Annotated in this window: 47 protein-coding genes (2 of these 47 cut by a window edge); 12 read left to right on the top strand and 35 right to left on the bottom strand. The window is 65.3% G+C overall.

Features of this window, described 5'->3' with window-relative positions; genetic code table 11:
* On the bottom strand, nt 1-1,477 hold the 5' portion of the coding sequence (locus AB1N67_RS11345; RefSeq protein WP_102081713.1) for a sigma-54-dependent Fis family transcriptional regulator. Its footprint begins 437 nt before the window's first position; only the first 1,477 of its 1,914 coding nucleotides appear in the window; the start codon lies at nt 1,475-1,477; the stop codon falls past the left edge of the window.
* A 411-nt stretch (nt 1,478-1,888) separates the two neighbouring features.
* On the opposite strand from AB1N67_RS11345, the gene AB1N67_RS11340 reads away from it, so the two are divergent.
* The 5 genes from AB1N67_RS11340 to alkB all read left to right on the top strand — a co-directional run bounded on the left by AB1N67_RS11340 (nt 1,889) and on the right by alkB (nt 8,353).
* Nucleotides 1,889-3,235 carry a hypothetical protein gene (locus AB1N67_RS11340; RefSeq protein ID WP_336201769.1) on the top strand — a complete coding sequence of 449 codons (1,347 nt, stop codon included), beginning with the start codon at nt 1,889-1,891 and terminating at the stop codon, nt 3,233-3,235.
* A 32-nt stretch (nt 3,236-3,267) separates the two neighbouring features.
* The gene (locus tag AB1N67_RS11335; RefSeq protein ID WP_367863815.1) at nt 3,268-5,499 is read left to right on the top strand and encodes an Ig-like domain-containing protein; all 2,232 of its coding nucleotides are present in this window, start codon (nt 3,268-3,270) and stop codon (nt 5,497-5,499) included.
* Between the two features lie 15 nt (nt 5,500-5,514).
* Nucleotides 5,515-5,997: a curlin gene (locus AB1N67_RS11330; RefSeq protein ID WP_070575871.1), complete on the top strand. Its 483-nt coding sequence runs from the start codon at nt 5,515-5,517 to the stop codon at nt 5,995-5,997.
* Nucleotides 5,998-6,013: 16 nt separating this feature from the next.
* Nucleotides 6,014-7,459, top strand: coding sequence for a curlin (locus tag AB1N67_RS11325; protein WP_090342634.1), 1,446 nt, complete (start codon nt 6,014-6,016; stop codon nt 7,457-7,459).
* Nucleotides 7,460-7,708: 249 nt separating this feature from the next.
* Complete coding sequence (gene alkB / locus AB1N67_RS11320; RefSeq protein ID WP_367863814.1) at nt 7,709-8,353, top strand: DNA oxidative demethylase AlkB; 645 nt, start codon at nt 7,709-7,711, stop codon at nt 8,351-8,353.
* A gap of 120 nt (nt 8,354-8,473) precedes the next feature.
* Here alkB and AB1N67_RS11315 read toward each other — a convergent pair whose 3' ends face one another.
* From AB1N67_RS11315 to AB1N67_RS11220, 20 genes are all read right to left on the bottom strand, one after another.
* Entirely contained in the window at nt 8,474-9,313 is an 840-nt protein-coding gene (locus tag AB1N67_RS11315) for a CsgG/HfaB family protein (RefSeq protein WP_337157334.1), read from the bottom strand.
* A gap of 29 nt (nt 9,314-9,342) precedes the next feature.
* Nucleotides 9,343-9,762, bottom strand: coding sequence for a curli assembly protein CsgF (locus tag AB1N67_RS11310; RefSeq protein ID WP_043214444.1), 420 nt, complete (start codon nt 9,760-9,762; stop codon nt 9,343-9,345).
* Entirely contained in the window at nt 9,759-10,160 is a 402-nt protein-coding gene (gene csgE / locus AB1N67_RS11305) for a curli production assembly/transport protein CsgE (protein WP_043214441.1), read from the bottom strand. The genes AB1N67_RS11310 and csgE overlap by 4 nt, the downstream gene beginning before the upstream one ends.
* Nucleotides 10,157-10,684 carry a type II secretion system protein gene (locus AB1N67_RS11300; RefSeq protein WP_043214439.1) on the bottom strand — a complete coding sequence of 176 codons (528 nt, stop codon included), beginning with the start codon at nt 10,682-10,684 and terminating at the stop codon, nt 10,157-10,159. The genes csgE and AB1N67_RS11300 overlap by 4 nt, the downstream gene beginning before the upstream one ends.
* Nucleotides 10,659-11,033 carry a type II secretion system protein gene (locus tag AB1N67_RS11295; RefSeq protein ID WP_043214435.1) on the bottom strand — a complete coding sequence of 125 codons (375 nt, stop codon included), beginning with the start codon at nt 11,031-11,033 and terminating at the stop codon, nt 10,659-10,661. Before AB1N67_RS11295 ends, AB1N67_RS11300 begins: the two co-directional genes overlap by 26 nt.
* Nucleotides 11,034-11,038: 5 nt before the next feature.
* Nucleotides 11,039-11,512, bottom strand: coding sequence for a type II secretion system protein (locus AB1N67_RS11290; RefSeq protein WP_367863813.1), 474 nt, complete (start codon nt 11,510-11,512; stop codon nt 11,039-11,041).
* Nucleotides 11,509-13,365 (bottom strand): secretin N-terminal domain-containing protein, encoded by a 1,857-nt coding sequence (locus tag AB1N67_RS11285; RefSeq protein WP_367863812.1) that lies wholly within the window; start codon nt 13,363-13,365, stop codon nt 11,509-11,511. The genes AB1N67_RS11290 and AB1N67_RS11285 overlap by 4 nt, the downstream gene beginning before the upstream one ends.
* On the bottom strand, nt 13,362-13,871 hold the full coding sequence (locus tag AB1N67_RS11280; protein ID WP_043215023.1) for a hypothetical protein: 510 nt from the start codon (nt 13,869-13,871) through the stop codon (nt 13,362-13,364). Before AB1N67_RS11280 ends, AB1N67_RS11285 begins: the two co-directional genes overlap by 4 nt.
* Entirely contained in the window at nt 13,871-14,422 is a 552-nt protein-coding gene (gene pilO, locus AB1N67_RS11275; protein ID WP_090342622.1) for a type 4a pilus biogenesis protein PilO, read from the bottom strand. The genes AB1N67_RS11280 and pilO overlap by 1 nt, the downstream gene beginning before the upstream one ends.
* Nucleotides 14,409-14,951, bottom strand: a complete 543-nt coding sequence (locus AB1N67_RS11270) for a PilN domain-containing protein (protein ID WP_253131912.1) — start codon at nt 14,949-14,951, stop codon at nt 14,409-14,411. Before AB1N67_RS11270 ends, pilO begins: the two co-directional genes overlap by 14 nt.
* 1 nt (nt 14,952) lies before the next feature.
* Nucleotides 14,953-15,735 (bottom strand): hypothetical protein, encoded by a 783-nt coding sequence (locus AB1N67_RS11265; protein WP_367863811.1) that lies wholly within the window; start codon nt 15,733-15,735, stop codon nt 14,953-14,955.
* Nucleotides 15,716-17,494: a GspE/PulE family protein gene (locus AB1N67_RS11260; protein WP_232095240.1), complete on the bottom strand. Its 1,779-nt coding sequence runs from the start codon at nt 17,492-17,494 to the stop codon at nt 15,716-15,718. Before AB1N67_RS11260 ends, AB1N67_RS11265 begins: the two co-directional genes overlap by 20 nt.
* A gap of 68 nt (nt 17,495-17,562) precedes the next feature.
* The gene (locus AB1N67_RS11255; protein WP_043215034.1) at nt 17,563-18,093 is read right to left on the bottom strand and encodes a response regulator; all 531 of its coding nucleotides are present in this window, start codon (nt 18,091-18,093) and stop codon (nt 17,563-17,565) included.
* A gap of 266 nt (nt 18,094-18,359) precedes the next feature.
* The gene (locus tag AB1N67_RS11250) at nt 18,360-19,001 is read right to left on the bottom strand and encodes a SurA N-terminal domain-containing protein (protein WP_367863810.1); all 642 of its coding nucleotides are present in this window, start codon (nt 18,999-19,001) and stop codon (nt 18,360-18,362) included.
* Between the two features lie 11 nt (nt 19,002-19,012).
* Nucleotides 19,013-20,536, bottom strand: coding sequence for an ABC transporter substrate-binding protein (locus AB1N67_RS11245; RefSeq protein ID WP_367863809.1), 1,524 nt, complete (start codon nt 20,534-20,536; stop codon nt 19,013-19,015).
* 5 nt (nt 20,537-20,541) lie between these two features.
* The gene (locus AB1N67_RS11240; protein ID WP_102081722.1) at nt 20,542-21,219 is read right to left on the bottom strand and encodes an SCO family protein; all 678 of its coding nucleotides are present in this window, start codon (nt 21,217-21,219) and stop codon (nt 20,542-20,544) included.
* Nucleotides 21,216-21,881 (bottom strand): SCO family protein, encoded by a 666-nt coding sequence (locus AB1N67_RS11235; protein ID WP_367863808.1) that lies wholly within the window; start codon nt 21,879-21,881, stop codon nt 21,216-21,218. The genes AB1N67_RS11240 and AB1N67_RS11235 overlap by 4 nt, the downstream gene beginning before the upstream one ends.
* Complete coding sequence (locus AB1N67_RS11230; RefSeq protein WP_182818956.1) at nt 21,878-23,854, bottom strand: cytochrome D1 domain-containing protein; 1,977 nt, start codon at nt 23,852-23,854, stop codon at nt 21,878-21,880. The genes AB1N67_RS11235 and AB1N67_RS11230 overlap by 4 nt, the downstream gene beginning before the upstream one ends.
* A gap of 17 nt (nt 23,855-23,871) precedes the next feature.
* Nucleotides 23,872-29,718 (bottom strand): manganese-oxidizing multicopper oxidase MnxG, encoded by a 5,847-nt coding sequence (gene mnxG / locus AB1N67_RS11225; RefSeq protein ID WP_367863807.1) that lies wholly within the window; start codon nt 29,716-29,718, stop codon nt 23,872-23,874.
* Between the two features lie 268 nt (nt 29,719-29,986).
* Entirely contained in the window at nt 29,987-31,840 is a 1,854-nt protein-coding gene (locus tag AB1N67_RS11220) for a sigma-54-dependent Fis family transcriptional regulator (RefSeq protein ID WP_090342603.1), read from the bottom strand.
* Nucleotides 31,841-32,117: 277 nt separating this feature from the next.
* Here AB1N67_RS11220 and AB1N67_RS11215 point away from each other — a divergent pair, with 277 nt between their 5' ends.
* The 5 genes from AB1N67_RS11215 (at nt 32,118) to AB1N67_RS11195 (ending at nt 36,889) form a co-directional block, all read left to right on the top strand.
* Entirely contained in the window at nt 32,118-33,173 is a 1,056-nt protein-coding gene (locus AB1N67_RS11215) for an ATP-NAD kinase family protein (RefSeq protein WP_102081723.1), read from the top strand.
* Between the two features lie 22 nt (nt 33,174-33,195).
* The gene (locus tag AB1N67_RS11210; RefSeq protein WP_043215900.1) at nt 33,196-34,173 is read left to right on the top strand and encodes a thiamine pyrophosphate-dependent dehydrogenase E1 component subunit alpha; all 978 of its coding nucleotides are present in this window, start codon (nt 33,196-33,198) and stop codon (nt 34,171-34,173) included.
* 33 nt (nt 34,174-34,206) lie between these two features.
* A complete protein-coding gene (locus tag AB1N67_RS11205) occupies nt 34,207-35,229 on the top strand; it encodes an alpha-ketoacid dehydrogenase subunit beta (protein ID WP_367863806.1) in 1,023 nt (340 codons plus the stop codon).
* Nucleotides 35,226-36,332 carry an acetoin dehydrogenase dihydrolipoyllysine-residue acetyltransferase subunit gene (locus AB1N67_RS11200; RefSeq protein ID WP_182818951.1) on the top strand — a complete coding sequence of 369 codons (1,107 nt, stop codon included), beginning with the start codon at nt 35,226-35,228 and terminating at the stop codon, nt 36,330-36,332. Before AB1N67_RS11205 ends, AB1N67_RS11200 begins: the two co-directional genes overlap by 4 nt.
* 170 nt (nt 36,333-36,502) lie before the next feature.
* Entirely contained in the window at nt 36,503-36,889 is a 387-nt protein-coding gene (locus tag AB1N67_RS11195; protein ID WP_043215929.1) for a VOC family protein, read from the top strand.
* Here AB1N67_RS11195 and AB1N67_RS11190 read toward each other — a convergent pair.
* Genes AB1N67_RS11190 through AB1N67_RS11160 form a run of 7 tightly spaced genes read right to left on the bottom strand, consistent with a single transcriptional unit; the run spans nt 36,883 to nt 43,174 of the window.
* Complete coding sequence (locus AB1N67_RS11190) at nt 36,883-38,256, bottom strand: sensor histidine kinase (protein ID WP_253131926.1); 1,374 nt, start codon at nt 38,254-38,256, stop codon at nt 36,883-36,885. The genes AB1N67_RS11195 and AB1N67_RS11190 overlap by 7 nt on opposite strands.
* The gene (locus AB1N67_RS11185) at nt 38,253-38,915 is read right to left on the bottom strand and encodes a response regulator transcription factor (RefSeq protein WP_182818946.1); all 663 of its coding nucleotides are present in this window, start codon (nt 38,913-38,915) and stop codon (nt 38,253-38,255) included. Before AB1N67_RS11185 ends, AB1N67_RS11190 begins: the two co-directional genes overlap by 4 nt.
* 2 nt (nt 38,916-38,917) lie before the next feature.
* Entirely contained in the window at nt 38,918-39,559 is a 642-nt protein-coding gene (locus AB1N67_RS11180) for a tetratricopeptide repeat protein (protein WP_102081727.1), read from the bottom strand.
* The gene (locus AB1N67_RS11175; protein WP_043214031.1) at nt 39,556-40,362 is read right to left on the bottom strand and encodes an SDR family oxidoreductase; all 807 of its coding nucleotides are present in this window, start codon (nt 40,360-40,362) and stop codon (nt 39,556-39,558) included. The genes AB1N67_RS11180 and AB1N67_RS11175 overlap by 4 nt, the downstream gene beginning before the upstream one ends.
* Nucleotides 40,349-41,029: a TenA family transcriptional regulator gene (locus AB1N67_RS11170; RefSeq protein WP_043214033.1), complete on the bottom strand. Its 681-nt coding sequence runs from the start codon at nt 41,027-41,029 to the stop codon at nt 40,349-40,351. The genes AB1N67_RS11175 and AB1N67_RS11170 overlap by 14 nt, the downstream gene beginning before the upstream one ends.
* 8 nt (nt 41,030-41,037) lie before the next feature.
* On the bottom strand, nt 41,038-42,504 hold the full coding sequence (locus AB1N67_RS11165) for an AMP-binding protein (RefSeq protein ID WP_367863805.1): 1,467 nt from the start codon (nt 42,502-42,504) through the stop codon (nt 41,038-41,040).
* Complete coding sequence (locus AB1N67_RS11160; protein ID WP_090342572.1) at nt 42,494-43,174, bottom strand: thermostable hemolysin; 681 nt, start codon at nt 43,172-43,174, stop codon at nt 42,494-42,496. Before AB1N67_RS11160 ends, AB1N67_RS11165 begins: the two co-directional genes overlap by 11 nt.
* Before the next feature lie 132 nt (nt 43,175-43,306).
* On the opposite strand from AB1N67_RS11160, the gene AB1N67_RS11155 reads away from it, so the two are divergent.
* Complete coding sequence (locus AB1N67_RS11155) at nt 43,307-43,876, top strand: hypothetical protein (protein WP_043214041.1); 570 nt, start codon at nt 43,307-43,309, stop codon at nt 43,874-43,876.
* 39 nt (nt 43,877-43,915) lie between these two features.
* On the opposite strand, the gene AB1N67_RS11150 is transcribed toward AB1N67_RS11155, so the two are convergent.
* The 6 genes from AB1N67_RS11150 to AB1N67_RS11125 form a co-directional block, all read right to left on the bottom strand.
* Nucleotides 43,916-45,592, bottom strand: coding sequence for an MFS transporter (locus tag AB1N67_RS11150; protein WP_043214043.1), 1,677 nt, complete (start codon nt 45,590-45,592; stop codon nt 43,916-43,918).
* 190 nt (nt 45,593-45,782) lie between these two features.
* The gene (locus AB1N67_RS11145; RefSeq protein ID WP_090342568.1) at nt 45,783-46,472 is read right to left on the bottom strand and encodes a phosphoribosyltransferase; all 690 of its coding nucleotides are present in this window, start codon (nt 46,470-46,472) and stop codon (nt 45,783-45,785) included.
* A 4-nt stretch (nt 46,473-46,476) separates the two neighbouring features.
* Complete coding sequence (locus AB1N67_RS11140) at nt 46,477-47,802, bottom strand: erythromycin esterase family protein (protein ID WP_253131930.1); 1,326 nt, start codon at nt 47,800-47,802, stop codon at nt 46,477-46,479.
* A 63-nt stretch (nt 47,803-47,865) separates the two neighbouring features.
* Nucleotides 47,866-48,531, bottom strand: a complete 666-nt coding sequence (locus tag AB1N67_RS11135) for a DUF2238 domain-containing protein (protein ID WP_232092024.1) — start codon at nt 48,529-48,531, stop codon at nt 47,866-47,868.
* Between the two features lie 125 nt (nt 48,532-48,656).
* Nucleotides 48,657-49,067: a VOC family protein gene (locus AB1N67_RS11130; protein ID WP_043214049.1), complete on the bottom strand. Its 411-nt coding sequence runs from the start codon at nt 49,065-49,067 to the stop codon at nt 48,657-48,659.
* A gap of 85 nt (nt 49,068-49,152) precedes the next feature.
* On the bottom strand, nt 49,153-50,079 hold the full coding sequence (locus AB1N67_RS11125) for an alpha/beta fold hydrolase (RefSeq protein WP_090342554.1): 927 nt from the start codon (nt 50,077-50,079) through the stop codon (nt 49,153-49,155).
* A gap of 193 nt (nt 50,080-50,272) precedes the next feature.
* Between AB1N67_RS11125 and AB1N67_RS11120 the strand changes: the two genes are divergently transcribed.
* Nucleotides 50,273-55,243 carry a dermonecrotic toxin domain-containing protein gene (locus tag AB1N67_RS11120; protein WP_367863804.1) on the top strand — a complete coding sequence of 1,657 codons (4,971 nt, stop codon included), beginning with the start codon at nt 50,273-50,275 and terminating at the stop codon, nt 55,241-55,243.
* Here AB1N67_RS11120 and AB1N67_RS11115 read toward each other — a convergent pair.
* Nucleotides 55,237-57,671: the 3' portion of a UvrD-helicase domain-containing protein gene (locus AB1N67_RS11115; RefSeq protein WP_090342547.1), read on the bottom strand. It continues 37 nt past the right edge of the window; 2,435 of the gene's 2,472 nt are visible here — the last part of the coding sequence; its start codon lies off the right edge, out of view — the gene reads right to left on this strand; it ends in the stop codon at nt 55,237-55,239. The two genes, AB1N67_RS11120 and AB1N67_RS11115, sit on opposite strands and share 7 nt — an antisense overlap.

Genomic DNA, 57,671 nt, shown 5'->3' with positions numbered 1-57,671 from the left:
GAAAATGCTGTTCGGCCACCAGGCGTTTGAGGTCGCGGTGGGTGGCGCAAATCAATGCCACGTCGATCTCCTGCTCTTCGCCAGCCCCCAAGGGCGCCACGCGGCGTTCCTGCAACACACGCAGCAGACGGGCCTGCAAGGCCAGGGGCATGTCGCCGATTTCGTCGAGGAACAAGGTGCCGCCATGGGCCTGCATCAGGCGTCCGACCATGCCGCCGCGGCGCGAGCCGGTGAAGGCGCCCTCCCGGTAACCGAACAATTCGGACTCGATCAGGCCTTCGGGGATCGCCGCGCAGTTGACGGCAACGAAGGGTTTGTCCGCGCGCGGGCTGGCCTGGTGCAAGGCACGGGCGGCCACTTCCTTGCCGGTGCCTGTCTCGCCCAGCAGCAGCACGGGCAGGCCATTGACCAGGCCCTGCCGCGCCATGCGCAGGCCTCGGGACAGACGCGCATCGCCACCGGCCAGGGCTTGCAGGGCTGGGGATTGGTTCGAGGCAGACGCCCTGCCAGGCGCTACGTTGACGCTGAGGTTGCCGTGACGCGGCAGTTGCAAGGCGCGGAAGAAGAACTCGCCCTTGGCGGTCTGCACACTGCTCACACCGCCCTGCCACAAGCGGGCGATGAACGCCGGTGAGCGCTCGCCGAGCAGGTCGCTGCTGCGCCGACCGATCAGCGCCTGACGTGAGACCTGCAACAGTTGGCAGGCGTTGTCGTTGGCCGCCAGCACTTCGCCGTCCAGGCTCAGGGCCAACAGCCCCTGCCAGGCGCTGGTGAGGTATTGCGGACGGCTGTGCAATGCCAGCACCAGATGCTCGCGGTGGCACAGGCCGAACAGCCGGCTTTCGATGTTGCCGGCGGCGAGCATTAGCGTGGAGAGGTTGTCCTGGGGTTGCGTCATCACCCCTTCGCGGGTGATGTCCAGCACGCCGATCACCTCGCCATGCGGGTCACGCAGGGGGACCGAGGTGCACGAGAACGGGCTCAGGCGGTCCAGATAATGTTCGCCGCAGTTGATCAGGGTCGGTCGGCCTTCGACCACCGCCGTGCCGATGGCATTGGTGCCGCGCAGCGCCTCGCTCCAGCAACTGCCCGGGTGCAGATCACGCAGGCCCTCACGGCCGAGCACGTGGGTCTGCCCCTCGATGGCCAGGACGTTGGCCTGGGCGTCACCGAGGATGACGATGCCACTTTTGCCCTGGCGCTTGACCAGGTAATCGAGTTCCGGGGCGACCGCGTCGATCAGCAGCCGGTTGTGTTCGAGCAGCGAGCGCAGGTCGAGCCCCTGCTGGGTGCCCAGGCCCACCTGTTCGTCCTGCAGGCAGTCCAGGCCATGGCCGAGGCTGCGGCGCCAGGAAGCATCGATCTCCTCGCGCAGCATCCCGGAGGGCAGTTCGCCTTCGTTGGCCAGCTTGAGCCGGGCCTGGCGGGATTCCTGCAAAGGGTCAGAGGCGTTTGTTATTGGGTATTGTCGCGCCATCGTTTACTCCAGCTGTGCCCCCACAGGGGAAGGGCTCCGGGACTTGTTGCAGTGTGCGTCAGAATCCCCGGGCCGTCATCCGGTTGAGGTGGAGGTTGGCATAAAGCTTACGTTTACGTAAAGGCACTGACTGCCGGTGCGCGACCTTTCGCAGGTGTATCCGCGCTACCGGTCGGCGTGCCCCCTGAGGGAGCGGGCCTGACCGCCAAGAGGACGCCCCACAAGTCACGCCCCAATTCCCCAATGCTGGGGGACTCAGCCCACCACCGGCTGGCGAAAAAGCAACCTGCAGTGTGCCAGACGCCAAGTCCTGCAAGGCCTGCAGCGCAATATCAAAAAACTGGCACGGCTGTTGCCGATCCCTGTGCAGACGCCCCAACCCATGGGCCCGTTTGCAGGAGGGTTTGACTCATGCACCGACCGACACCCCACCCGCTGGCAGTGGCGATTTTCGCCAGCATGCTCCAGCTTCCGGCCCAGGCTGCGCTCAATGCAGTCGACCAGGGCACCTACACACCGGAGAACGGCGGCTTCGCCGCGTGGTATCAGGACACCCATGGCCGGGTATTGGACCTGTGCCTGACCAAAGCGGTCAGCTCACGGGTGCCAGGTGCTCCAGGCGCGCCGTCGTACATGTGCACGTTGCTGCCGACCCCGGGCGTGTTCGACGATACCCAGCCGATCGTCTTCCCCAGCAACTTCCCTGACGAGGCGTTCTGGTTCACCGCCGACGCGGCCATCAATGATGCCGCCCGCGGAGTCAACCTGGGCTATGTCTCGGCGATCGAGGCCGCGTTCGGCGGTGGCGACCCTCTCGAAGGCGACCAAATCAGCTTCGCCCGGGTGCGCATCCGCGTCGATGTCCCCACTGCGGGGACCTACATCATCACCCACCCCTACGGCGTCGAGGTGTTCGACGTGGCCACCCCGGGCCGTCGGGCCATCAACATGACCCGCGACATCGGCATCGGCTCGCCAGGCAACTTCACCGGTGCGCTCAAAGGTGACATCGGCCCGTTCCTGCGCAGTGTCAACGGCCCGTACACCGAAACCAATCCCAGCACCGGGGCCAGCGAGCAGTTCATCGGCGACCCCAACCTGAACGAAGCCGTGACCGGCAGCCCGTTCAATACCAACTTCGTACGCATCGAGGGCCCTAACGGCATCGACCTGCGTACCGAGCTGTTCGCCGTGTCCGGCAAACTGTCCACGGTCAACCTGCCGACGCCGTTGCTGCCTCAACGCAGCACCTACTCACGGCACACCGAAAATGGGGACCTGCGCGCCCAGCAGGATGTGTTCGCCTTGGCGCCGCCGCCACCGGCCACGGTCAGCCTGACCAGCCAGTCCCCCAACCTGCCGCTGACCGAAGCCAACAAGACCGGCACCTGGTACGGCCAGTCCACGCTCGACCCGACGCTGCCGGCCACCCTGACCCTCAGCGCCGACAACAGCCTGGCCATTCCCACCAGCACCGCCACCACCGCCAATCTGCCGCTGACCGACCTGGTGACCATCACCCGCGCCGAATACAGCTTGTCCAGCGGTCAGCTGACCCTGGTCGCGAGCAGCAGCGACGAGACCTCCCCACCGCCCATGGTCGCGCGCACCGGCAATGGCGCGCTGATCGGCAGCCTCTCCGGCGACGGTGCGGTGAAGACGTTGAGCACAGGGCTTTCGCCGATTCCGCCCGCGAAGGTGCACGTCACCAGCGACAACGGCGGTAGCGACAGCGAAGACGTGGTGCTGGTGCCATGAACAGACAAAGGCTTCGCCTTCAAGGAGGCAGCATGAACACTTGGCCGCGCCGGGCGCTTTACGCCGCCGGGCTCTCCCTCTCTCTCAGCGGCGCGGTATCGGCTGCGCTCACCGAGGTCGATCCAGGCCCCTACACCCTGGCCACCGGCGGTTATCCGATGTGGTACAAGGACGCCAGCGAACTGTCGCTGGAGCTGTGCCAGTCGCGCGCCACCAGCTCACGGGCACCCGGCGCACCCGGAGCACCTGCGTACATGTGCACCTTGCTGCCAGAGCCGGGCGTGTATGACGACACACTGCCGCTGGTATTCCCGGATAACTGGCCGCCTGAGATGTTCTGGTTCCTGGCCGAAACGTCGATTCCTGCCGTGGGCAACAGCGGCTATGAACTGGAGGTGTACGTCGCCGGCATCGAAGCGGCGTTCGCCTCCGAGAACCCGGTGGACGGCGACCAGCAGAGTTTCGCCCGCATTCGTATCCGCGCCTCGGTGCCGACCGCTGGCACCTACCGCATCACCCACCCCTATGGCGTCGAAACCGTGGTGGTCAACACCCCCGGCCGACGCGCGATCAACATCACCCGTGACATCGGCATCGGCGCTCCAGGTGACTTCAGCGGTGCACTCAAAGGCGACATCGGGCCGTTCCTGCGCAGCGCCACGGGCTTCTATACCGAGCTCAACCCGGACACCGGCGCCACCGATACCTTCATCGGCGACCCCAATATCACCGAGGCAGTGACCGGCAGCCCGTTCAATACCAACTTCGTGGCCATCGACGGCCCGGCCGGACACATCCAGACCGACGTGTTCACGCTCTCGGGCAAGGTCCTCGACCCGCGCGCGCAGACACCCGTGAACCTGGAGCGTGCCACCTATCAACGTAACGGCAACGGCACCCGCGTCGAGGTGTTCGCCAAGGCACCGAGCGATGCCAGCCTGTGCATGCGCTATGGCCTGGCCCTGGTCGGCACCCCGGGCTCGCCCTGCGAGTTCACCTTGTTGTCCGACAACAACGGGCTGTTCTTCAGCCAGCAGTTGAACCAAGCCGCACCGCCACCTGTGTTGGTGGTCACCGCCAGCAGCACCACAGGTGGCACTCGGCCAACAGCGTTGTCCAGCAAGCTCAGCGACGTGGTGAAGATTCGCACCGCGCATTTCGACTGGGCCAGCAAACGCCTGGTGATCGAGGCCAGCTCCAGTGACGAAGTGCTGATACCGGACCTGGTAGCCCAGGGCTATGGTCGCCTGTCCAAGTCCGGCACGTTGCAGACCTTGACCGTCACCGACCTGACCCAGCCACCTGCCACCGTCACGGTCAAGTCCGCCCGCGGCGGCAGTGACGTCGAACCGGTAACGGTGGTGGGCAACGCACCGGTCGTCGCCGAGAACCAGCCGCCGCTGGCTCAGGCCGATGTCGGTGGGACCAGTGTCGGCGTACCGCTGACCCTCAACTTGCTGACCAACGACACGGACCCCGACGGCGACATACCGTTGACCATCACCGATCTCACCCAACCGGGTACCGGCCTGGGCTCGGTGGTTCTCAACGGCACCACGTCGGTGACCTATACCCCGCCTGTCGGTGCCACCACGGCCTTCCCGGCGATCTTCAGCTACCGCGCCCAGGACGCCAAAGGGCTGAAGTCCGAGCCTGCCACGGTGACCGTCAACGTCGTGCCCAACCGCGCACCGACCGCTGTCGCCGACAGTGTCGCGACCCTGGGTGTACCGCTGACCATCAACGTGCTGGCCAACGACACCGACCCTGAAGGCAACCTGCCGCTGGCCGTGGCCAGTGTCACTCAGCCACCCGTCGGTCGCGGCACGGTCAGCCACAACGGCACCACGGTCACCTACACGCCACCGGCCACCGTCACCGCGCCTTTCACCACCACGTTCACCTATGTGGTACGGGACTCGATCGGCGCGCTGTCCGGCAATGGCACCGTCACCGTGCAGGTCTCGCCCAAGCCGCCGACCGAGACCCTCACGGTCACCGCGGCGACGGTCACCGCACGCTCCAACAACCGTTACAACTGGGACATCAGCGGTACGTCCTCGGTGACCACCGGCAACACCGTCACGGTGCAGGTGACCACCCGTAACGGTCTGGTGACCCTGGGCAGCACCGCAGTACCACTGACCGGACGCTGGCGGGTGATCGTGAGCAACAGCACCACCCTGGTACCGACCGCCACGCCGTCAGCGACCATCCGTACCAGCCAAGGCACTGTTCGCACCGTGCCGGTCAGGCTGCAGTAAGCCCGGGAGGCTGCCATGAAACGCCTGAATCCCCTGCTGCTCTGCCTGGCCCTGGCGGGCCAGGCCCTCCAGAGCGGCTGGGCCGACGACCTGATGGACAATGCCGACCTTGCGCTGGGCAACGACCTGGGAGAACCGGTGATCGTGCGCCTGATCCCCGCAGGTGCCGGCCAGATGGCGGTCATCGAGCAGCAAGGTTCGGGCAACCGCGCCGCCCTCGATCAGAACGGTCAGGCCCTGCTGGGCCGGATCGTCCAGGCCGGGGGCGCGCAGGAGGCGTACATCCTGCAGGAAGGCAGCGACCTGATGGCCTCGATCGTGCAACAGGGCCAGGGCAACAACGCTGCCATCCGCCAGAGCGGTAGCAACAACAGCGCCTCGATCGAGCAGTTCGGCAACTACAACACCGCCAGCATCCAGCAAAGCGGCACGGGGCTCACCAGCGCCGTGACCCAGGCTGGCAATGGCCAACATGTTCAGATCACTCAATACCGTTAGACCTGGAGGCACCACCATGTTCAAGCTCGCTCCCTTAAGCGCCGCCGTTGTCCTGGCGATCGCCGGCCAGGTCATGGCCGATGACAGCCTTTCGACCCAGAGCCAGCAGGGCAAGGCGAACATCGCCGAAGTCCAGCAGACCGTCGCCCCCTACGCCTCGGCCACCCAGGACCAGAACGGCCAGGGCCACAACCACCTGGCCGTGCAGGACACCAGCACCAGCGATATCAGCCAGAGCGCTACCGGCTCCTTCAACGCCGGCTACGCCGACCAGATCCTGGAGAACGGCAGCAAGACCCTCCAGCGCTCCGGCGGCAGCCTGAACGACAACTTCTCCAGCCAGTCGCTGGGCCAGGACAACCAGGTGCTGCAGGTCCAGCAGGGCACCGGCAACATGTCCAGGGTGTTCCAGGAGTTCCAGACTGGAGCCCAGGCCACCACGCTGCAGCAAGGCAGTGCCAACGATGCCGTGGTCGAACAACTGATCGGCGGCACCAACAACCGCGCCCAGATCATGCAGGAAGGCACCGGCAACACCGCCGCCGCCGAGCACATCCTCCATGACAACGGCGACATCCGCATCGGGCAGAAGGGCCAGGCCAGCTGGGCCTATGGCGACCAGCGCAACGGCCTGGGCGGCACCATCGACATCCAGCAGGTCGGTAGCGGCCACTCTGTAGAGGTATGGCAGGACACCCAAGTCGCCAGCCAGGCCAGTGTCTATCAGCAAGGCCAGCTCAACGAGGGCTACATCGACCAGAGCTTCGGCGAGGCCAACTCCGCCCATCTGTCCCAGAGCGGCCAGCGTAACGCCAGTTGGTCGGACCAGTTCGAGTCCACCCACTCGGTGGTCGACATCACCCAGAACGGCAAGGACAACCTGCACTTCACCTACCAGACCGGCGACAACCACAGCCTGACCATCGACACCACCGGCAACGGTAACAAGGTCCTGGCCAGCAACTGGAAGGGCGAGAAGTTCGGCGGCCAGTTCGGCAGCAGCCAGACAGCCCAGGTCAAGCAGAACGGCAACGGCAACAGCGTCAACTTCAACCAGGAAGGCATGAACCAGGTGGCCAAGCTCGAGCAGAACGGCAACCGCAACACCATGGAGACCAACCAGGTCGATGGCAACAACGAGCTGTACTTCGAGCAAAATGGCAGCGACAACCTGCTCATCGCCGCGCAACGCGACGGCGGCAACTACGCCGAGGGCTTGAGCGCCGGTAACGGCAACGTCATCAACCTCGACCAGTCCGGCCAGGGCAACCAAAGCTACACCTACCAACTGTATGGCAGTGGCAACACCGCCAACATCACCCAGACCGACGTCGCCAACGTCGCCTATGTCACCCAGGGCGGCACCGGCAACCTGGCGACCGTCACCCAGAGCAACATGAACCAGAACGCCGCCATTACCCAGTACGGCAGCACCAACACTGCCATCGTCACCCAGCAGTAGCGGGTCCCCCCTTGGACCGCGGTGTTCCCTCTCCCTGGCGCCGCGGTTCCTTTTTACTCCCCCTTCCTTGGCGGTAAACCCTCTCCCCTGTCACAGCGCTTGGCTTGAAGTCGCCGCTGCTCCTTCCCGGATACACCCGCAAAGGGGGCAGCGCTCACACCGCGCAGGCTGAGCGGTTCGTCGCTTCGACTAGCCCACGGACAGGCCGCCGGCATTACAATGCGTGCAGACCCAACCGACGCCAACCCCATGATCCAATCCGACCTCGACCTGTTCGGCCCGCAGCCGCAACGCCTGGCCAGCCACACGGTGCTGCTGCCAGGCTTCGCCCTGGCCGAAATCGAGGCTGTACTCGATGCCCTGCGCCCGGTATTGCGCGCCGCGCCCTTTCGCCATATGCGCACCCCGGGCGGCCTGCACATGGCCGTGGCACTGACCAACTGCGGCGCCCAGGGTTGGGTCAGCGACGAGCAAGGCTACCGGTACAGCCCCACCGACCCCAAGACCGGCCTGCCCTGGCCGGCCATGCCCCAGGTTCTGCTCGATCTTGCCGATCGCGCCACCTGCGCTGCCGGTTTCGATGGCTTCGTCCCGGATGCCTGCCTGATCAACCACTACGTCCCCGGCACTCGCTTGACCTTGCACCAGGACCGTGACGAGCGCGATTTCGGCCAGCCGATCGTGTCGCTGTCCTTGGGATTACCAGCGGTGTTTCTCTTCGGTGGACTGCAGCGCTCGGACCGGACTCAACGGATACCCTTGAGCCACGGCGATGTGCTGGTATGGGGAGGCGAGGATCGACTGCGCTATCACGGGGTGATGCCGATCAAGCCTGGCGTGCACCCGAGAATGGGTGAGCGGCGGATCAACCTGACACTGCGCAAGGCGCGTTGACGAAAGAAAGCGCTCTGACCTGTTCGCGGATGAACCCGCGCCCACCAGGATCGCACCGCATCGGGAGGCGACGCTGTACCTGTGGGAGCGGGTTCTCCCGCGAAGTGGCAGTTAGGCCAATCACTGCTGCTGGTTCTGGCTCAGGAATTTGTCCACCTGCCCGTTGCCCTCCCCTGCATCCGCCACCTGCCACAACCGGCGCTCGATGCCCTGGGCCAGCAGGTGTCCCACAGCCGCCTCGATCGCCGACAGCACGCACAGCTGGGCCGGTTCGTTGGTGGTATAGCCCACCTCGGCTTCGAGCAGTTTCTTGAACTCGATGAACTTGAACACCCCGGCGCTGCGACCGATCGAATAGATGGTCTTGCTGGTCATCACATTGGCCAGCACCTGGCCACTGCGCACATCCACCGCCCGCAGGTTCACGGTCACCTGATCGACGCGGTACTCACGGGATAGGTCGATGCCCAGATACCGAGCACCCTCCCCGCCACTGCGCACGTTGGTGTCGTAGGCGATGATGCCGCCTTCGAGCATCAGGTTGGCCGCCTGCAGTGGCGGCAACTCGCCCTGGATGTTCAAGGGCGCGTCGGGTTTCTTTTGCGAAGCGCGGATGATCTTGCGCTCGGTCAACAGGTTCTGCAGGCCCTCGCGCTCCAGGACCACGAACCAGCCGCTGGCGCTCAAGGCGTCCATCAACATGCTCGCCGCGCCTTGGGTGACGCTGGTGGAGAAGGAGCTTGCCGGGGTCGGCTTGTACTGCCCGGTCTGGTCACGGAAGCCGTACACCACTGCCATCAGCCTGCCCTTGGGCCGTGGCATGTTGATCAAGTCGTAGTAGGTCGAGGCGCGCGGGGTCAGGGTCGGGGTCTCCGTATCCTGTTCGGCGGGCATCGGCTCGCGCAGGCCGCAGCCTTGCAAGGTGGCGAGGATCAGCAGTGTGCTCAGCAAGCGTTTCATGGTCGTTCTCCCCTATTGGCCCGTCCCTCTCAGGGGTTCAGGCCGCTGACCTCGATGATCGAGACTTCCCCTGTCGCACGGTCGGTGACCTTGATGCTGAGGGCCCCGGAGTCGTCGATCACATCGATCAGGAACGAATCCGTAGAGAGGCTGCCGGTCTTGCCGTCGTTGATGTTGTCCAGCAACTGGGACAACAACCGCGACTCGAGCTGGTTGCTGAAGCGCTCCAAGGCCGAGGTGCCGGCGAAGGCCGAGGCGCGGTCCTTGAGGTCTGGGTCGTCATGGTCGTTCTGCGCCTGGGCGTTGTTCAAAAGCCAGGTGCCGTTGAGCGGGTTGCCGCCGAACGCCGGATTGACCGGGGTGTACACAAGCTCCGTGGCCTGGGTGTGACCGGCAAAGGCGCCGGCCAGCAGGCAGACGGCGACGCACCGGGAAATGTGGTTGCTCATAGCTCGTCCCTCTCCAGATCAGTGGTGTCCTGCAGCAGCCGTTGCAGCTTGCGCTGGATGATCTGCTGCTTGACCAGGTCCGCCGCCGCGACGGCCTCGTCTTTGAGTTGCGTGGTATTGGGCGGCAGGAAGCGCCGGTACAACACCTCGCGTTCGTACTCCACCGTCACCAGGCTGCCCCAACGGGCGTCGGGGCGTTCGCGCACCACCAGGTTGAAATCCAGGCGGCTCGTGGCGCGCAGGCGGTCGGTGAAGTCGTTGTAGAAGTCATGGCCGATGTGCGAGATGGTGTTGTCGACGATGAACCCCTTCATCTCGTCCTCGGCGTCAGCACGGGCCGGGGTGCCAGGCAAGGCAAGCAGCAGGCACAGGCAGCACAGGGCAGCGAGCGGCTTCATGGCGTATCTCCTGGGCCGCTGTGGGTACGGGCTGCGCCGCTACCCTCGGCGAACGGCTGCTCGGCGACGAATTGCCAGTCGCTGTAGTGCTCGAGCCCCTCGAAACCGGACCACTGGGCATCGAACCCGCTGCGTTTGAGTGGCGTGGCATCCGAACGGCTGTGAATGCCGGTGATCCGCCCGTCCTCCGAACGCAGCAGGCCCCAATCTTCGCCGTTGGTGATCGGGTCGGGGTACAAGCGGCGGATGTGCCGCTGGGGCGATGGGAACCGGTTGTCCTCCAGCAGCTCTTCCAGCGCCTGCGGGTACTGGGCCAGGCCAGGCGATGCACGGTAGTAGCTGCGCAGCGCCTGGGCGTACTGGCCACCGATCCACAGCAGCTGGCGCTCGTGTTCGCGCTGGGCGGCCGTGGCCCACAGGGTGCCGGTGGCGGCCAGGGCCATGCTGCTGACCGCGATCAGAAACAGCACGCCCAAGTAGGTGAAGCCCGCGCAGGCCTTACCATTCGGCATAGAGGCTGCCATCACGCGCCCTCCCGGTTGCACCGCTTTTGATATCGGCCACCCCGCCCGTCACGCCCTCCGGCGGCGGCACCAGTTGCCAGGCATCGCTGCGCTCGGTGATCGGGTCCACCGGGGTGTTGCGCAGGTAGCGCTGCTCCACCAGTTGCTCCAAGGACTCGGGGTAATGGCCGGTGTCGCCGTAGTAATGGTCCAGGGCCTCGCGCAGCACGGCCAGGCTCTGGCGCAGCGTGGCCTCGCGGGAGGCCTCCAGGCTGTTGAAATAGCGCGGCAAGGCGATGGTCATCAGGGTGGCGATGATCGCCATGACCACCAGCAGTTCGATGAGGGTAAAGCCACGGTTGCGTTTCATGACCGTCACCATTGCCCGTAAGGGATGCCGTTCAGGCCAATGCCGCTGGCCTTGGAGTACACATCAAAGACGTCCTTGCCATCACGCGGATTGTCGGCGCTGCTGTCGTAGGCACGCAGCCCCCAGCCCCCTTCGTCCTCACGCTTGGCCGCCACCAACGGGTCATGGGGGATGCGCCGCAGGAAGTAGAACTTCGCCCCTTTGGCACTGCGCACGTCGCGCACCCCTTCGACCAGCACCTCCAGGCTCGGCGGGTAGCCACTGCTGTCCAGGCGCTTCTCGATGTAGCCGGCATCGAAGGCACGTTTGTAGGCGTCGATGGCGTCGCGAATCTGATACAGCGCTTCGCGCAGCTGTTGCTCCTTGCCCCGGCGCACCACGGTTTCGGTCAAGGGCGCGGCCATGCTGGCGAGCAACCCGAGCAGTGCCAGGGTCACCACTACTTCGATGAGGCTGTACCCCCGCTGCTGGCGTTTCATGGCCGTGGGCCCACTGGGGTGGTGATCGCGGCCGGGACGGTGGCGACCGTGCCCTGGGTCGGCTCGGCCTCAGGCTGCACGACAGGGGCCATCATCTGCTGACGGACCTGCAGGCTCGACTCGGTACCCGTGGCGAACTCCATGTCCGACGGACTCTGGTACGGCAGGTTGCGCACGATGCGCGGGGTGATCGCCAGCACCAGCTCGGATTTGCTCTTGTCGTCGCGGTTGCTGCCGAACAGCCGCCCCAGGCCGGGGATGTCACCCAGGCCGGGGATCTTGTTACCACTGGAGGTCAGGTCGTTGCGTACCAGGCCCGCCAGTACCTGAGTCTCGCCATCATGCAAGCGCAGGCTGGTCTGGGCGTTGCGGGTATCGACCTGGACCGGGATGGTGCCCTGGCGAGTCGGCTCCAGCGGGGTGGCGTTGCTCACTTCCAGGGCCACCTTGATCGCCACTTCGTTGTTCAGGTGCACGGTGGGCTGCACTTCGAGTTTCAGACCTACATCCAGGTAGGTGACACTTTCAGTGATCACCGGGCCTTGGGTCGACGGCACCGAAGTGGCGCTGATGATCGGCACCCGCTGGCCGATGTGGATGCGCGCCTGCTCACGGTTGCTGACGCGGATCACTGGGCTGGCCAAGGTGTTGATGTCCTTGTCGGCGGCGTTGATCTTGGCCTGGGGCGCCGGGGCGATGCTGATGCGGCTGGAGTCGATGCCGCGCAGCTGGTCGAGCACGCTGACCGGGTTGCCCTCGTCGTTGAGCACACCGAAGGTACTGGGCCACTGCAGGCCCAGGTCGAGGATGCGTGACCGGGCCACCTCCATCACTTCCACCTCCAGCACCACCTCCGGGTTGGACTGGTCCTGGGACTGCAAGAGCTTCTCGGCCATGCGGATGGCATCGGGTGTATCGCGCATGGTCAGGGTGTTCAGGCGTTCATCGACGAACACATCACGGGTCTTGAGCATGGTCTTGACCATGTTCAACGCGGTATTGGCGTCGATGCTGGTCAGATAGAAGGTGCGCATGACCAGTTCCTGGTAGTCCTTGGTCTTCTGCGGGGAATCGGGGTAGATCAGCAAGGTGTTGTCGTTGACGATCTTCTGGTGCAGTTGGTTCTGCTCCAGCAGCAGGGCCACGGCGTCTTCGATGCGCACATCGCGCACGAAGATGGTGGCTTTCATGTCCGGGCGCAGGTCTTTGTCGAAGATGCAGTTGATCCCGGCGACCTGGGACAGCACCTCGAAGATGGTCTTGAGATTGGCGTCGCGGAACTCCAGGGTCACCGGCCGCTCCAGCTTGCTGCGCAACTGCGGGAACGGCTGCGCGGTGCGCGCCTGAACGTTTTCGATGTCGCTGCGCAGCGCAATGCCCTTCTGGTTCTGCGGATCCAGGCGCAGCACATCGCGCATGTAGCGTTCGGCACCGAATAGATCGCCCTGGCGCAGCGCGGCCTGGCCCATGGCCACACGTTCGTCGAGGTTGCGCACCAGCTCCAGTTGGCGAATGCCTTCCTGGGCGCGACGGTTGTTCGGCTCGATGGTCAGGACCCGGCCATAGCCCATGCGTGCACTGGCGAAGTCATGGCGGATGCGGTCGGCGTCGGACTGGGTCAGCAGCGCTTCGACAGCCTGCTGGCGGCCATGGGCCAGGGCGATGTTCAGCTCAGTGTCGCGCGGGTCTTCACGCAGCGCGTCTTCCAGCATGGCGATGCCCGCCTCGTACTGGCCCTCCTTCATCAGCTCGGCGCTGTCCTTGCGCGTACCGCTGGAGCCGCAGCCCGCCAGGGCCACGCACAAAGCCAGCATCATGAACGGAGCAGGCTTGCACAACTTCGAAGGCTTCATGGTGCGCTCCCGACAGACAATGTCTGTGACTGGTGCAAAGGCAGGTAGACCAGGTCCAGCTCGGTGGCCGAGATCCGGTCGAGGCGGTAGGTGTGTTCGATGACATCGCCCTGGCGCACGACATAGAGTTTCTCGCCGTTCTGCAGGAACACCTGCAGGTCGTCGCGATCCCCCAGGCGGCCTACGAACTGGAAAGGCAACACCGGGGCGGTGGGTGCGGCCTCCACCACCGGCGCCGGGGCAACGGGTTGCTCGGTGACGGTGGCCATGGTTTTTGGCGCGGTCCATTGCTGGGCCGGGAACAGGTCTGTCGAGGCCTTTGCTTTTCCTTTCGCGGGCAAATCCGCTGCCACAGGTGCTGTGCGGGCGCTGGTTGTCGTGGGCGCAGGCTTACCCGCGAAGGGCTCGACACCGTCTTGCTCGCCGAACCAGTGCCCTGGCGCCCAGGCCAGAGCGCCTGAAAGCCCGAGAAAGCCGACCCACATCACCGCGCGTTGAGTGTTCATCACGACCTCGACAGGTAAAGGGTCATGCGCAGACGACCGTTGAGCTCGCGCTCACCGATGCGTTTGCGCTGCAGCTCCAGGTCCTCGAGCACCAACGTCGGTACCTGGCCGAGCAGCGCCTGGAGAAAACCGCGGATCTGCGGATAGCTGCCGCGCACTGGCAGCACGATCTGGTAGCGCGCCAGCTGGGTTTTCGGGTCGACGCCCAGGGCGTACTCGCCACGCGCCAGGCTGATGCGCTCGGCGCTGGCCAGGTGATACAGGCGCTCGATCAGCTCACTGGCCTGGGGTTGTCCAGGCAGTTGCTGGCGCAGACTGTCCAGCGCCTGCTGCTCAGGCTGAAGCGCCACCTTGAGCTCGCCGCGCTTGACCCGTTGCACCTGCACCGCCGCGTCCGCCTCGCTGGCCCGCAGTTCCCGCACGGCCTGCCATTGCGGCAGCACCCAGGTGACCCCGACCAACAGCGCCAGGGTGCCGACGGCGACTGCGGCGCACCCGACACGGCCCAGGCGTGCAAGGCGCTCATGGAGAATCAGACTAGGGACGCGCATGGCCGGTCTCCCAGGTCGCGGTCAGGTTGAAGCGCACCGGATGCTCAGGCTGGCCGGTCACCACCTCATGGTTGAGCAGCGAGACATCGCGCAACTCCTCGCTGCGCTCCAGGCGCTGGTGGTACTGGAGCATGGCTTCCAGGTTGCGGGCTTCGGCAGCGATACGGACTTGGCCTTTGCGCGCATCGGGAGTCAGGCTCAGCAGTGCCACGTCTTCCTGGGGCATGCCCTCGAGCATGGCGAACAGTTGCTGCCAGGGCCGTTGCAGTTGCTGGGAGACGCTGCGCATCTGCGCCAGTTGTTCGGCCTGCTCGCGGCTGGCGGCGCTGTTCAGGGGGGCGGCGCTGACCGGGCGGCGCCCCAGCTGCTGCTCGAGCAGATGGACCCGGGCCTGAAGGTCCGCCTGTTCGTCCTGCAAGTGCTGCTCGATCAGCAGCATCGCTGCGAGTACGGCGCATCCCAGGGTCAACAGCGACCAGGCGATCGGGCTGCCGGGGGCTGGCTGGAATTCCAGATCGAGGCGGCGCATGTCAAGCCACCGCCCGCCACATGGCGCACAGCGGATCGCTGTCGCCTGCCGGCTGGCACAGTTGCACGGCGGCCAACCGCGGCACATCCCCTCGCCCCGGCGCATGCAGGTAGACCCTGGGCAGGTGCTCGCCGTACAGCTCACAGGTGCGCTCGATCAGCGCCTGCAGCGCCTGGTCGTTGTCGGCGCAGCCCTGGGCCAGTACCTGTTGCCAGGCCCCCCCAGCGGCCAGCAGCAGCACACTGCGCCATGGCTCGGCGAGCACGAAAAGAAAATCGCCCTCCTCCAGTTGCGCCGAGCAGCGGTTATAGGCGGCCATCAGATAAGGCTGGACCGAGCGCAGGCTCAGGCGGCTTTCCCGGCCCAGTGCCTGCAGAGCCTGCAGCAGTGCTTCGGGCAAGGCCGTGGCGATGCGCGAAGCCCCTGCCGGCTCCGGCGAGAGCACGATGCGCCAGTCGTCCAGCGACTGACCGTAGAGGTTCTCGAAGCAGGCCCGGGCGTAGGCGTCCAGCTCACGCGGATGACCGATGGCGTCGCTCCAGGGCACCAGGCAGAAGCGGCTGTAGCGCGCCGACAGCAGCACCCGCAACTGGGCCCGCCGTGGCGCATGTTCGGCGAGCAATTCGCCCAGGGCCTCGAGTGCCGGTGCCCAGGCCGGTTGGGCGGGATCGCAGGTGAAGGCGCGGCTGCCCAGCCACTGATGTTGGTTGGCGTGCCAGCGACCGAGGCCGACACCCTCGGCGCCGAGCACGGCGCAATAGCGATCAAGCGATAAATGTGACACGGTTGATCTCCTCAAGCGTGGTACGGCCCTCGCGGACCAGGTCCAGGGCAGAGGCGCGCAGCAGACGCAGACCCCGCTGGCAAGCCAGCGACTTGATCTGCGACAGGGGCCGGCGCTCGACGATCATCTGCCGCAGGTCGTCATCCAGGTGGAGCAATTCGGCGATGGCGCTGCGTCCGCGGTAACCACTGCCACGGCACTGGCCGCAGCCCTGGGCGCGAACGAAGGTCCATCCAGCCACGCCTTCACGGGTGAGCCCCGAGGCGGCCAGGGTTTCGTCATCCGGCTCGGCGTGGACCGCGCAATGCGGGCAGGCCAGGCGAATCAGGCGCTGGGCCAGCACGGCGTTGAGCGCCGAGACGAAACTGTAGGGGTCGACCTGCATCTGGCTGAAGCGGCCGATCACATCGAAGACGTTGTTGGCGTGGATGGTGGTGAACACCAGGTGCCCGGTCAGGGCCGATTGCACGGCGATCTGGGCGGTGTCCGGGTCGCGGATCTCGCCGACCAGGATCTTGTCCGGGTCATGACGCAGGATCGAGCGCAGACCCCGGGCGAAGGTCAGCCCCTTCTTCTCGTTGACTGGAATCTGCAGCACACCCGGCAATTGATACTCGACCGGGTCTTCGATGGTGATGATCTTGTCCACGCCGTGGTTGATCTCGCTGATCATCGCGTAGAGCGTGGTGGTCTTGCCGCTGCCGGTGGGGCCGGTCACCAGGATCATGCCGTAGGGCTCGGCGGCCAGGCGGCGCAGGGCCACCAGGGTGTGGTCGGCAAAGCCCAGGGCCTGCAACTGCACCCCGCTGACCCGGTCGGACAGGTCCTGTTTGTCCAGCACCCTCAGTACGGCGTCTTCGCCGAAGATGCTCGGCATGATCGAGACGCGGAAGTCGATTTGACGCTCGCCCACCGCGACCTTGAAGCGGCCATCCTGGGGCACGCGCTTTTCGCCGATGTCCAGCTCGGCCATGACCTTGATGCGCGAGATCACTTGGTCGGCGAAGGCACTGCCACTGGCTTTGCCGGCACCGTTGAGCACACCGTCGATGCGGTATTTGATGGTCAGCCCCTGGCCGGTCATGCTCAGGTGGATGTCGCTGGCATGCTGCTTGAGGGCGTCGTAGAGGGTCGAGTTGACCAGCTTGACCACCTTGCTCTGGTCCTCGCTGATGCTGGTCAGCGACAGACGCTGCAGCGGATCGGTCTCGGTGCCGGGCTCGGCATCGTGCTCCAGGGCGTCGACGGCATGGAAACTCTCCTCCTGGCGGGCCAGGAAGGCGGCGATGTCGGCGGCATGGGCCAGGTACAGCGGCGCGCCCTGCAGGCAATCGTCGATCCAGGCCAGGCGGGTATTGTCGAAGGGGTCGGCGAACACGCCGACGGCCTGGCCTTGGTGCTGGACCAGGATGAACTCGCGTTTGAGGCACTGTGCCAGGCTGACCTGCTCGAACAGCGGCGTGCTGGCGAACAGTGCCTGGCTGTCGAGTACGGGGTAATGGAGGGTGGCGCCCAGGCGTTGGGTGAAGGTGGCGGCGTCGTCGCCGGCAAGGCGCGCCAGGCAGCTGAGCAGGCGTTCGTCACCGGCTTGCAGGCGGGCCTGGGCCAGCAGTTCGCGGGGGTAGGCACCAATCCGTGGTGCATCGCCCACAGGCTCAGCGCGCGCCTGGAGGCAATGGAGATCCTGTGGGAGCGGGTCTACCCGCGAAGGACCCTGTACAGGCTGGGGTGCTTGGGCTGTATCGACGACGTCTGACATGGCCTGCGACTCCGCTCAGGGGCGCGTCGCAGGCTGGCTCGGGGTTGCCGGGGTGGCCGCGGGCGCCGCTATTCCCCGGTGAGCAGTTCGTCGTCAGGTGTGGGCGGTTTCACGCCGTTGCGTCGGCGGTCGGCCAGTACCCAGCTGCCATCGTACATCTGCAGGGGGAACGTCTGGTTCCTGTTCTGGCGTCGTTCGACGAACCCCTCGGCCTGTGTGTCCGCTGTCCGAGTCTGGTGCTGTGGGCCGGTCAGGTCGGCGACTGCGCGGGCCAGTTCCGCCAATGGGAACGGCTTGAACAGGACATGGGTGACACCGAGTGCCGCGGCCCGCTCACGGACTTCGGCAGTCGGGTGGGCGGTGATCAGCACGAAATGGCACTGCATGCTCCTGCGCACGGTCTCCAGGACCTCGAACCCCTCCATATCGGGCAAGCGGTAATCCAGTACGATCACATCCGGTGCCAGGACCTGTGCCTGGGCAATGCCACTGATACCGTCGTGGGCGACATGGACTTCCAGGCCTTGCGCTTGCAGGTAGGCCTGCAGGTTCTGCGCAAGGGTCTGTTCGTCATCGACTACTAATACTCTGTTCACCAAGGTCGACTCCCAAGAACTTCCCGGTTGCCCGGACTCTGGAGTTCGGCCTTGTACAGGCTTGAGCATCCTTCGTGCCAGGCGTGAATAGTCATGTCGCACAACTGTAAGTCGTTGATTTTGCGGTATCACCCAATCCAGGCGAGGACCGGCTCCCCCACTTGCGGGGAAGTTGATGGCACTTTGCCCGATCGCTTACCCCCAGCATTGGGGAAAACCCCCTGCCGGGCAAGCCCGTGGCAGCGCAATGTGCAAGCGGCCTCTCACATTCAGTCGGCAAGCTCGACCTTCGCACCTTCGCGCAAGCGCTTACGCACCGACTGGCGGGCCTGGGCCTGCATTTCGTCCACGAGCGCGAGCCTGGCCAAGGCCAGACCCTGCTCTCGTTCGACTAAGGTATTGGTACTTTGGTTCTGCATCCGTTGCAATCTTTCCCTGTTTGCCTGATAGAAGGCTTCGACCTGCTCTGGGGTGGGCTCATCGGTGGCGGTCATCTGGGCGTACAGTTGCTGCGCGGCCATCTCGTGACGAGTGTAGTCGGCGTACTCAGTCCTATCGAAGCCGGCCTCGGCAAGACGTTGCTCGAACACCGCAGCGCTGCCGAAGGCCCGCTCCAGCTCAGCGAGACGGGCCGATACGCTGTCCTCGCTGACGACCATGCCACGGCGCTGGGCCTCCTGCCACAGCAGCTCCTTGTCGATCAGCTCGTCCAGGGCCTGGTCGCGCAAGCGCTTGTAAAGGCTCGGGCTGCGTATGCTGGCGACCGGTCGACCTTGATCCTGGAGGTATTCGGCAAAGTAGCGCTCAAGGCGCATGCTGCTGATCTCGACGCCATTGACCCTCGCCACGGCGACGTCCGCCTGACCCAACGGCGCGAACCCCAGCAGCAGACACAGCAACACGATGCGCATGACGACCTCCTTCAAGGGGTAAGCGGCAGTGGCTTGTACGCAGCGACAGTCTGGAACTGCGGGCCAGGCAGCGTCACCGCCACCACGTGGGCACCGGCAAGGCCCTGACGCCGGCCGGGGCCGAATCCCAGCGCCGGCGTGAGGCCGGTGTCCAGGTCATGCAGCCCCTCCAGGGCTCGCACCAACTGCTCCCGGCTAGCGTCCCGCCCTACCTGTCTAAGGGCCTCGGCCATCAGCAGCAGCGCGCAGCGGGTGCTGACCTGCAACGCCGCCTGGCGACCATCGAGCCCTTGGCGCTGACGCAGCCCGTTGAGCGCGGCCCGCCCTTGCTCGGTCCAGTCCTGGGGCGTGAAGGGATAGGCCAGGAACAGCCGCTGCGACCAGTCGGCAGACAACCCCGCCAGGGCACCTGCGACCTGGCTCGAGGCCGCGAACAGGTAGGGTTTGCGGCCTGCGGCCTGCTGTGCCTGCGCCAACTCGCCGAACGCCTGGGCGCGCCCCAGGAAGACGACGCCCTCGCCCTCCACCGCCTGCCCCGCGAAGACTTGCACCGGCCCCGGCGTCCAGCCGGCGGCGAGCAGTCGCTGGCGCAGCGCCTCGGCAGGTGCCGCCTGCTCGCTGCCGGCATAGATCACCCGCAGCCCGTCAGGCCCCACGCCCAGGCGGTCACGGGCGAAACCGGCCAGGCTCTGCAATTGCTCGGGCAGGCTTGGCAACGGATCGAAGATCTGCGCACTGCCGACACTGCCAGGGGAGCTGCCGACCAGCGGCACGCCACGTTGTTCGAGTGCGCTGCCCAGACGCGCGTCGAGCATCGGCGCCAACGGCGCGATGAGGGCGAAGACCTGCGCGTCGTCGAGCAAACGCTCGAGGGCCTGTTCGGCGCTGGCGGGCGTATGACCCGGGTCTAGCACCACCAGCTCCAGCCGCCGACCGTGCAGCCCGCCCTGCTGGTTGAGTTGCGCCAGGCCGTCCTCCAGCACTGCGCGCACCACCCTGCCCGCCTCGGCCAGCGGCCCGCTGGCCGGCAGCAAGGTGCCCAGACGCAGGATGTGCTCTTCCACGCCTGGGTCGCGTTCCTGGCCCAGGCGCTTGAGGTAGGCGGTGAGGTTGCGCTGGTCGGCCAGGGTCAATTCGAAACGTGGCATGGCCGGGTCCAGGCGGTTGCCTGCAGGGTCGATGCCTTGCCCGACGGCACGCGCCAGCGTTGCTTCGGCATAGGCCGGGTAGCGTCGGCCATTGGCCTCACGCTCGCCCTGCCCCAACGCCAGGCGCTGCCAATCCAGGCTCGGCGGGCGTACCCCGCCTTCGGCGCGGCCACGGCCATCGTTGCCATGGCAACTGGCACACGGCAGCACACTGGCCGGCACACTGATGTCGCTGGCGCCCACCCGGGCCATCAACTGCGCGTCGCTGCTGGACACCCCTTCGCGGTACAAGCGCTTGCCCGCCTGCTCCTGCTCGGTCAGGTCCAAGGCCAGCGCCGTGTGGCTCGCGAACAGGCCGAGCCACACCACCAAGGGCAGAAGGCGCATGGCACTCACCGTCCCGCCAGGGGCTGGGCCAGCAGTTGCATGCGCTGGGCGATGGCAACGGGCGGTGCGTCGGGCCGGATCTTGCTCCAGCGTTTGCCGGCCACGTCGCCGGCGATCAACTGGGTAGAGTGCTGCTCGGGGCTGGGCAGGAACTGCCCGAGACGCCCCAGCACCAGGTCGACATTGGCCTTGTCCCCAGTCAGGAACAGCCAGTTCGGTCCATCCACGCCTTGTTTCTGGGCAAAGGCCTTGAGCGCCTCGGGGGTGTCGTTGAGCGGATCGCTGCTGATGGACACGAAGGTGACCTGCCCGGCCAGCTCAGGGCCCATGGCTTCGCGTACCTCGCGCAGCTTGCGGGTGATCAGGGGGCAGGCGTCGTTGCAGTGGGTGAAGATGACGTTGAGCATCACCACCTTGTCCTTGAGCACATCGCTGTAGAAGCGCAGCTCACGCCCGTTCTGGTCCTTGAGCACGGTGTCGGTGAACCAGGTCTGCGCATCGCGGGTGCCGCCACCGCTGCTCATCGCTTGGGGCGCGGGCTGTGGCTGGGGCGCGTTCGGCGCTTGGCCGTCATGGCCGCCGTCATGGGCCACGGCCACCGAAGCGAGGATCCACAGGCAGCCGACCAGGGTCAGCCAATCCAGGCCCCGCATGCCGACGCGGCGAACCGTCGAGCTGCTCATGGCTGCACCTCCTGGCTGTCCGGCCCACCGGCGATGGCGGTGCTCTTGGCGTGCACACGGCGAGCGCTGAGGCGGTTGATTTCGCTGATCAGCACGGCCGGATCGGTAAAGCCGTAGTAGCGGGTCCAATGGCCGCTGCGCCCGTCACCGACCAGGATCAATGGTGGATGCTGGCTCAGGTCGGCACTGAAGCTGCCCAGGCCCTTGAGCGTCTCGGTGATGGCATAGGACGAGCCAGTCAACCAGCTCCACCCCGGGCCACGCTGGAATGCCTTGGCGTAGCCAAGCAAGCGCTTGGAATCATCGCGCTGGGGGTCGACGCTGATCGATACCAGCTGGATCTCCTCGCCCACACGTCCACCCAACTGCTGCTGGACCTTGGACATGATCGACGAGACCACCGGGCAGACCGTGGTGCAACGGGTGTAGATGAAGCCCATGACCACCAGGCGGTCGCCCACCAGGTCCTTCTCCAGGCGCACCGGCATGCCGTTCTGGTCGAGCAACGACACGTCGGCAAAGCGCACGCTGGCCTTCTCCTGACGGGCTGCCGGCGGTTGCTCGGCATGGCCGCTGTGGTCATGCCCGGTGTGGGCCAGGACGTGCTCGCCTCCGAGCAGCAGGCTCAGGGCAAGCAGATTGCAGGCGAGCTTGGCGTTCATCTCACACTCCTGGGTTCCACGTGGGAAGCGGTAGGTACGGCGGTCGGCAGGACGCGCAGACTGGTGTAGTTCTCTTCGGCGAACTTGCGGCCCAAGGTCGGCGACTGCACGTGCAGGTACCAGGCGCCCGTCTCGGCCAGTTGCAGCGATCCTTGGTAAACACCATCCCCCATCTCTTGCAGCGGCAGGCTGCGCGGCATCGACGAAGGCGCCAGGAAGTAGCGCAGGCTCAGGTCACGCAGGCCCAGGCGTGGCTCACCGTCGTCCCCGAGGATGCGCACGCGGGCGATATAGGCAGTGTTTTGCAATGCAGGCTGCTCGTTACCCAGGAATTCGGCATGCACCCCTTTGCGCTTGACCGCGTCCGGCGCTGCCGAGACCTGGGTGCTGAAGCAGTGGATGATCTGCGGCTGGTTGAGCAGGAACGCCACGTCGAAGGTGCCTGCCGCCGGCAGTTTCACCGTCGAGCCGTATACCCCCGGGGCGATTTCGCGCAGGCTGCGGTCGACCACGATCGCCGCGCGGGCCTGGTGCCCACGGTTGTTGTAGCCCGACATCGGGGCGTTCATGCCCTCGGCGTAGAAGTACGTGGTGTTGTCCACCGGGTTGACCACGAATACCGAGTTGTCGTCGCGGGCCACGGTCAGCCCCTGTGCCAACGGCAAGTCGCCTGCCTGGCGTGGCGCGGCGGGGCCGGCCTCGAAGCCCTGGATGATCGGCTCACGCCCGGCCCCCAGGCTGGCCAAGTTGATCATGCTGACTTTCGGCGAGGCCAGGCCGCGCACGTAGGCATAGCCCTTGGTGAAGGTCAGCTGGTACGGCTCGGCCGCGACCGGGAGGCGGTGAATCAATTGATCGTTGCTGGCGTCGATCACCAGGGCCTGGTTTTCCAGGGTGTTGAGCACGATGCCGTAGCGACCGTCCTCGCTGAAACGCATCGGCCCCAGGCCCTGCTCAGCCTTGACGGTGTTGCGCAGCTGGTGGCTGCGGGCGTCGATCACCCGCACCGTGCCTTCCTTGCCATCGGCCACGTAAACCGCCTGGGACAGCGCCGAATAGGCCACCGACAGCGGATGGGGGCCCACCGGCAGGGTCTTGGCCAGGCGCATGTCGGCGATGTCGATGATGCTCAGGGTGCCGGCATCGCGGTTGCTGACGAAGGCGTAGCGTGAGTCGCTGCTAAAGGCGATCTCGTGATGCCCGGAGCCGGTGGCGAAGGTCTTGAGCATGGTGCGGCTGGGCACATCGATTACCGTCACCCCACCCTTGGCCGGATCGTCGCTGTTGTTGCCCACCCACAGCCGGCGTTGGTCCGGCTGCAAGGCCACCCGCAGCGGCTGCTCGCCCGCCTCAAGGGTGGCCACGCGGGTGAAGGTCTCGGTGTCGATCACCGCCACCTGGTTGCGCTCGGGCATGGACACGAACACCTGCCGGTCATCGCCGGTGGCCACCCAGTCCATCGGCCGGCCCGGCAGGTCGATGCGCGCCAGCGTGCTGGTGACCCCGCCCACCGAAACGGTGGGGTCGATGACCGTGAGGCTGGCATCCTTGTTCAGGACCAGCAGGAAGTAGCTGTTCAGATCCAGCAAGGGCCGCGCGCCGATGCTGCTCTTGAGAAACAGCGCCACCCGCGCCTTGCAGCTGCTCTGGCGATCGCCGGGCGGCGCCGACTGGGCCGGGTCCAGCCAGGCGCCAGGGGCCATCCCCGAGAGCGGCTGGCCGCTGGTCTGGTCGCTGACCTTGAAGCGGATGTTGGCGAAGTTGCCCTCGCGCAGTTCGCCGCCATCGAGGGGGCGCGCCTCGAACTCCACGGTCACGCCGTCCCGGCTGAGCCGGTGCAGGCCCTGGGGATCGGCCTGCTCCAGCAGCAGCTCGCGCGGGTCGCACCACAGCTTGTCGTAGGCCAGACCCAGGCCGATCAATGTCAACCCCACCATCAACCCCAGGTAGGCGGGACGAGTCTTCTTGTTCATGCGCGCTCCCCCTCTTCTCATTGTGCCGGGGCGGTGGCCGGCGGGGCTTCATTGGTGACCCGCAAAATCCCCCACAGCCCGGAAAGGTTGCCGTAGGCCCCGTAGTCGCGGAACAGGTAGTCGCCCGGCACGCCGTTGGCGCCGCCTGCGCTGGGCAGCATGAAGCTGAAGTGCGCGGCCGGCAGCACGCTTTCCTGGGCGCCGATGTACATCGCCATCGGGTTGTAGCCAAAGCGCACCGAGCCGATGCCAGGCAGCCCCATGGGGTAGCCATTGACGTCGCTCTTCTCCGCCTGGTGAGCGTGCAGTGGCCACAGGTGCCCATCGAGCTGGTAGATCATGCCGCGGCTGCCACCGCTGGGCATGAGGATGTGGTTGCGCAGCGGCTGGCCGGGCTTGGCCCAGAGCACCGGGGTCTGCGGGTCGCCACCGACCAGATCGTTGCTGTAGGCCATATGGGCGTTGGGCACATCGCCAAAGCCCAAGCCATCGGCACGGCCGAACGGCGAGTCAGGCGCCATGCCAAAGCGCAGCCACAAAGGCTCGGTCTTGTAGTTGACGGCCATGTTGCCGTTGTCCTGCGGGTCGCCCGCTGCGCCATTGCCCTCGGTGTTGATGCCCTCCACTGGCCGGCCATCGGCCCAGCGCATGTTCAGCGAGCGTTGCCACACCGTGACGAAGTCGCGGTAGTCCGGCTGGCCAGTGACCTTGACGGTGGCCTGGGCACGGCTGGCAGTGTCCTCGGTCCAGGTCGCGCTTTGGGGCAGGATGCTCATGGCGCCGACCAGACCTTTCTGCGGCTGCTTGATCACATCCGCCGGGGTCAGGTTGAGGCCGCCGAACTCGATGGCCGTGGTGTTGATGTTGTCCACCGTGCGGCCCAACTGCAGCACCGGTTTGCCTTCGCGCTCCAGGTGCCCGGCATAGAACTGGTACACCTTGCTGGGGTAGGCGCCACTGGTGCCCACGCGTGGCGGTACGGTCTGCACCGGGTTCAGGCCAACGTTGGCACCGTCGGACTTGGTGATGTCGTAGGCCAGCAGCTGGGCGTGCAGGCCCACGTGGCTCGATGGCCGCATCTGGTTGTTGTTGAACGCGGTGGAGCCTTCGCTGGCGTTGCGATCGCGCTTGACCACCCCATGAATGACCGCGGTGCTGGCCAGATCCGGCATGACCATCGGCAGGCGGTTCTCCAGGGTGATGCTGATGCAGTCGCCGGAATTGGCGCGCAGCACCAGCGGCTCCACTGGGACGCCAGCCTTGAGCTTGCCGGTGGTTGGATCCAGGTCGGCCTTGCGCACGTACAGGATCGCGGTCGGGTCATGCAGCGGTGCGGCATGGCCACCGATGGTGAAGGTCTCGCCATCTTCCGGATCGACCCCAGACACCAGTGGGATGCTGGTCCGACGGCTGTTGAACACCAACGTGCCGCCGTTGGCCTTGAGCGGGCCGCCGACATGCTGGCCGATACCGGCCGGGTCGGCGATGCTGACCCCGTTGCGGTTCTCCAGGATGTCGTTGGCCAAAGCCGCAACCACTTCATAGCTGCGCTTGACCGTCGGCCGGCTGCCGATGCCATTGGCGTTGGCCGTGGTTTTCGGGCAGATGCCGTCGAACGCCACGGTGTTGCGCATAGCCACCGGTTGCGGGTTGTTCGGCAGCGCGAACAGGTCCGCGCGCTGGGCCGTGTAGTTGCGCATGAGGCCCCAGATGCCGTTCCAGTAACCCTCAAGCGCCGCATCGAGGGAGTACAGGTAGTCACCGTTGGTGGCGGCGGAACTGGAGATCATCGACACCGGCGCCATGAAGCCCAGCTGCTCGGAAATTCCGATCATTTGCGACGACTTCCAGCCCGAGTTGGAGCTGTTGCCGAAGCCAGAGCCGTTCTGCAGCCATTTCACGCCGTGCAGGGTGATGTTGTGCTCCTCCTCATGACCACCAGCATGCATGCGCAGCCGCACGTTGTCACCCGAATAGGTGCGCAGCATCGGGGTGAACGGGTCGCCCGGCTCGGTGCCTTGGTTGATGTGCGGCGGAAACAGCGTGGTGCCGCCGGTCGGCCCGACCGCCGAGGTGATCGCCGAGGGTGCCAGGTTCATCGCCGGGATGGCGCGGTCGGTGCGGCTTTGCATGGCGTAGGCCAGGTCGCCGGCCATGCCGTCGGCCTGCATGCCGCGCTTGCCATCCGGGCCGACCTTGTTCGGGTCGAACACGCGCAAGGCCAGTGGTTCGTTGCGGTAGTTGACGACGAACATGCCAGGGTCATCCACCGAGATCGCCTGCGGGCACGGACGGCTTGGGCAGCCTGGGGCCAGCCCGCCGCGCGACTCGACGATCGCTTCGAGCAGGTTGGAGGCCTTCTGCCGCACAGGCGGGTTGATAGCGTAGCGGAAGCTGTCAGCCGTGGCCGGATAAGCCTGGCCGTCAGGCTTGCCGTCCGGGCCGGCCCCCACATACACGCCCGCTTCATAGGCATGCTGGAAGTCGCTGTACTCCAGGAAGAACTCGCGATAGCTGTCATTCTTACCGTCACCGTCATGATCGCCGGTCTGGATCACCGCTTGCCACGAGGTCGGCCCGCCATCCTGGCGTGTGGCCGGGTTGTACAGCTTTTCCCCCGTTTCGGCGTGGTACCAGGTCGAGCCGGCAGGCTCGGCCAGCACCGTGGCGTACAGGCCCAGTTGCTGGTGGGTCGATGGGCCAAGGTGGTCGTGGGTGAAGATGGTGCCCAGGCCCCGGTCGACGTTATGCACGTTGATCAAAGGGTCGGCGAACCAACGCTGCATGGAGGTACGCGCGCCCAGCCAATCGGCCCGACCGAAGCGCCCGAAGTACGGGTGTTGCTTGGCTTTCGGGCAGGTGTCGGTGCCGTCGCGTGGATCGCCCTCGGTGCAGCCGTTGAAGCTGCGGATGGCCTGTATACGTTCGACCACACTGCCGGGCGAGAGGATGCCGTCTTCATAGTTCCAGCCGTTGGCCGAGCCGTCGGCAGCGGTCAGGTCCCACTTGGGCAGGTGGATGTGCTGACCGATCACGTCGGTCGGGGTGCGCACCTGGTAGTCGTCCATCTCGTAGAACGACGGGATCAGGTTGGTGTGCTGGTACATGGTGCAATCGAAGGTGTTCATGCGCATCACCAGCGGCTCCGGTGGGCGCTGCTTGGTGATCACCGGCCACGCGTCCTCCCACAGGGCGATGATGCGCGCCTGCGGGAAGTGGTAGCCGACCTTGTTGTACACCGCGTCGAACTGGATGTTGGCGCCCTTGTAGATGCGCGGACGGTCGGCGGTGAAGGTGGAACTGCCACGGAAGCTCATGGCGCCCGGACTTTCGCCGCTGATGAACTCGCCCACGCCTGAGGACTGGGTCAGGCGCTTGCCGCGGTCATCCATGCAAGGCTCGTAGTACGGCGCGCCGGCCGTGGGCAAGGCACCGTTGGTGCGGAAGTTGCGCGGTACCGGCGCGCTGCCGAGCATCAGCGCATAGCTGGGATGCTCGGCCTTGGCATGGAACTGCATGGCAGCCTGTTCGACGTCGGTGCCTTCTTCCGGCAGGTAGATCGGCTTGGCCTTTTGCACCGACTTGGAGAAGTCCAGCTTGGTGGTGGTGATCTCGGCTTCGCCGCCTGCGGAGACGCCGTCCAGCGCATGGCGGCCCAGGCCACCGTTCCAGCCGTCGACCTGGTTGGGGTCGAGGTTGGCCCACAGGGCCTTGCCGCTGTCCTTGAGCTGACGGGCCAGGGCCGGGTCGAGCATGTCCAGCGGCGGGGTCGGCGGACGTTGGCCGACACTGCTCTCCATGCCCCCGACCCAGAACGGATAGCCGGGGTTCTTCAGGGTGCCATCGGCGTTGCGATTGCTCTCGCTGCGATCGACCAGGGCCAGGGACCCCACGGCACGCGGCGCGTTGGTTTCCTGCGGATGATCGTCATCGCCCGCTTCAGGTTCGTCATCGTCGTCCTGCTCTGCCACGAGGGTCTCGGCCAGCTTCGGCACCACGGTGACCTTGCCAGGCATCGGCGCCATGGCCTTGCCGGGTAGCGGCACGATGGCCGGAATCGGCGTGCCGGCAATGATCTCGCCATCCGGCAACGCCCGCGCGCCTGCTGCCGGCTTGCCGCTGCGCAGGCCGAAAGGCACGGTATGGAAGCCATTTTCGCCTTCGCCGCTCACGGCCAGGCGGGTGCCCTGCTCGAATACATCGTGCACCCGCCACATAGCCCACATGCCTTGGGCGAAATGCGGATAGAAGTGGCAGTGATAGATAGCATCGCCCGCCACCCGGTTGCGGTTACCCGAGCCCCCGTTGGCGATTTCATAGGTATAGCCGCCACCGGCACCGATGCCTTGGGCATCGATGTAGTCGGAGTTGTCGTCGTTGGGGTTGAACAGCCATTGGTGGCCGTGCAGGTGGAAGATGTGCTGCTCATGGCCATTGTGGGTATTGCGGAATTTGGTGAAGTCACCGATGTAGCTGTGGTGCACGTTGGCCGGCTCCGAGGGGTACAGGGCCATGGTGGCCTTGACCCCGACCGCATTGGCCGGCGGCGTCTCGCCGGGGCGGATGTGCTCCAGGCCAACGTTGGCCGGGACATCCACCAAGGTGCCGACGTCGCCCACGGTGTGGGCACTGAGGAAGAATTCCTCGTAGGCGCAGGACAGGCAGTCATGCATCGGCCCTACGCCCAGGCGGTTGGCGATCACCTCGGCGCCCATGCCGCCGGAGCCGTAGTTGATCATGAACGAATCACGGGTCGGCTCCAGCACATGCCCCATCACCGGGTCCGCCCAGTAACCGGGGAAGGCCTGGGTACCGGCCACTTCATCGGCGAACTGCGAGGCGAAGTCGCGGAAGGCTTCCAGCCGGTTGGGCAGCGCCGGGTTGCGCTTGCCGATGGACTCCAGCGGGTAGGTCGAGGGCGGGAAACTACCGTCCTGGTTGGGGCCCATGACGATGGCGTCGGTTTCGCTGCTGAGGATCTCGTTGCCATCGACCATCGCGATGATCGGCTTGCCCGCCTTGCCTTCGGCGATCCATGGCTCGACCTGTGGATAGCGGGCGTTGTAGTCGATCACCGGCTGGCCGGTGGCGGTGCGGCCGGTGGTGGCCAGGCGCATTTCCTCTTCGGTCAGGGTGTTGCGAAAGGTTCGCCCATTCTTGGGAACCACCACCACCTGGCCGAACAGGCCGTTGGAGACATTGCCCGCCGTGCCTTCGCCGCCGAACGTGGCGCCCTTGCTGGTAGCGGCGAACGCGCCTTCACGCTCGGCATAGAGGGTGTAGCTGCGGGTGTTGCCCGGTGCCACCAGGAAGTTGCCGTTGCGACCGGTGTTGGCGGCGATGTCGCTGATGCCGTTGACCGCCTGCATACCGTTGACCTGGAAGCCCACGAAGCGGTCGGTGACCTGCTCGTCGGCCACAGGCCCTTCGAGGTTTTCGATTTCCAGTTCCGGGGCTTGCTCGCCCTCGACTACGTTGTCTTCGGGATCGAAGCCATGTTTGTTGGGATTGGCCTGGTAGGCCAGCAGGTTAGTCAGGTTGACTGTCAGGCAGTCACCGGCCGCAACCCGCAGCACGATCGGCCGCGGACGCTTGTCCGGCCGCAAGGTGACCTTGCCGGGAACCGCCGCCCCGCCGTTGCTCAGCGGCACCAGGTGTTCGTCCACCACGTCCTGGCGCAGGGCGAAGATCATTCCATTGGCATTCTGTGCCCCCAGGCGGTTGAACATCAGCGGCTGATCCAGTGCCACTACGTTGGCCACCAGCGTGCGCTGGCACTGCACCGCAGCCTCGCTCACCGCGCCCCACCCCAGCAGGGTCAGGGCCAGTGAAGTCAGGACGGAGCCTTTCGACGGGGTCATCATGCTGCACCTCCGGAAAACACAGACGTTCTGCGCAAAGCCGGAGCAAGTGGCATGCCATAAATTTTTTATCGTTTTTTCAAAGGCTTAAGCTGACATTCAAAACCGACTGGGGAGGATTCCCCAGCCGATTCCCCGATTCGGGGGTAATGCGTCGAGATCGCATTGGAGCGAGCACCACACACTGCGCCAGGGCTAATCTCCCACAGAGGCTGCGCTGACCGGGTAGGAGCAGGTTCATCCGCGAATGGCGCACAGGCCTACCGATACCTCAACAGCCTTTCATCCTCGGCATCTCGATGCCGTGCTCGTGTACACGCCGGTACAGGGTCGCCCGTGAGATGCCCAGTGCCTTGGCCGCATCTGCCGGTTTCCAGCGATGCCGAATCAACGCATCGAGCAGCAACTGGCGCGCAGGGTCGCAGGTCGTCTCGGCAGCTGTCGCACCCACGCCGCGCACCGCTTCGGGCAGATCCTCGCGCCTCACCTGCCCGCCATCGCAGACCGCACAGGCGTAGCGCAGCACCTGGCGCAACTGGCGCAGGTTGCCCGGCCAGTGATAGGTGAGCAGCGCTTCGAGCGCTGCGTCCGTCAGTGTCACATCGACGCCGCAGGCCGCGGCTTCCTCGGCCAACAGTCGATGAATCAACCCCAACCGGTCGTGCCGCTCGCGCAGCGGTGGCAACTCGAAGCGCGCATTGGCCAGGCGGAAATACAGGTCCTCGCGAAAACGCCCCTCGGCCACCATCGCAGCCAGATCCCGATGGGTGGCGCAGATCACCTGCATGTCCACCCGCTGGCGACGTGCCGCGCCCAAAGGTGCCACTTCACCTTCGGCCAATACCCGCAACAGACGCGTCTGCAGGTTCAAGGGCATGTCGCCGATTTCGTCGAGAAACAGCGTACCGCCATCGGCCTGCTGCAAAAGGCCTTGCATGCCCTTGCTCGACGCGCCGGTAAAGGCACCGGCCACATAACCGAACAGTTCGCTCTCGATGAGGTTTTCCGGGATCGCCGCGCAGTTGAGGGTGACGAAAGGCCCTTCACGGCGCAGGCTTTGCTGGTGCACCTGGCGGGCGAAGACTTCTTTGCCCACACCGGTCTCGCCTTGCACCAGCACGGCCAGGTTGCAGTCCTTCACCCGCGTGGCCAAGCGCAGGTGCTGCTCGATGCGCGTGTCCTGGGCCGGCTGCACCACCGCTGGCCGGGCCCGGCGCTGGGGTGCACTCACCCGGCCATAGAGCCCGCCCCAGCCAGGCAGGCGCTGGGCGCAGGCATCGCTGGCATCGCGCAGTTGGTCGAGGTCGAACAATTCACCGATATGCACCGGCAGCCGCCCAAGGCCCTCCAGCAGGCGCTGCCGAGCCAGGCTGTTGATCGCCTGCAGGCGACCATCGGCATCCCAGGCCAGCAGATAGTCCGGTTGGCTTTCCACGTAACCGGGGGTGCCGTGGGCGCGCATCACCCAGTGGCCTTGGGCGTTGTGCATGAAAAACGCGTTTTCGATCTCGCGTGCGGTCTGCTCCACCAACTGGCGGATCAGGTGCTGGCTGCGCCGGTCGTCCGGTGACTGCAACGCAGACACATCCACCACGCCCAGCAACTCCCCCTGCGGATCGAACACCGGCGCGGCCGTGCAGGTCAGGCCGATGAACGCAGCGCGAAAGTGATCGCGCTTGTGCACCGTGATCGGCGCCTTGCTGGTCAACACCGCCGCCACCCCGCAGGTACCCTCTTCGCCTTCCGACCAGCACGTGCCCAAGTACAGCCCGGCCTTGCGGCAGTCGTTGCGGATGGCCGACTCGACCCGATAGTCGATGGTGCGCCCTTGGGCGTCGGTGAGCAGTACACAGTAGTCGGCACCGCGCACCTGCGCGTGCAAGCGGGCCACAGCGTCGCTGGCAATGCGCAGGAACAGCTCGGCACGCTCACGGCACTCGTTGAGCACCGCCTGGGACAGGATGCGCGGCCCCTGCAAGGATCCAGGATCAAGGCGGTACAGGTCCATGGAGCGGCGCCACGAGTCGAGGATCAGCGTCGGCACCGGCGCCTGGGGCAGGCGCTCGGCGTTCTTCAGCACCCGGCTGACGCAATCGACATGGGCTCGGGAGTTCGCGGCAAGCATTGGGCCTCCGGTTCTCATGTTCTTGTCGTTGTGCGGCCATTAAGCGCCTGCAAGCCGTGCCCGACAAGCGCTGCGTGATCATCGGCCGACCTGAGACGCTGCGTCTCAGCGTCTCGCCTGCGTCCGGGCCTGGCTGGCACCCGGCGTCTCGCCCGGCACTGCGCCAATCGCGGCCAGAGAAACATGTAGACGCTCTGCCACAGGCCTTACAGGCGAGCCAGGCCAACCTGGCACTGCGCTTGCTCAAGCACTGGCAAACAAGAAACCGAGGTGCGCCATGCCGCAACCTGCCCCGACCATCGGCATCATCGCCAACCCAGCCTCCGGCCGCGACTTGCGCCGCCTGACCGCCAACGCCGGGCTTTATTCGAGTACCGACAAGGCCTCGGCTATCCAGCGCCTGCTCGCCGCCTTCGGCGCCACCGGCATCGCCCAGGTACTGCTGCCAACCGACATGACCGGCATCGCCGCCGCCGTACTCAAGGCCAGCGCCGGCCCGATCGCCCGCAGCCAACACTGGCCCGCCCTGGAAGTACTCGACCTGCCGCTCACCCAGACCGTGGCCGATACGCGACTGGCCACCCGCCGCATGGTCGAGCGCGGCGTGGCGATGATCGCCGTGCTCGGCGGTGACGGCACTCACAAGGCGGTGGCCACCGAGGCCGGTGACGTACCCCTGCTGACCTTGTCCACCGGCACCAACAATGCCTTCCCCGAGCTGCGCGAGGCCACCAGCGCGGGCCTGGCCGGAGGGCTGCAAGCAACTGGACGAGTCCCGGCCGGAATCGGCCTGCGCCGCAACAAGCGTCTGTTGGTGCACGTCCCCGAACAGGGCCTGTGCGAGTGGGCGCTGGTGGAGGTCGCCGTATCGCCCCAGCGCTTCATCGGCGCCCGCGCCCTGAGCCGCAGCGATGACCTGGCCGAGGTATTTGCCTGCTTCGCCGAACCCCACGCCATCGGTCTCTCGGCCCTGTGCGGATTATGGTGCCCGGTGTCACGCCAGGATCGGCATGGCGCCTGGGTGCACTTGGACGCCGACAACGAACAGGCCCTGCTCGCGCCCCTGGCCCCTGGCCTGCTGCAAGCGTGCGGCATCAGCGCCTGCGGCCCGCTGGAGCCCGGCGTCGCCTACCCCTTGACCCTCGCCAGCGGCACCCTGGCGCTCGATGGCGAGCGCGAGATCGAATTCGCCCCCCACGACACCCCCACCGTGACCCTCGATGCCAACGGCCCCCTCACGGTCGATGTCGAGGCCGTGCTGGCCTACGCCGCCCGCCATCACCTGCTGGAGGTCCCTCGCGATCACCGGCACTTCGCTGCACACCCGTGTTGAGACAACCCTGGAGAACAACAAGATGTCCACTCACCTCAGTTCCGAACAATTGCTGCATGCCTATGAAGTGATGCGCACCATCCGTGCCTTCGAAGAACGCCTGCACGTGGAGTTCGCCACCGGCGAGATTCCTGGCTTCGTCCACCTCTATGCCGGCGAAGAAGCCTCTGCTGCCGGGGTCATGGCCCACCTGCGCGACAGCGACTGCATCGCCTCGACCCATCGCGGCCATGGCCATTGCATCGCCAAGGGCGTGGACGTGTACGGCATGATGGCCGAGATCTACGGCAAGAAGACCGGGGTCTGTGGCGGCAAGGGCGGCTCGATGCACATCGCCGACCTGGAAAAAGGCATGCTCGGCGCCAATGGGATCGTCGGTGCCGGCGCTCCACTGGTGGCTGGCGCTGCCCTGGCAGCCAAGATCAAGGGCCGCGATGACGTGTCGGTGGCCTTCTTCGGCGATGGCGCCTCCAATGAAGGGGCGGTGTTCGAGGCGATGAACCTGGCCTCGATCATGAACCTGCCCTGCATCTTCGTCGCCGAAAACAATGGCTACGCCGAGGCCACCGCGTCGACCTGGTCGGTGGCGTGCGATCACATTGCCGACCGCGCCGCCGGCTTCGGCATGCCCGGCGTGACCATCGATGGATTTGATTTCTTCGCCGTGTACGAGGCCGCCGGGGCGGCCATCGAGCGCGCCCGCGCAGGGCAAGGTCCGTCGCTGATCGAGGTCAAGCTCAGCCGCTACTACGGCCACTTCGAAGGCGACGCCCAGACCTACCGTGCCCCGGACGAGGTGAAGAACCTGCGCGAACAACGCGACTGCCTGCTGCAGTTTCGCAACAAGACCACCCACGCCGGCCTGCTCACCCACGACCAGCTCGATGCCATCGACGCCCGCGTCGAGGACTTGATCGAAGATGCCGTGCGCCGTGCCAAGTCCGATCCCAAGCCACAGCCCGCCGACCTGCTCACCGACGTCTACGTCGCCTACCCATGAGCTGCGGATTACAAGAACAACAGGAGAACCACCATGGCAAGAAAGATCAGCTACCAGCAGGCCATCAACGAAGCGCTGGCGCAGGAAATGCGCCGCGACAGCACGGTGTTCATCATCGGCGAAGACGTGGCTGGCGGCGCCGGCGCCCCCGGTGAGGACGATGCCTGGGGCGGTGTGCTCGGCGTCACCAAGGGCCTCTACCATCAGTTTCCTGGCCGCGTGCTGGACGCGCCCTTGTCGGAAATCGGTTACGTGGGCGCTGCCGTCGGCGCCGCGACCCAAGGCCTGCGGCCGGTGTGCGAACTGATGTTCGTGGATTTCGCTGGCTGCTGCCTGGACCAGATCCTCAACCAAGCGGCGAAATTCCGCTACATGTTCGGCGGCAAGGCAGTCACCCCCCTGGTGATGCGCACCATGTACGGCGCGGGCCTGCGTGCCGCCGCCCAGCATTCGCAGATGCTCACCTCCCTGTGGACCCACATCCCTGGTCTGAAGGTGGTCTGCCCATCCTCGCCCTATGACGCCAAAGGCTTGTTGATCCAGGCGATGCGCGACAACGACCCGGTGATCTTCTGCGAGCACAAGTTGCTCTATGGCTTGCAGGGCGAGGTGCCCGAGGAGGTCTACAGCATCCCGTTCGGCGAGGCCAACTTCCTGCGTGACGGCGACGACGTGACCCTGGTGACCTACGGTCGCATGGTCCATGTGGCCATGGAAGCGGCCGCCAACCTGGCGCGTCAGGGCATCGACTGCGAAGTGCTGGACCTGCGCACGACCAGCCCGCTGGACGAAGACAGCATCCTTGAAAGCGTCGAGAAGACCGGTCGGCTGGTGGTGATCGACGAAGCCAACCCGCGTTGCTCCATGGCCACCGACATCAGTGCCCTGGTGGCGCAGAAGGCCTTCGGCGCCCTCAAGGGCCCGATCGAGATGGTCACCGCGCCCCACACACCGGTGCCCTTCTCGGACGCACTCGAAGACCTGTACATACCGGACGCTACGAAAATCGAAACCGCCGTGCGCAAGGTGATCGAAGCCACAAGGAGCGCCGCATGAGCCAGATCCATACCCTGACCATGCCCAAATGGGGGCTGTCGATGACCGAAGGCCGGGTCGACACCTGGCTCAAGCAGGAAGGCGACGTCATCAATAAAGGCGATGAAGTGCTGGACGTTGAGACCGACAAGATCAGCAGCAGCGTCGAGGCGCCGTTCAGCGGCGTGCTGCGCCGCGTCGTGGCAAGGCCTGACGAAACCCTGCCAGTGGGCGCCCTGCTGGCGGTGGTGGTCGAAGGCGAAGCCGACGAGGCACAGATCGACGCGGTGGTACAGCGCTTCCAGGCCGAGTTCGTCGCCGAGGGCAGTGCCGACCAAAGCCAGGGGCCGGTCCCGCAGAAGGCCGAGGTAGGCAATCGCTTGCTGCGCTGGTTCGAACTCGGCGAAGGCGGCACGCCGCTGGTGCTGGTACATGGCTTTGGCGGTGACCTCAACAACTGGCTGTTCAATCACCCGACCTTGGCCGGCGAGCGCCGCGTCATCGCCCTCGACCTGCCCGGCCACGGCGAATCGACCAAAGCCCTGCAACGGGGGGATCTGGATGAATTGAGCGAAGCGGTGTTGGCGTTGCTCGACCACCTGGACATTCCCCGCGCCCATTTCGTCGGCCATTCCATGGGCGGCGCCGTGAGCCTGAACCTCACCCGCCTGGCTCCCCAGCGGGTGGCGAGCCTGGGGCTGATCGCCAGCGCGGGCCTTGGCGAAGCGATCAATGCAGGCTACCTGCAAGCCTTCGTCGAGGCCGGCAGCCGCAATGCCCTCAAGCCCGCGATGAGCCAGCTGTTCGCCGACCCGGGCCTGGTGACCCGGCAAATGCTCGAGGACATGCTCAAGTTCAAGCGCCTGGAAGGCGTCGACAGCGCCTTGCGCCAACTGGCCTCGGCCATTGCCGACGGTAATCGGCAACGGCACGATCTGCGCGGCGTTTTGGGACAGCATCCGGTGCTGGTGATCTGGGGCGCGGAGGACGCGATCATTCCGGCCACCCAGGCCCAAGGGCTGGACGCCGAGACGGTGGTGATTCCAGGAATGGGCCATATGGTGCAGATGGAGGCGGCCGAGCAGGTCAACCAGCGGTTGCTGGCGTTCCTGCGCCAACACTGAGTCCAGGGCCGCCCCGCGGCCCTTTCAACACCCGGGACGGCGGCGTGCTGGCGACGCCGCTGTGTCCGCAGCCCCTGGATGCAACACTGGGCTCACCCATACAGGGAGTGGTGAACGTGTCCAGAGCGTCTTTACTTGCAGGTAACTGCCCGCAGAACGGACGCACGCCTATGAAGATCGTGATCACCAGCATTCTGGTCGACGACCAAGCCAAGGCCCTTGCCTTCTACCACTATGTGCTGGGGTTCGAACCCAAGCATGACATTCCCATGGGCCAGCACCGCTGGCTGACCCTCACCTCGCCCAACGACCCCAACGGTGTGGAGTTGCTACTCGAACCCGATGCCCATCCCGCCGCCAAGACCTACAAGACCGCCCTCAAGCAGGATGGCATCCCGGCCACATCTTTCGGGGTGCGCGATATCCAGGCCGAGTACACCCGCCTGTGCGCAGCCGGGGTGCGCTTCACCCAGCCGCCGACCGCCATGGGCCCGGTGACCGTGGCCGTGTTCGACGACACCTGTGGCAACCTGATCCAGATCGCCCAGCGTCACTGAGACGTGCCGGCCTCCAGGCGCAAGGTCGCCCGCAGCCCATGGGGGGCAACGTTGCACAGCTGCACGCTGCCACCCAGGCGCTTGGCGATCATGCTGACGATCGACAACCCCAACCCCGCGCCATTGGCGGAATCCTTGCTGTAGAAGCGTTCGAACACCCGCTCGAGGTCCGCTTCGTCGATTCCGGGCCCTTCATCCTCCACGCAGAGCAGTACCTGTTCTTCGACCTGCGCCAGCGACACGCGGATCCGGCCGCCAGGCGGGGAATGGTTCACCGCATTGGTCAACAGGTTCTGCAGAGCGATGACCAAGGCGCTGGCATCGGTTGCCAGATGATAGTCACCGGGGGCGATGTCCAGCGAAGGCTCCTGGCCCTGCTCGAGAATCCATGGCGTCAGCTCGGCCAGATGCTCGGTCACCAGTTCCTCCAGATCGATCACCTCCCGGTTGTGCTGCGCCAGGCGCGGTTCCAACCGTGCCAGGGTCAGCAACTGGTTGACCACCCGGCCAAGCCTATCGACACCTGCAATCAAAAAGCCCAAGGCCTTTTGCCGTTCCTCCTCGGAGGTGGCGGTCTGGGCGTTCTGCGCATGCAGGCGCAGGATCGCCAAGGGCGTACGCATTTCGTGGGCGGCATCGGCGATGAAGCGGTGCTCGCGGCGCAGCAACTGCTCGATCTGTGCCAGCAGCCGGTTGATGGCCGCCTGCATCGGCTCAAGCTCGCGCGGCAACGGCACCAGTTGCAGCGGCGCCAGGGATTCGGCGTGCCGCCCGCGGATGACCTGGGCCATGTTCTGCAGCGGCATCAGGCCGCGACCGATGGCCAACCATACCAACAGCGCCAGTGCCAGGCTGCCCAACAGAAACGGCAGGAGGGTGTGGCGTACGATCCGCCCGACCAGGTCGGCGCGCACATCGCTACGCTCCCCCACCCAGATGATCCAGTGCTGGTCGGGCACCGGCAGGACAAAACTGCGCCATTGCCGTCCATCCACCACCACATCGGAAAACCCTGGCGTGGCCGGCGGCGTGACGAATGCTGGCGCGCTCGGTGTACGCACCAGCAACGGGCCATCGTCGCGCCAGACCTGAAACGCAAGCTTGCTCTCGTAGGGGTGCCCGACCCCGCGCCGCCCGGCCTTGCCCAAGGCAACGTCCAAGGCTTGATAGAGGTCTTCGCGGTGCTGCTCGTGCAGTGGCAGGCTCAACACGCCCTGCAGCAGCCGGGCGTTCTGTGCCAGATGGGCGTCATAGACCTCGGCAATTTCGTGGCGGCTGTCGTGATAGTTGTACAGGGCCAGCAAAGCACTGCCGAGCACCAGCACCAGCATGACCCGCCATAAGGTGCGTCGACGCAGCGAACTCATGGCTTGCCTTCCACCAGGTAGCCGATGCCACGCACGGTACGGATCAGCCCGTTGAACAGCTTTTTTCGTAGGTGATAGATGTGCACTTCCAGGGTATTGCTCTCCGGTTCTTCACTCCAGCCATACAGCAGTTGGGTCAAGCGCTCGCGGGTGAACACCTTGCCCGGCTGGGCCAACAACTCGTGCAGCAGCCGGTACTCGTTGGGCGTGAGCACCACCGGTTGGCCGTTGTAACTGACCTGCTGAGTCGCCGGGTCCAGCGCGACCCCGGCATGTTCGATCACCAGCCGGGCCCGGCCGGCACTGCGGCGCAACAAGGCGCGCAGACGGGCCTTGAGCTCGTTGAGATCGAACGGCTTGATCAGGTAGTCGTCGGCGCCGGCGTCCAGCCCTGCGATCCGGTCTTCGGTGGCGTCACGCGCCGTGAGGATCAACACCGGCACCGCATTGCCGTCCAAGCGCACACGCCGAAGCAGTTCGACGCCATCCAGGCGCGGCAACCCCAGATCCAGCACCACCAGGTCAAAAGGCTCATGGCGCAGGGCGTGCAGCGCGTTGATGCCGTCCTGCAACCAGTCGAGCGTATAGCCCTCCTGGCGCAAGCCGTCGCAAATCCCCTCCCCCAATGCCCTGTCATCCTCCACCAGCAGCAGCCGCATGTTCAGTCCTGTTTGTCTTGGATGCTCTTGAGTAAAGCATCGATTTCCTGACGCCGGCCCTGGTCCGCCAGCTCCCGTCCGGGCCGGGCCGGTGCCTGACGTGCCTTGAGCAAGGCCGCTCTGGCCTGGGCATAGTGGCCTTCGCGCACCAGATGGTCGGCCCAGAAGTAATTGCTGTCGATCCCTTCGGGGTTGAGCGCCAGTGCCTTGCGCAGCATCGCCTCGGCCTTGTCGCTGTCACCGAACCCGATGGGCCAGCCCGGCACCTGGTCGTACAACGCCCCAAGGCTGGTATAGGCCGAGCCCTGGAGGGCGGCCGGGTCCATGGCGATGGCCTTTTCCAGACTGGCGCGGGCAGCCTTGACCTTGCCCAGCGCCCCCAGACCGCCCGTGGCGCCAGCCCAACTGCTGTTGACGATGCCGTCCCAGATCAGCGCCTCAGGCGAGCTTGGGTATTGGCGCACGAACGCACCGCTGTCAGCGGCGAGTTTTTCCAGCGCATCGGCGCGCTGGGCCTTGGGCAATGTGTACTGGATCTGCGCCCAGCGCTGCTGGACATCCGTCAGACGCTGGGTACCCGCCTGGTCCAGGGCCCAGGTGAAGGGGGCGACGGCCAGCAGGCCGGCGAGGATCAGGTATCTCATTTGTTCGACTCCTTGCTGTTGGCATCGCTGTAGCGGCGGATCAACGGCAACTGCTTGCGCAGCGCCCGGTCGACTATGCCGGGCAGCATGCCGTTGAGGCGCACGAAGAGTTTTTCCGGCCAGCCCAGGTACAACTCGCTACGCTCGGCCTGCACGGCGTCGAGTACGGCCTTGGCGACGTCGCCTGGGTCATCCATCCCGACCTTGAGCGCTTGGTTCAAAGCGGTGGCGGCGCTGCTGTTCATGCTGGTTCGGGTCGCCCGGGGTGCGGCGTACAGCACGTTCACCGAGGTGTCGGCAAGCTCCCGGCGCAGGGCTTCGGAGAACCCGCGCAAGGCGAACTTGCTGGCACTGTAGGTGGCATAGCCGGGGTAGCCGATCGAGCCGTAGATGGAGCCGACGTTCACCACTAACGCCCGGGGTTGCTCGCGCAGCAGTGGCAGCAACCCGCAGGTCAGCTGCAGGGTGGCCTTGATGTTGAGGTCGATCAGGTCATCCAGGGCAGCCTCGTCGAGTTGCTCGAACAGCGCGAAACGATTGACGCCGGCGGCATTGATCAGCAGATTGGCCCCGCCGTGGGCGCGTGCCGCAGCGATCACGGCCTGGCGCCCGGCCGGGCTGCGCAGATCGGCCGATTGCCAACGCAACTGCTGGGGGTAGCGGTTCATCAGCCCCGCCAGCGGGCCCATGTGCCGGCTGACCGCCAGCACCCTGGCTCCGGCCGCGCACAGCTGGCTCGCCAGCTCAAGGCCAATGCCACCGCTGGCCCCGGTCAGTACCGCCGAGCATTCAGACAGACGCATGGCGCACCTCTTGCCCGGTGGCACGCGGCAGGCCCTGGAACATCTCGGTGTACAGCCGGTACACCACTTGGGCGGCGTGGATCACCGCCTCCTGGTCTTCGGGTTGGTCCAGACGATCCATCAGGCCGCGGTAGGTGACCATGTGGTCCTGGTCCAGCGCGCCGTGGGAACTGAGGTAGCTGAAAGCCTTGTCCGGCAGACCAAGGCTGCTCTGGATGGTGCCTGCAGCCTGGGTGGCCAGGGCAATGCTGGTGCCTTCGAGCACGTTGACCATGCCGAACAGCCCCACCGGATTGCCCCGGGCGATGGTGTCATAGAGAAACGCTACCATCAGTTCGATCGGCAGCGCCGGGCGGCTGTTGCGCACTTGATCGGGGTCACCGCCGCAGGCCGCGATGTCATCTAGGATCCAACGCTCGTGGCCGTATTCTTCATCGATGTATTCGCACACCGCACCGCGCAGCCATTCCAGGCGCACAGGCAGTCGTGCGCCGCAAGCCATCATCAGCGGCACGGTATGGCGCACGTGGTGATAGGCCTGGGTCAGGAAAGCCACGTAACCCTCCAGACTGACGGTACCGGCGAGTGCATCGCGAATGACAGGCACGCTGAACAGGGCGCCGCGTTCCTGGGTGGTTCGTGCTTGGAGGGTTTCAAAGAAGGACATGACAGGCCTCATGAGTCAGCAATCGCGGATAACAAGCCGTGGTAGCGCTGCAGGATCTGGTCCCGGCGCGGACGGCCATTGGCGGTCAGGGTGGCACTGGCGGCGCTGAAGGGTTCGGGCAGGCGTCGCCAGGTGTGTACACGGGCGTAGTCCGGCAGGCCGGCATTGCACTGGGCCACGGCCTGCTCGATCAGCGGGTCCCCGATGTTCGGGTCCAGTGGCCAGAGCAGCGCCACGTTGCGGGCCAAGCCCTCGCCATGGACGAAGGCTTGGAGTATCACCCCGCCCTGGGTCAGCTCCGCCTCGACCCATTCAGGGTTGACGTTGCGCCCAAAACTGGTGATGAACTGGTTCTTCTTGCGTCCTGCGAGGTACAGATAGCCATCGCCGTCGAAGTGGCCGATATCGCCCGTGGGCCACCACTGCCCGGTGAAGGGCGGCTCGCCCAGGTAGCCCAGCAGGGTCGAGCCGGCCACCAGCACTTCGCCGTCCTCGGCGATACGCACCTGCACATGGGGCAAGGGGCGCCCGACACTGCCAGGTCGCTGTGCCCCCGGACGGTTCAGACAGACCACCGATGCGCATTCAGACAGCCCGTAGCCCTCGAACACCGGCAGGCCCACCGCCTCGGCGCGCGCCAACAAGCTTTGCGCCACGCGTGCCCCGCCCACGGCGACGAAACGCAGCGGGCCGACCTGGGTCCAGCCATGCTCGATGGCGCTCACCAGCCCCAGCAGCAGCTGCGGTACCAGGATCAAGCTTTCGGCACCGCTCAAGGCGATGCTGCCCAGCAAGCGCTTCCAGTCGATCTGTCCTGCGCCCCGCATGCCCAGGTGTGCCTGCGGATAGACCATGACACGGGCGCCGGCCAGCAAGGCCGCGTACAGGCCGAGGTTTTCCAGCAGCACACCCAAGGGCAGCACCGCCAGGTACGTGCTCGGCGCCGACGGCCGACTGGCCGCCTCCAGTTCACGGGCCACCCGCAGCATCGCGTCGGCCCCCAGGCACACCCCCTTGGGAGCCCCTGTGCTGCCGGAGGTGTAGGTGATCTTGAGGGTGCCCGCCGGCAGGGCGTTGGCCACCTGCACCTGGCGGGACCAGACGCCCTCTCTCTCATTGAAGCCTGCCGCCTGCAGCGTCGGTGCAAGGTCAGGTTCGGCCAGCATCAGGGTCACCCCGCTGTCGTCGAGGCTGTGACGGACCTGCGCCGGCGTGAAGAACGGCGGCACGATCACGCACGGGCGTTCGGCCAGTAGCGCCGCCAGGTCCCAGAACACTGCCTCGGGCCCGTTGTCCAGGGCCAGGGCGAAGGTACCTGGCGGCTGAGTGCGCAACCAGGCCTCGCGCTGCTGGACCTCGCTCAACAACTGGCCATAGTCATAACGGCCTACGGCCCCTTGCAGCGCGACCAGCGCTGCGCGCTGACGGGCATGCAGGTTCAGCACCTCGCGAAACGCCTGCAACTCATGCGGCATGACCGGACTCCTGTAACGCCGCAGGCAACCCCAGGCGCTGGAACACGCCCGCGCGCATCAGCGCGTCATGGCCCAGGCCGATGTTGCCGGCGAACACGTGGGGGTGCTGGTTGTAGTAACTGCCCCAATGGTCGCGCTCGCCATTGAGCCGGTCCGGGTCAGCGTCGGCCAGCAACGTCGGCACCAAACCCAGGCGGTGAAAGCTGTTGACCAGCGTCGAGGCGCCGGTGAAGGCGACCCACTCCAGCCCTCGCGCAGCCAGCAGCCAGGTCACGACGATGATCATGATGCGGGCACTGCCGGCGCTGAGCGCTGCAAGATTGCCCACCTCGACCACCTGTTGCCGGTTGACGTCTGCACCGGCCAGGCGCGAGGCCGCCTGCTCCACGGGCTCGTCCAGGTAGCGCTCGAGAAACAACGGCCCGTCCCCGGCCAGGCGCATGCCTGCAGCGGCGATCAGGCGGCCATGGCTGTCGCTCAGCCCGAGCAGCTCAGGCAGATAGTGATGGACATCGGCGTGGTGGATCGAAGCAAAACGCTGATGGATGAAATGTTCGATCGAGTTGCGGTCTGGCTCGCCCGCAAGGCTCAGGGTCAGGTGCGCCGTACCGCGCTCGGCATGGGTACCGATGGCCAGCGGAAACAAGGCACGCCAATGTGCGTCGCTCATGGAAATCCCCCCAGGGGACGTTTCGTTGGGGGGAGTATCGGCGGCTAATCTGAAGGCTATCTGAAGACAGCCTCAAGGCCTTGCGCTACAGTCATCGGCCCTCACCAGCGCAGCCATAACAAGGAAAACCCAATGCGCTACGAATTCAGCGAAGTCCTGAACGATCTAATCGACTACTTCATCCTGGGCGATATCCAGCTGCTTCATCGCTTCAAGGAAGAACACGCGCTGCCGGACGACCTGGCCCACGCCTTTACCCATGGCGACAGCGGCGACCAGGCAGTGCTCGAGGGCATCGTCCTGCCGTTGGCCGGGGTCGAGAACCTGCCCTACCGGATCATCTTCAGCCTGGGCGACGACACCCCCGCCCTGCTCGCCGCCGGCAGCCGCCTCAAGCACCGTCGGCCGGGCTATGTGCTTCAGGTGCAGAATCGCTCGTTGATGCTGTTTACCTGGCGCATTCTGCAGCACTTCACGCCCAAGGCCTTGGGCGATTTGCTCGCACGTTACCAGCAACCCGGTCGACCCATCATCGAGCTGGACAACGGCTGGTACCACGTGGAGGTGCTCGCAGGTGCCGTGCTGCGCGACGGCTTGTACGAGCCAGCCTTCGAATTCGTGCTGAAGAAAACCCCCGGTCGCGGCAGCGCCACCGGGGTCGATATCGGTTACCGCTTCGCCTTGCGCGGCTGTTTCGATTGACCCGCGAAGGGGCGCATAGCGCCCCTTCGACTGCGCCACTCAGGCGTGATGAATGTCCCGATCCTTGGTTTCGGGAAGGAAGAAAGTCCCCAGTATCGCGGTCATCACCGCAATGACGATCGGGTACCACAGCCCGTAGTAGATATCGCCCGTCGCGGCCACCATCGCAAATGCCACGGTCGGCAGGAAACCGCCGAACCAGCCGTTACCGATGTGGTACGGCAGCGACATGGAGGTGTAACGGATGCGCGCCGGGAACAGCTCCACCAGCCATGCGGCGATCGGCCCGTAGACCATGGTCACGTAGATCACCAGCAAGGTCAGCAGCAACAGCACCATCGGGTAGTGGGTCTTGGCGGGATCGGCTTTTTCAGGATAGCCCGCTTCTTTGAGCGCACTGCCGAGGGTGGCGGTGAAACGCTCGCTCTGGGCCTTGAAGTCCGCCGGGGGCAACGCCCTGCCGTCAAAGCTTGGGATCACCCGCTCGCCGATGCGGATCTGCGCCACGCTGCCTGGCTCGGCGCGTTCGTTCTGGTACGGTATGGCCCGCTTGGCCAGCAAGCTCTTGGCGATGTCGCACGAGCTGGTGAATTTGGCCTTACCCACCGGGTCGAACTGGAATGCACACTGGTCCGGGTCGGCGACCACAACCACCGGGTTCTGCTCCTGAGCGACGAACACGTCCGGGTTGCCGTACTCGGTCAGGGCCTTGAAGATCGGGAAGTAGGTCAGCGCAGCGATGATGCAGCCGGCCATGATGATTTTCTTGCGCCCGATGCGGTCGGACAGGCTGCCGAACAGGATGAAGAACGGCGTGCCGATCAACAGCGAGCCTGCGATCAGCAGATTGGCGGTCTGCGGGTCGATCTTGAGCATCTGCAGCAAGAAGAACAGCGCATAGAACTGCCCGGTGTACCACACCACTGCCTGGCCGGCGGTGCCGCCGAGCAGCGACATGATCACCACCTTGAGGTTGTCCCAGCGGGCGAAGGACTCGGTCAGCGGCGCCTTGGAAGCCTTGCCTTCGGCTTTCATCTTCATGAACACCGGCGACTCGTTGAGCTGCATGCGGATGTAAACAGAGATCGCCAGCAGCAGGATCGACAGCACGAACGGGATGCGCCAGCCCCAATCCTCGAAGGCCTCCGAACCCAGCAGCGTGCGGCAGGCCAGGATCACCAGCAACGAGAGGAAAAGGCCCAAGGTTGCGGTGGTCTGGATCCATGAGGTGAAGAAACCACGTTTACCCTTGGGTGCATGCTCGGCCACGTAGGTCGCCGCTCCACCGTACTCACCGCCCAACGCCAGACCTTGCAACAGCCGCAGGGTGATCAGGATGATAGGCGCCGCCACGCCGATGGCGGCATAGCCGGGCAGCACGCCGACCACCGCGGTGGACAGGCCCATGATGACGATGGTGATGAGGAAGGTGTACTTGCGCCCGATCATGTCGCCCAAACGGCCGAACACGATGGCCCCGAACGGCCGCACGGCAAACCCGGCAGCAAAGGCCAGCAAGGCGAAAATGAAGGAAGTGGTCTCGTTGACCCCGGCGAAGAAGTGCTTGGCGATGATCGCCGCCAGGGAGCCGTAGAGGTAGAAGTCGTACCACTCGAACACGGTGCCGAGGGATGAAGCGAAGATGACCTTGCGCTCCTCCCGAGTGATGCCACGCTGGGGCGCGCTGCCCGTGGATGTGCTGTCGATGACCGCCATGGGTTGCCTCCGTCTCTAGGTTGCAGGCCGCAGGTGCCTCTCATGCACTCATCCCGTACACCCAGGCCCTAGGACTTGCGCGAAACACGACAGGCGAAGCGCCAAGGGTCGCAGCAAGGTCAGTTGAAGCATAATCGGCTTTGCCGATGTGGCCATGGCACACCGACCACAGGGCATTCGCCCAGACGATTTACCCGCGAACAGATGGCGCCGATTCAAATGCCCGGCTCTGTGCCAGCAACCGCACCACCTCTTCATCGCGGGTCTGATCAAACTGCTCGTAGTGAAGACCCACCGCGCGAAACGGCTCGGGCGCTTCCAGACAGACCAGCTCATCTACCAACGGGCTCAGCATGGCCAGCGCCTCCCGCGCCCCTACGGGCGCCGCGAACAGCAACCGCGACGGCCCGGCGGCAATCAGGGCGAGCAATGCAGCCCGGGCGGTGTTGCCGGTGGCAATACCATCGTCCACCAGCACCACTTCGTGCCCGCTGATTTCAGGCCGCCGATCGCCGCAATACACCTGCCGTCGACGTTCGATTTCCAGCAACTGTCGGTCTCGCTCGGCATCGAACCAGACCTGCGTGGCGCCAAACAGCGCCATCATCGCCTGGTCAGCCACACAGTACGGCGGATTGCCCTCGGCCACCGCGCCAAGGGCAAACTCTTCATTACCTGGCGCGCCGATCTTGCGCACCAGCACAACATCGAGCGGTGCACCCAGCGCCTTGGCCACCTCGAAGGCGACCGGCACGCCACCACGCGGCAATGCCAGCACCAGAGGCCGACCCTGCAGACGGGGTTTAAGTGCCTGGGCCAAAGCCCGCCCGGCCTGGCGACGGTCCTTGAACAACACGTGCGCAGAAACATCAGGCTTCATGGCTTCACACTCCGAATGGGAAGGTATCGTCCTCGTGGCTGACACCGGCTGGTACCGGCAGTGGCGTCAGGGCGTTGGTCTGCTCGATCCATACCAAGGCGTCGAACTGCTCGCCCAGGACCGCCTCGAAATAATGGCTCTGGCGCTCGGTGCGCGGCCGATAGATCACCCCGATGGCGCGCTCCAGCAAGGTCCCGCTCAGCGCGTCGCGCAGGGCCTCGGCGCCGTCCCCGCGCCAGTCGGTCAACGAGGCGGGAACGCCGGCATCGAGCCAGCGCCGCTCCCAGCTGTCCGGCCGTGAAGGCAGTACCTCCTGGATGCGCACCTCGCCGTCCCAGTCATCGGCTGCCGCGACCTGGCCGCGGTCGGTGCTCATGCCAATCAGCACCGCCTCACGACCAAGAGCGGTGCGACACAGCTGGCCCAGGTTGAACTCGCCGCGCCAGCCCATCAGCGTGGCGGCAGCATTGCCGATATGGGAATTGTGCGCCCAGACCACGGCCTTGGCCGAGGCACCCCGATGGGCGAGCACGGCCTGGAGCGTGTCGAACATGTGCTTGTCCCGCAGGTTCCACGACGCCGCCCCGCCACGATACATGGCGCGGTAATACTGCTCGGCGGCACGCACCACCTGGGCGTTCTGGGTAGCGCTGAAAAACGCTTCGCCGTCATCTGCCAGACGCTTGGCGAGCAAGCTGTTGAGCTGTTGCACGACCGCGTCCTCACAGGGAGCCTGGCCTGCGCGCTCGACAAAATGTCCGTACAGGGCCGGGTCGTCCTGCCAAGGCGTGAGACAGCCATATCGCTGGCGGGCTTGGTGGGCCAGCGCGGGATCGGTGCGGTCCAGGTAGCTGAGCACCTGTGCCATCGAATTTCGCAAGCTGTAGATGTCCAGGCCGCGAAACTCGGTGCGCTCGGCAAGCGGCAGGGTGTGATTGTGGCCGCGCAGCCAGGTGATGAACTCGCTCACCTCGGCGTTGCGCCACATCCAGCTGGGAAAGCGGCCGAAAGCCGGGTCCTGGACCGGCATGGGGTCGATCCCCCTGACCTTGCGATCGAGCTGGCCCGCATCGGGCCAGTCGGCTTCCACGGCCACGATGTTGAAGCCGTGCCGCTCGATCAGATGCCGAGTGATCGCCGCCCGGGTTCGGTAGAACTCCCGCGTGCCATGGCTGGACTCGCCGATGAGCACCACCTTGGCATTGGCGTATCGGTCGAACAGAGCGCCGAACATCGGGGTATCGATATGCGGCAACGGCTCGGCATGGCGACGCAACAGCTCCAGCAGTGTGCTGTCTGCGGCCTCGCGGGCATTGGCTTGAGCGGACATGATCACCTCCTGTTGGCCGCGCTCCGATATCCCGGAAGACGCCAGCAGTGCCGGCGATGTTCCTCAGCATTGCATCGGCGGTCGACGATCGCGCCAGGCGCGCCACAGGCCGCCCAGCACGCTACTCGTCAATGCGCCGAGCAGCGCCAGTGCCATGTCCTTCTGTGCATCCCACGGGTCACGCTGGGTGGCGACGAAGGCCTGGGCGGTGTCCTTGCCCACGTACTGGCCCCCCACCCATTCGATCAACTCGTACAGGGCCGACGTGGCCAGCACCACAGTGAGCGTCAGCACGACCAGCCAGGCGCCCCGCAGCACAGTGAGGCGCCACAGGGTTTCGCGCAGCGGCCGATAGAACAGCAGACCATAGCTCAGGTGCACCAGGCGGTCGTACTGATTGCGCTGCCAGCCCAGGGCAGCATCCAGGGAGTGGCCCGATACTGCCTTGGCCCAACGGTCATAGGGCACCTGGGCATAGGTGTAATGTGCGCCCAGTTCATGGATGGCGAACAACAGCACGATCGCAACATAGGCCGACGGTGACAGGCGCAGCCAGCGCCAACCCGACACCAGGGCCAGCAGCAAGGCCAAGGGGACGATGTTTTCCATCAGCCAGTCGGCGCGGTGGGCAGGCGCCACGCCTGAAACCACGATCATCGCCAGGGCCAGAAGCAGCAGGGCCAGCGCTTGAGCTGGGGTAGCGGGTGAGCCAATCGACTGTCGAACCACGGCGGTGCTCTTCGTAGGGCCGTTTCCTCTTAGAGTCATTCCTTCGAAGAGGTTCTGAACCTGAGCCAGCGCCTAGCGCAGCTGAGTACTCTTCATAGGCGCTGGGAGGCACGACTGCCCCCTGTTCAAGTCAGCGGCCCCTTGAGTTCCACTTGGTTGCCGTCCGGGTCGAAGCAATACAGCGACAGGCCTTCGCCCTCGGCGCCGTAGCGCTTCTGCGCAGGTTCGACGGTCACGCCGGCCGCTTGCAGATAGGTGGTCAGGGCTTGCTCGTCGAACGGCTCGATACGCAGGCAGAAGTGATGAAGGTTGTTGCCCTGCCCGTTCGCCGCCGGCCCGCCCGGGCGTCCCAGGGGACCGTCGAGGGTCACCAGGTCGATCATCGCAGTCCCTGCCGCTAGGTGGACCATTCCTAGATCCTCACGCGTTCGGCTCACCTGGCAGCCGAGCAGGTCGCGGTAGAAGGCGATGCTGCGCTCCAGATCCTGGACCCGCAGGACGATATGATCGATGTGCCGGATGGCGAAAGGTGGCATGCCGCTGCTCCATATGGCGGACCCTGAAAGGGGTACCCAGGCAACATAGCCCATCCCAACGCCTGCCGACAGCCCCGCCTTTTGCTTACTCGTTGACCAGACGCTGCAACTGGGCGCTGTCGTGGCTGGCCAGCACCCGCAGGATCTGGTCGACCAGCGCTCGGTCAGGCGCCTCAAGATGGAAGTGATGACCACCTGGGTGCCAGGTGACCCGGGCATGCTCGGGCAAGGCGCCCTGGCGCTGCTCGAAGCCGTCGCCAGCGAACGCCCCCTGGCGCCCCAGCATCAGGTACAGCGGGCAGGCAATCTGGCGGAGCAAGTCACAGGCCTCATGCTCGGTCAACGGCATCGGTTCGGGCAAGACCAGGCGCGGGTCGTGGCGCCAGCAGTAGCCATCGCCCACCTGCAGCAGATCGCGTAACGCCAAAAGACGTGCCGCCTCGCTCGACAACGTACTGTCCAGACGGTTGCGCCGCTGCATCAACGCCGACTCCACGTCATCGAACTGACAGCCGCCAGGCTCGGCGAACCCCTGCAGCCGGCTGCGCCGGACCATACGCTTGAGACGGTAGGCCCGGGCCAGGTGCTGGACGCGGTCATCGGCCGCCACGGTAAACGGCACGCCCATGCCATCGAGGAAGATCATGCTGGCGATGCTGCTGGTGAGCGCCGCCAGCAGCGAAGCGATGCCGGTGCCCATGCCGTGGGCCACCACATGAAAATGCCCGAGCCCCAGGCTGTCGACAACGGCCAGCATGTCCTCGGCGTGTTCCCACAAGTAATAGCCGCTGTCATCGCGCCGGTGGTCCGACCGACCATGGCCGGCCAGGTCCGGCGCCACCACGAAGCACCCATCGAGCAAAGGTGCCAGCCGCTCGAACGAAGCGGCATTGTCCAACCAGCCGTGCAAGGCGAGCACGGGGATGCCGTCCTCCGGCCCCCAGCAACGCACGGCAATTTCGACGCCATCGAGGTCTAGCAGGTGATCCTTGGGACTGCACTGCGAACGCATGAACTCTCTCCCTTGGCTTTGGCCTGGCACCCGCGCATCAGGCCGGTAACCTACCTTGGCGCAGGCAGCCTAGGCTCGCTGGCCCGCGACCGACGGTAACGTGTTCGACACCGACCCCTTGGGTGTTATCTCGCTATCACCCGCGCCACGCACCGAGACCGCTCAATGGCAGCTCTTTGTAATGGAGTTGACCATGACCACCGAGCCCCCCTTCCATCACGCACAGATCGTTCGTTCCTTGCCGACCTGGTGCAAGGCCCTGCCCGCCCAGCGCGTGCCCGACCTGCTGAGCCGGCTGCGCAAGGACTATCTCCAGGCCGATGGCAGCGCCCACGCCTGGTACACCAAAGCCAGCGCCGAGGATCAACAGGCTCTGAACACTGCCATCGACCGCCGGGACGCCAGCCGCAGGACCCTGCAGGATGCGCTGAAGCCACTCAAGGGCATCACTGACTTCTGCAAGCCACTGCTCGAAGCGCGCTTGGGCATCGATCAGCCCGTCGATCAGGCGCAGTACCACTTCCAGCCGTTCAGGCAAATCATCGAGGTGCTCACAGAAACGACCGCCGCCGTTGCCGCACAGACTGACACAGCACGCTATGAACGCGACCCCGAGGGCAAGCCGCGCAGGCTCAGCCTGCTGGAAGCGGCGCTGCACAATTTCGAAAGCGCGGACGAAGCCGGCCCCTTCAGTACCTTGCAGCGCAGCAAGACCGACGCCAGCCCGGTGACAGGCCCCGTGGCCGGGCTGACCGCTGGCGGATTCGTCAAAATCTGCCGCGATCTGGACCTTGGTCGGCATTACCAGACGCATCTCAGCGCCCTCTATGACGGTCCTGCCTCGGCCTGGATCCAGCGCCTGTCCATCCAGGCCAGCCAGGACGAGCTGCGGGTCCAGGCATGGATTGCCCGACTGCGTGAAAAGGTGAGCGACGCAGGGCATGCTGCGCTCATGCAACTGTGCGAGAACGCCGCCAAGCCGAACTCCCAAGGCCACACCCTGAAATGCTGGCGCGTCAACCTGTTCAAGACGCCCCTGAACGAAGTGTTGGTGATCGGCCCGGACCAGGTGGAGGGGACCAACCCGTGCATGGTCTACATTCCCGGCGCACCGGATGCGCCTTTGCAGGAGTATCCGTCGGCGAGCCAAGCGGCAAGCGATCTCGCCAAGCGCATGCAGGACACTGACCTGTTGCGCTTGATGATCGGCTTCGCCCCTCACAACCTGCAGGGCGAGTTGACCACCAAGCTGCGTCAGGCCTTGTTCGTCCAAAAGCGCTTGTTCGGACGCAAGGTCCGGCTGAACAAGAAGGCGCCCAGGCTCCTCTATGAGCGCGTGGCATTGCCCGATGCTCCCTGGGTCACCCTGCACCGCGACCACGTACGCCGACTCAAGAGCGATGCCGCCAGCATTGCGGTACCCACCGCCGATGCCGATGCCAAGTCGCGCCTGGAGCGTCTGGAGCACTGGCTGTCGGTGGGGCTGGACGTGCTTAACGTCGCGGCGATGTTCGTTCCGCTGCTCAACCCGATCATGATGACCATCGGTGCAGCGCAAATCATGGGCAGCGTGTTCCATGGCATCGAAGCCTGGGAGGACGACGATACCGCCCAGGCCCTGGCCCAGGTGGAATCCATCGCGGTCGACATCGCCAGCGCAGCAACCCTTGGTGCCGGCCTCAAGGCACTGAAGGCGTCGGGCTTCGTCGATGCCCTGCAATCGATCCGACACGATGGGGAAGAACGCCTGTGGCGCCCTGATCTTACGGCTTACCAGAGCCCTGTCGAGCTGCCTGCCGAGCTGTCTGCCGATGCTCAAGGCCTGTATACGCTGGACGGTAAGCACTACGTACGCATAGAAGGCCATATGTATGCCCTCGAACAAAGCGAGCACGGCGAGTGGTCCCTGCTCCAACCCGATTCCACCGATGCCTACCGTCCGCGCCTGAGCCATAACGGCCACGGTGCTTGGCGTCTGACCCTGGAACAACCGCTGGACTGGAGCGATCTTCAACTGATGCGTCGTCTCGGGCCTGTGACCGACGGGCTGGAAGATACCGACCTGATCATGGCCATGGCTGCCACCGGTACCGATGCCGATGTGCTGCGTCGCGTGCACATCGATGGACAACGGCCACCGGCGCTGCTCATCGACGCGCTCAAGCGTTTGCGCACCGACCAGGAGACTGACGATGTCATTTCCCGTGTGCGCCACGCCAAGCCGCTTGCCGCCTACAAGCACTATGCGCTTCCGGCCCTGCCCACATTGCCAGGCTGGCCTGAGGATCATGTCATCCTCGCTTTCGAAGGCGCAGAATCGACCGGCAACGCCACTCGATATGGCGCTGCACAAACCGCTGGCGAGGTGCAAATCAAGATTACGCGCACCGAGTTGGAACAGGGCCAACTCAGTCAGACGGTCATATCGCAGATGGCCCCGCAGGCCATCCGCGCGCTACTGTCGGGCCATAACGTGAGCGAACAAGACGCCTTGGCCCTCAACGAGATCCTGGCCAATCATCTGGCGGGCCAGCGCGCGTCAATGTTCGAAAGCCTCTATAAAAGTCGCCAACCGGTCTTGAGTGCGCCAGCCCAAGTGTTGGCCCGTCAGTTTGGTGGCTTACCCGTCGATGCCCTGGACGCGATCATCGACAACGCCAGCGCCACCGAAAAACAGCGCCTGGCAGCAGGCCGCGTGTCGTTGCGCATCGCCGAGGAAGCACGGCGCCTTCAGGCCCGTGCGCGGCTGGATCGGGCCTTGTTGGGGCTTAATCGGGCAGACCTGGCCAACGCCGACAGCCAGCGCCTGGCTGACGCCTTGGCGGTGGAACAACCCGATGCCAGCCCGGATGAACGTCTTGCAGCGGCGCAGGCAGACCGGAACCTGGCAGCTCGATTGATAGGCCAGCAACCAATCAAGCCTCGTTGGCGCTCGCCGATGCGCCTGAGCGACGGGCGGGCGGGCTATCCGCTGAGCGGCAGATTCCGTTTTTCCAACCTGCTAAGAAGCGGCAGGGACGCTATCCATACCCACCTGCAAAGCCTGTATCCGGGGCTCAACCGGGAGCAGATCCGTACGCTGGCCCGAGACATGGCCCGCCACGGCGATGTTGCGGGGCAAATCAGGGTGTTGGGTGAACAACGCACCACCCTGGCCGAAACGCTGCAAAACTGGACCGATACGGGCACGGAGGATGAATACGATAACCGCCGCAGGCTCAGCCGCCTGCTCAACCGCACGTGGAGCCGCGAGGGTGGTCAGCACCTGCATCTGGACTATCTGGTGCTCGATACCCTGCCTTCGTTGCCAGTCCCGTTTCCCCATATCACCGAGCTCTCCATGGACAGTGTGCATTTGCAGACGATTCCAGAGGACTTCCTGCAGAGCTTTCCGAACCTGCAACGGTTGGAGCTGGCCAATAACCCGCAACTGGACACACGCGCCCTGTTCCGGGCACTGCGCAGCGCGCCAGGGCTACGAGCGCTGGCCCTTAACCGCACACCGCTCCAGCAACTGGATGCAGCGGCCCGCGAGGTACTGGGCGCCATGCGACACCTGCACACGTTGCACATCTCCCATGCCGGTTTGACCCTGAGCGTTGCCGACATGCAGATGCTGGCCAGGCTGCCGCTGCAGATACTGCAACTCAACACCAACGCCATCGACCTCACCCCCGGCTTGGCAGCGCATTTCAGCCAGATGACATCGCTGCGTGAACTGAGTCTCTCGGACAATCCACTGGGGAACGCCCCGCTGCTGGGTGAACTGCACAATCTCGAAGGGCTCTACCTGGACGACTGCCTGCTCACCCAATGGCCGACCGGCCTGACCGAACTGATGGAGCGGCAAGACTGCCGATTGCGCGACCTGCAGCTGAGCAACAATCACATCACCGAGTTCCCGGCGCTTGAGCGGATCCTGCAAAGCCACTTCGTCAACGAATTGCGCACCGGCAGGCGCTTGATCATCTGGACCTTCTTCGACAACGGTATCCCCGAAGAGACGGCCGAGCGCTTGCGTGGAGCAGGCGTCAGGATTCTGGAAACACGCGAGCTGCTACCTCAGCCCCCGGCGGCGAACGTGCCCGCAGTGCCCCCTGAAGTCGCGCCGGTGCAGTGGCTGGCTAACGCGACCGACGCGCAACGCGAATTGTGGAACCACATGTTCGAGGATGGCGCCTACCCGTACCTACGTGAGGTCATCGAGCGCTCCGGACGCTCGGCACAGGCACGGACCAGCCCGCAAGGGTTGGCCCGGCAAATCTGGGGGTTGCTGGAAACGGCGAGCCAGGATGAACACTTGCGTGCCCATCTGGATCGGATCGCCAGTGAGTTCCCGACCACCTGCGGCGATGCGGCTACCGACGGGCTGAGTACCCTCGAGGTAGAAGTCTTGGCGTATGACGAAAGCACCGATGGTGAGGTTGCCGGGCCACGCTTGTTCACCTTCTACGGTCGCCTGTACCGGCGCCACCAAGTAAACAAGCTGGCATCGCGTATCTATGCAACCCGGCTGAAACGTCAGGCGCGATACCTTGAATGGAAAAACCTCCCAGCCATGCAGAGGGGGCCTCTCCCAGCACTTCCTCCCCTCGATCCGCTGGATGACATCGGTCTGGAGCAATTGGGGCAAAGCCTGGTCGATGACATCGAAATACGCTTGGCCTTGCGTCAGGCAGTAGCTGCTCGGCTGGAATTTCCAGAGCCTAGCCACGAGATGCTCTACCGTCAGACCGCGATGATCTCCGATCACACGGCGGACGAGGTGGTGAACGCCGTCGAACGGTTCGAGGAGGACGAAAAAAGCGACGGGCCGCGGCAGGTCTGGATCGCCACAGAGCCGAGCTGGCAGCGGTTTCTCAAAGATCGCTATGCCCAAGACTTCGACGCCCTGACCAAGCGCTGGCAGTCAGGCCTGGATTATCTGGAGTACTGCATGGATTCTGAAGCGGAGCCTGTCGAATTTCTGGACGAGGCCGTGATCAAGGTGCTGGAGCCCGTATTGCCAGAGCAGCCATTGGATGCAGCTGGCCAGCCGCGCCGGGTAGCGGTCAACGAGGGCGTGCATCTCAAAGCGACCAGTGTACTGCTCAAAGCTCGTCGGGAAGAGGAAGAGGCCCTGCTGCTCGAGCTGACCAAGCAACAGGACCCGAACGCTCATTGACCGCGGAGGTCTTCGAAAAACGCGTGCCGGCCAGCCACCTGGCCGGACGCGCGAGGCGCACCCGCCGACTCGCCGTTGGCGGCTTCCACGTGCCAATAGCAGTGCCTGACCGCGCGGGTCACCGCGACATAGGCCAGGCGCTGCACCTCTTCCTTTTGCGCCGTGTCGAACGGCTGGGCATCACCGGCACGCCCCAGGCCGGCCATGCGGTACGCCTGGTTCTTGTACGGCGAGCTGGTCAGGTACTGACAGTCGCCGAGCATGAATACGGCATCGGCCTGCAACCCTTTAGCGCTGTGATAAGTGAGCTGGCGCAGCCGACGTTGGTCGGGCGGCAAGCTAGAATCAGCTTTATAAACAGACGATAAATGCTGTTCTATCAAAGACTTATCCGAACTTCTTCGAAACAGCATCATCACCGTTTCGCCGCGCGCGTAATGCTCCATCAAGGTCTCGGCCAGGGCTGCCTCATCGCGGTCGAAGACTTTGACCGGCGACAACGGCAGCTCGGCGGCCAGACCACTGGCCTTGGCCTTCTTGCCGGTGATGGCCGGCGCGCCTTTGACCAAGTGCTCGGCGGCATCGATGATGTGCTGCTGGCTGCGGTAGTTCTCCACCAACATGACTCGGGTATTGGCCGGTGACGGAAACGCCTTGGTGAACTCCATGAAGTATTTCGGCGAGCTGCCCCGCCAGCCGTAGATCGATTGCCAGTCGTCCCCCACGCACATCAATGAACTGTGACCGGCGTTGCGCCCGAGGTGCATGGCCGGGCCACGTCGGCGGATCTCGGCCAGGCTCGCCCGTAGCCAACTGACGATCTGCGGGGAGACATCCTGGAACTCGTCGATCATCAGGTGCGCCAGCGGGCGCAGCAGCGGGTCGGGCAACAGGCGCAAGTTCTCCGGATTGTTCTCGCCGAACAGGGCGAACATACGGTTGTAGGTCATTACCGGTGGCGACTGGGCCAGCAGGTGCGCCTCCAGGGCTTTCCAGAACAATGCCAACGCCTCGAAGAACGCTGCATCACTGTCATCGGCCGAGAAGCTCATGCCGGCCACCGCAGTGTTCACTTCCAGCCCCAGGTTCTCGATGAAGCTGGCGGCTGCGACGAACGCATCCAGAAGCGGCGCCGGTGCCAGCTCGCCTTTGACCTTGTACTCAAAGCCGGGGCCCGCTACCGCATCACCGGCCAGCGAAGCTGCCAGGCGCTTTGCGGAGGTGTAATTGTCTAGCCATATCAGTGGTTTATCGCAGAAAGCTTGAAACAACGTTCGCTTTACAGCCCACTCCGCCCGCACCCCGAGCTTGGCGCCGGGGCGTTGGTACTGGGCACTTTCGGATGGGTCGAAACCGAGCACCACCCAGGCGTCCAGCCCTTCCAAACGGCCATGCACATGAAAACGACTGCCACGGATCTGCACCGTGTCGCGACAGGGCTCGATGCCTTTGATCGGCCAGGCCCCCGCGGCGAACCATAGGTCCTCGATCACGTCGCACAGTTCTTCGTCGCGCTGGGCCGCCAACTGGGTCACTTGTACGCGCTTCTGCACATCGGGGTGGTCGGGGTCCAGGGGTTTTAGCTGCAATGCCTCCCGGCGCAACGTGCCGATGAGCTCGGCGAAGCGGGGGCTGGCTTGCAACAGATCGCGGTAGCAGAGATTGAGCTGTTGGCGCTGGGCATCGTTCAGGCGCAGGTCGAACGGGTTGCCGTCGGCGTTGGCTTCGCCACCTGCGGGCAGTTCCTGGCCCAGGGTCTCGAAGGCCCGCAGTTGGCCGAAGCCTGGCAGGCTGCGCACCAACGGCAGGATGCGGGAATGGAAGGTGCGCACCAGTTCCCGGGCCTGGGCTGGCTGCAGGTCGAGCTGCCACAGGGCAAAGACCTGCACCAGGCGCTTGATGAAATCCTTGCGCGATTCGCGAGTGAAGGTCACCACGGTCATGGCGTCCAGCTCATAGCCCAGGTAATGGCGCAGCAACAGGATGCGCAGCACCAGGGAGGTGGACTTGCCCGCGCCGGCGCCGGCCACCACACAAGTGGAGGGGGTGTCGCTGAAGATCAGCTTCCACTGAGCGGCGCTGGGTTGGGCCGAAGCTGGCAGGCGCTGGGCGACATCGGCCTTGAAGCGTTTTTTCAGCTCGGCGGTCAGTGGGAGACGCCAGTCGTCGAACAGGTTGGAGTCCTGGCCGGGAACGGCCGCCGCCTCGGGGCGCAGGTCACGAATCACCAGCACCTGGCGCCCCGCCTCATAGCCCTCGACGCGGCCACGCTCGTAGCCTTCACGCAGGCCATCGGCATGGCCGCTGCGCTGGCCGGTGACATGGCCCAGGAACCAGGAGTCGCGGTGCTGTGCTTGCAATCGGGTCAGGCCGCGGCCCAACAGGCGGGCGGCCAAGCGGCGAAACCAAGGCAGTTGGGCGGGTGGCG

Origin of the sequence: Pseudomonas guariconensis (assembly GCF_040822035.1) — a bacterium.
GTDB lineage: Bacteria > Pseudomonadota > Gammaproteobacteria > Pseudomonadales > Pseudomonadaceae > Aquipseudomonas > Aquipseudomonas guariconensis.
Note: the sequence above shows the minus strand (reverse complement) of the source record. Positions and strands in the feature narration are given on the sequence as shown.

Coding starts and splice junctions, on each gene's coding strand:
- AB1N67_RS11160 (WP_090342572.1), bottom strand. CDS start 43,174: ATGAGCGACGCACATTGGCGTGCCTTGTTTCCGCTGGCCATCGGTACC.
- AB1N67_RS11145 (WP_090342568.1), bottom strand. CDS start 46,472: ATGAAGCCTGATGTTTCTGCGCACGTGTTGTTCAAGGACCGTCGCCAG.
- AB1N67_RS11330 (WP_070575871.1), top strand. CDS start 5,515: ATGAAACGCCTGAATCCCCTGCTGCTCTGCCTGGCCCTGGCGGGCCAG.
- AB1N67_RS11195 (WP_043215929.1), top strand. CDS start 36,503: ATGAAGATCGTGATCACCAGCATTCTGGTCGACGACCAAGCCAAGGCC.
- AB1N67_RS11250 (WP_367863810.1), bottom strand. CDS start 19,001: ATGCGCATCGTGTTGCTGTGTCTGCTGCTGGGGTTCGCGCCGTTGGGT.
- AB1N67_RS11315 (WP_337157334.1), bottom strand. CDS start 9,313: ATGAAACGCTTGCTGAGCACACTGCTGATCCTCGCCACCTTGCAAGGC.
- AB1N67_RS11210 (WP_043215900.1), top strand. CDS start 33,196: ATGTCCACTCACCTCAGTTCCGAACAATTGCTGCATGCCTATGAAGTG.
- AB1N67_RS11120 (WP_367863804.1), top strand. CDS start 50,273: ATGACCACCGAGCCCCCCTTCCATCACGCACAGATCGTTCGTTCCTTG.
- AB1N67_RS11260 (WP_232095240.1), bottom strand. CDS start 17,494: ATGTCAGACGTCGTCGATACAGCCCAAGCACCCCAGCCTGTACAGGGT.
- AB1N67_RS11150 (WP_043214043.1), bottom strand. CDS start 45,592: ATGGCGGTCATCGACAGCACATCCACGGGCAGCGCGCCCCAGCGTGGC.
- pilO (WP_090342622.1), bottom strand. CDS start 14,422: ATGCGCGTCCCTAGTCTGATTCTCCATGAGCGCCTTGCACGCCTGGGC.
- AB1N67_RS11325 (WP_090342634.1), top strand. CDS start 6,014: ATGTTCAAGCTCGCTCCCTTAAGCGCCGCCGTTGTCCTGGCGATCGCC.
- AB1N67_RS11280 (WP_043215023.1), bottom strand. CDS start 13,871: ATGAACACTCAACGCGCGGTGATGTGGGTCGGCTTTCTCGGGCTTTCA.
- AB1N67_RS11185 (WP_182818946.1), bottom strand. CDS start 38,915: ATGCGGCTGCTGCTGGTGGAGGATGACAGGGCATTGGGGGAGGGGATT.
- AB1N67_RS11340 (WP_336201769.1), top strand. CDS start 1,889: ATGCACCGACCGACACCCCACCCGCTGGCAGTGGCGATTTTCGCCAGC.
- AB1N67_RS11170 (WP_043214033.1), bottom strand. CDS start 41,029: ATGTCCTTCTTTGAAACCCTCCAAGCACGAACCACCCAGGAACGCGGC.
- AB1N67_RS11180 (WP_102081727.1), bottom strand. CDS start 39,559: ATGAGATACCTGATCCTCGCCGGCCTGCTGGCCGTCGCCCCCTTCACC.
- AB1N67_RS11200 (WP_182818951.1), top strand. CDS start 35,226: ATGAGCCAGATCCATACCCTGACCATGCCCAAATGGGGGCTGTCGATG.
- AB1N67_RS11205 (WP_367863806.1), top strand. CDS start 34,207: ATGGCAAGAAAGATCAGCTACCAGCAGGCCATCAACGAAGCGCTGGCG.
- AB1N67_RS11240 (WP_102081722.1), bottom strand. CDS start 21,219: ATGAGCAGCTCGACGGTTCGCCGCGTCGGCATGCGGGGCCTGGATTGG.
- AB1N67_RS11235 (WP_367863808.1), bottom strand. CDS start 21,881: ATGAACGCCAAGCTCGCCTGCAATCTGCTTGCCCTGAGCCTGCTGCTC.
- AB1N67_RS11285 (WP_367863812.1), bottom strand. CDS start 13,365: ATGAAGCCTTCGAAGTTGTGCAAGCCTGCTCCGTTCATGATGCTGGCT.
- AB1N67_RS11295 (WP_043214435.1), bottom strand. CDS start 11,033: ATGAAACGCAACCGTGGCTTTACCCTCATCGAACTGCTGGTGGTCATG.
- AB1N67_RS11165 (WP_367863805.1), bottom strand. CDS start 42,504: ATGCCGCATGAGTTGCAGGCGTTTCGCGAGGTGCTGAACCTGCATGCC.
- AB1N67_RS11290 (WP_367863813.1), bottom strand. CDS start 11,512: ATGAAACGCCAGCAGCGGGGGTACAGCCTCATCGAAGTAGTGGTGACC.
- AB1N67_RS11220 (WP_090342603.1), bottom strand. CDS start 31,840: ATGCTTGCCGCGAACTCCCGAGCCCATGTCGATTGCGTCAGCCGGGTG.
- AB1N67_RS11130 (WP_043214049.1), bottom strand. CDS start 49,067: ATGCCACCTTTCGCCATCCGGCACATCGATCATATCGTCCTGCGGGTC.
- AB1N67_RS11245 (WP_367863809.1), bottom strand. CDS start 20,536: ATGCGCCTTCTGCCCTTGGTGGTGTGGCTCGGCCTGTTCGCGAGCCAC.
- AB1N67_RS11300 (WP_043214439.1), bottom strand. CDS start 10,684: ATGGCAGCCTCTATGCCGAATGGTAAGGCCTGCGCGGGCTTCACCTAC.
- alkB (WP_367863814.1), top strand. CDS start 7,709: ATGATCCAATCCGACCTCGACCTGTTCGGCCCGCAGCCGCAACGCCTG.
- AB1N67_RS11140 (WP_253131930.1), bottom strand. CDS start 47,802: ATGTCCGCTCAAGCCAATGCCCGCGAGGCCGCAGACAGCACACTGCTG.
- AB1N67_RS11175 (WP_043214031.1), bottom strand. CDS start 40,362: ATGCGTCTGTCTGAATGCTCGGCGGTACTGACCGGGGCCAGCGGTGGC.
- AB1N67_RS11125 (WP_090342554.1), bottom strand. CDS start 50,079: ATGCGTTCGCAGTGCAGTCCCAAGGATCACCTGCTAGACCTCGATGGC.
- csgE (WP_043214441.1), bottom strand. CDS start 10,160: ATGAAGCCGCTCGCTGCCCTGTGCTGCCTGTGCCTGCTGCTTGCCTTG.
- AB1N67_RS11155 (WP_043214041.1), top strand. CDS start 43,307: ATGCGCTACGAATTCAGCGAAGTCCTGAACGATCTAATCGACTACTTC.
- AB1N67_RS11335 (WP_367863815.1), top strand. CDS start 3,268: ATGAACACTTGGCCGCGCCGGGCGCTTTACGCCGCCGGGCTCTCCCTC.
- AB1N67_RS11310 (WP_043214444.1), bottom strand. CDS start 9,762: ATGAGCAACCACATTTCCCGGTGCGTCGCCGTCTGCCTGCTGGCCGGC.
- AB1N67_RS11215 (WP_102081723.1), top strand. CDS start 32,118: ATGCCGCAACCTGCCCCGACCATCGGCATCATCGCCAACCCAGCCTCC.
- AB1N67_RS11270 (WP_253131912.1), bottom strand. CDS start 14,951: ATGCGCCGCCTCGATCTGGAATTCCAGCCAGCCCCCGGCAGCCCGATC.
- mnxG (WP_367863807.1), bottom strand. CDS start 29,718: ATGATGACCCCGTCGAAAGGCTCCGTCCTGACTTCACTGGCCCTGACC.
- AB1N67_RS11230 (WP_182818956.1), bottom strand. CDS start 23,854: ATGAACAAGAAGACTCGTCCCGCCTACCTGGGGTTGATGGTGGGGTTG.
- AB1N67_RS11190 (WP_253131926.1), bottom strand. CDS start 38,256: ATGAGTTCGCTGCGTCGACGCACCTTATGGCGGGTCATGCTGGTGCTG.